This window comes from Corynebacterium sp. LaCa117, from assembly GCF_046717765.1.
Taxonomy (GTDB): domain Bacteria; phylum Actinomycetota; class Actinomycetes; order Mycobacteriales; family Mycobacteriaceae; genus Corynebacterium; species Corynebacterium kefirresidentii.
Window position 1 is genome coordinate 1 of the sequence record NZ_CP177103.1, and the last position, 54,722, is coordinate 54,722.

56 protein-coding genes and 1 pseudogene are annotated in these 54,722 nt (G+C 52.1%); 27 read left to right on the plus strand and 30 right to left on the minus strand.

What is annotated here, in order from left to right; genetic code table 11:
* On the plus strand, positions 1–597 hold the full coding sequence (locus tag ACLI1L_RS12480; RefSeq protein ID WP_086892521.1) for a ParA family protein: 597 nt from the start codon (positions 1–3) through the stop codon (positions 595–597).
* Positions 598–607: 10 nt separating this feature from the next.
* A complete protein-coding gene (locus tag ACLI1L_RS12485) occupies positions 608–844 on the plus strand; it encodes a peptide transporter (RefSeq protein WP_239230422.1) in 237 nt (78 codons plus the stop codon).
* 85 nt (positions 845–929) lie between these two features.
* On the opposite strand, the gene mobF is transcribed toward ACLI1L_RS12485, so the two are convergent.
* Positions 930–5,543: a MobF family relaxase gene (mobF, locus tag ACLI1L_RS12490; protein ID WP_411708394.1), complete on the minus strand. Its 4,614-nt coding sequence runs from the start codon at positions 5,541–5,543 to the stop codon at positions 930–932.
* 228 nt (positions 5,544–5,771) lie between these two features.
* On the opposite strand from mobF, the gene ACLI1L_RS12495 reads away from it, so the two are divergent.
* Positions 5,772–6,146, plus strand: a complete 375-nt coding sequence (locus ACLI1L_RS12495) for a 3-deoxy-D-manno-octulosonate 8-phosphate phosphatase (protein ID WP_411708395.1) — start codon at positions 5,772–5,774, stop codon at positions 6,144–6,146.
* 34 nt (positions 6,147–6,180) lie between these two features.
* Here the strand turns inward: ACLI1L_RS12495 and ACLI1L_RS12500 are convergent, their stop codons facing one another.
* Positions 6,181–6,444: a hypothetical protein gene (locus tag ACLI1L_RS12500; protein WP_157420840.1), complete on the minus strand. Its 264-nt coding sequence runs from the start codon at positions 6,442–6,444 to the stop codon at positions 6,181–6,183.
* Positions 6,445–6,667: 223 nt separating this feature from the next.
* Here ACLI1L_RS12500 and ACLI1L_RS12505 point away from each other — a divergent pair, with 223 nt between their 5' ends.
* The 3 genes from ACLI1L_RS12505 (at position 6,668) to ACLI1L_RS12515 (ending at position 9,676) form a co-directional block, all read left to right on the plus strand.
* Entirely contained in the window at positions 6,668–6,931 is a 264-nt protein-coding gene (locus ACLI1L_RS12505) for a ribbon-helix-helix protein, CopG family (protein WP_086892526.1), read from the plus strand.
* Between the two features lie 374 nt (positions 6,932–7,305).
* A complete protein-coding gene (locus ACLI1L_RS12510) occupies positions 7,306–8,265 on the plus strand; it encodes a replication protein RepA (RefSeq protein WP_411708396.1) in 960 nt (319 codons plus the stop codon).
* 1,006 nt (positions 8,266–9,271) lie between these two features.
* On the plus strand, positions 9,272–9,676 hold the full coding sequence (locus ACLI1L_RS12515) for a DUF2268 domain-containing putative Zn-dependent protease (protein WP_411708409.1): 405 nt from the start codon (positions 9,272–9,274) through the stop codon (positions 9,674–9,676).
* On the opposite strand, the gene ACLI1L_RS12520 is transcribed toward ACLI1L_RS12515, so the two are convergent.
* Entirely contained in the window at positions 9,567–10,499 is a 933-nt protein-coding gene (locus ACLI1L_RS12520; RefSeq protein ID WP_259851270.1) for a GlxA family transcriptional regulator, read from the minus strand. The genes ACLI1L_RS12515 and ACLI1L_RS12520 overlap by 110 nt on opposite strands.
* A gap of 82 nt (positions 10,500–10,581) precedes the next feature.
* Between ACLI1L_RS12520 and ACLI1L_RS12525 the strand changes: the two genes are divergently transcribed.
* The 4 genes from ACLI1L_RS12525 (at position 10,582) to ACLI1L_RS12540 (ending at position 13,147) form a co-directional block, all read left to right on the plus strand.
* On the plus strand, positions 10,582–11,193 hold the full coding sequence (locus tag ACLI1L_RS12525) for a DJ-1/PfpI family protein (RefSeq protein WP_259851271.1): 612 nt from the start codon (positions 10,582–10,584) through the stop codon (positions 11,191–11,193).
* Positions 11,194–11,225: 32 nt separating this feature from the next.
* Complete coding sequence (locus ACLI1L_RS12530; RefSeq protein WP_142093233.1) at positions 11,226–11,669, plus strand: nuclear transport factor 2 family protein; 444 nt, start codon at positions 11,226–11,228, stop codon at positions 11,667–11,669.
* A 147-nt stretch (positions 11,670–11,816) separates the two neighbouring features.
* Positions 11,817–12,803, plus strand: a complete 987-nt coding sequence (locus ACLI1L_RS12535; protein WP_411708397.1) for an IS481 family transposase — start codon at positions 11,817–11,819, stop codon at positions 12,801–12,803.
* Positions 12,746–13,147: a DUF2268 domain-containing putative Zn-dependent protease gene (locus tag ACLI1L_RS12540; RefSeq protein ID WP_411708398.1), complete on the plus strand. Its 402-nt coding sequence runs from the start codon at positions 12,746–12,748 to the stop codon at positions 13,145–13,147. The genes ACLI1L_RS12535 and ACLI1L_RS12540 overlap by 58 nt, the downstream gene beginning before the upstream one ends.
* 50 nt (positions 13,148–13,197) lie before the next feature.
* Here the strand turns inward: ACLI1L_RS12540 and ACLI1L_RS12545 are convergent, their stop codons facing one another.
* The gene (locus ACLI1L_RS12545; RefSeq protein WP_411708399.1) at positions 13,198–13,482 is read right to left on the minus strand and encodes a type IIL restriction-modification enzyme MmeI; all 285 of its coding nucleotides are present in this window, start codon (positions 13,480–13,482) and stop codon (positions 13,198–13,200) included.
* 23 nt (positions 13,483–13,505) lie between these two features.
* Between ACLI1L_RS12545 and ACLI1L_RS12550 the strand changes: the two genes are divergently transcribed.
* Positions 13,506–14,849, plus strand: coding sequence for an IS256 family transposase (locus tag ACLI1L_RS12550; RefSeq protein WP_302258674.1), 1,344 nt, complete (start codon positions 13,506–13,508; stop codon positions 14,847–14,849).
* Positions 14,850–15,060: 211 nt separating this feature from the next.
* On the opposite strand, the gene ACLI1L_RS12555 is transcribed toward ACLI1L_RS12550, so the two are convergent.
* The 5 genes from ACLI1L_RS12555 to ACLI1L_RS12575 form a co-directional block, all read right to left on the minus strand.
* The gene (locus tag ACLI1L_RS12555; protein WP_293823972.1) at positions 15,061–15,582 is read right to left on the minus strand and encodes a hypothetical protein; all 522 of its coding nucleotides are present in this window, start codon (positions 15,580–15,582) and stop codon (positions 15,061–15,063) included.
* A gap of 60 nt (positions 15,583–15,642) precedes the next feature.
* Positions 15,643–16,782, minus strand: a complete 1,140-nt coding sequence (locus tag ACLI1L_RS12560; protein WP_411706757.1) for a hypothetical protein — start codon at positions 16,780–16,782, stop codon at positions 15,643–15,645.
* The gene (locus tag ACLI1L_RS12565) at positions 16,772–17,485 is read right to left on the minus strand and encodes an ATP-binding cassette domain-containing protein (RefSeq protein ID WP_259887946.1); all 714 of its coding nucleotides are present in this window, start codon (positions 17,483–17,485) and stop codon (positions 16,772–16,774) included. Before ACLI1L_RS12565 ends, ACLI1L_RS12560 begins: the two co-directional genes overlap by 11 nt.
* Positions 17,479–17,883: a hypothetical protein gene (locus tag ACLI1L_RS12570; protein ID WP_411708400.1), complete on the minus strand. Its 405-nt coding sequence runs from the start codon at positions 17,881–17,883 to the stop codon at positions 17,479–17,481. The genes ACLI1L_RS12565 and ACLI1L_RS12570 overlap by 7 nt, the downstream gene beginning before the upstream one ends.
* 408 nt (positions 17,884–18,291) lie before the next feature.
* On the minus strand, positions 18,292–18,717 hold the full coding sequence (locus tag ACLI1L_RS12575) for a YjdF family protein (protein ID WP_411708401.1): 426 nt from the start codon (positions 18,715–18,717) through the stop codon (positions 18,292–18,294).
* A gap of 250 nt (positions 18,718–18,967) precedes the next feature.
* On the opposite strand from ACLI1L_RS12575, the gene ACLI1L_RS12580 reads away from it, so the two are divergent.
* The 3 genes from ACLI1L_RS12580 to ACLI1L_RS12590 all read left to right on the plus strand — a co-directional run bounded on the left by ACLI1L_RS12580 (position 18,968) and on the right by ACLI1L_RS12590 (position 22,080).
* Positions 18,968–19,231, plus strand: a complete 264-nt coding sequence (locus ACLI1L_RS12580) for a hypothetical protein (protein ID WP_411708402.1) — start codon at positions 18,968–18,970, stop codon at positions 19,229–19,231.
* Positions 19,232–20,575: 1,344 nt separating this feature from the next.
* Positions 20,576–21,292 carry an ATP-binding cassette domain-containing protein gene (locus tag ACLI1L_RS12585; RefSeq protein ID WP_411708403.1) on the plus strand — a complete coding sequence of 239 codons (717 nt, stop codon included), beginning with the start codon at positions 20,576–20,578 and terminating at the stop codon, positions 21,290–21,292.
* A complete protein-coding gene (locus tag ACLI1L_RS12590; protein WP_411708404.1) occupies positions 21,292–22,080 on the plus strand; it encodes an ABC transporter permease in 789 nt (262 codons plus the stop codon). The genes ACLI1L_RS12585 and ACLI1L_RS12590 overlap by 1 nt, the downstream gene beginning before the upstream one ends.
* Here the strand turns inward: ACLI1L_RS12590 and ACLI1L_RS12595 are convergent.
* The 3 genes from ACLI1L_RS12595 to ACLI1L_RS12605 all read right to left on the minus strand — a co-directional run bounded on the left by ACLI1L_RS12595 (position 22,077) and on the right by ACLI1L_RS12605 (position 23,362).
* Positions 22,077–22,232: a hypothetical protein gene (locus tag ACLI1L_RS12595; protein ID WP_411708405.1), complete on the minus strand. Its 156-nt coding sequence runs from the start codon at positions 22,230–22,232 to the stop codon at positions 22,077–22,079. The two genes, ACLI1L_RS12590 and ACLI1L_RS12595, sit on opposite strands and share 4 nt — an antisense overlap.
* Positions 22,233–22,511: 279 nt before the next feature.
* Entirely contained in the window at positions 22,512–23,105 is a 594-nt protein-coding gene (locus ACLI1L_RS12600) for a recombinase family protein (protein WP_411708406.1), read from the minus strand.
* Positions 23,105–23,362: a hypothetical protein gene (locus tag ACLI1L_RS12605; RefSeq protein ID WP_411708407.1), complete on the minus strand. Its 258-nt coding sequence runs from the start codon at positions 23,360–23,362 to the stop codon at positions 23,105–23,107. The genes ACLI1L_RS12600 and ACLI1L_RS12605 overlap by 1 nt, the downstream gene beginning before the upstream one ends.
* A 205-nt stretch (positions 23,363–23,567) precedes the next feature.
* On the opposite strand from ACLI1L_RS12605, the gene ACLI1L_RS12610 reads away from it, so the two are divergent.
* Both ACLI1L_RS12610 and ACLI1L_RS12615 read left to right on the plus strand, forming a co-directional pair.
* Complete coding sequence (locus ACLI1L_RS12610; protein ID WP_411707072.1) at positions 23,568–24,314, plus strand: YfbU family protein; 747 nt, start codon at positions 23,568–23,570, stop codon at positions 24,312–24,314.
* Between the two features lie 219 nt (positions 24,315–24,533).
* Positions 24,534–25,307 carry a hypothetical protein gene (locus tag ACLI1L_RS12615; protein ID WP_411708408.1) on the plus strand — a complete coding sequence of 258 codons (774 nt, stop codon included), beginning with the start codon at positions 24,534–24,536 and terminating at the stop codon, positions 25,305–25,307.
* A gap of 452 nt (positions 25,308–25,759) precedes the next feature.
* Here the strand turns inward: ACLI1L_RS12615 and ACLI1L_RS12620 are convergent, their stop codons facing one another.
* The 6 genes from ACLI1L_RS12620 to ACLI1L_RS12645 all read right to left on the minus strand — a co-directional run bounded on the left by ACLI1L_RS12620 (position 25,760) and on the right by ACLI1L_RS12645 (position 33,337).
* On the minus strand, positions 25,760–26,224 hold the full coding sequence (locus ACLI1L_RS12620; RefSeq protein ID WP_411707073.1) for a hypothetical protein: 465 nt from the start codon (positions 26,222–26,224) through the stop codon (positions 25,760–25,762).
* A 105-nt stretch (positions 26,225–26,329) separates the two neighbouring features.
* Positions 26,330–26,731, minus strand: coding sequence for a hypothetical protein (locus ACLI1L_RS12625; protein ID WP_411707074.1), 402 nt, complete (start codon positions 26,729–26,731; stop codon positions 26,330–26,332).
* A 299-nt stretch (positions 26,732–27,030) separates the two neighbouring features.
* Positions 27,031–27,924, minus strand: coding sequence for a hypothetical protein (locus ACLI1L_RS12630; protein ID WP_411707075.1), 894 nt, complete (start codon positions 27,922–27,924; stop codon positions 27,031–27,033).
* 83 nt (positions 27,925–28,007) lie between these two features.
* A complete protein-coding gene (locus tag ACLI1L_RS12635) occupies positions 28,008–28,841 on the minus strand; it encodes a hypothetical protein (RefSeq protein WP_411708382.1) in 834 nt (277 codons plus the stop codon).
* 2 nt (positions 28,842–28,843) lie between these two features.
* A complete protein-coding gene (locus ACLI1L_RS12640) occupies positions 28,844–32,863 on the minus strand; it encodes a hypothetical protein (protein ID WP_411708383.1) in 4,020 nt (1,339 codons plus the stop codon).
* Between the two features lie 111 nt (positions 32,864–32,974).
* Entirely contained in the window at positions 32,975–33,337 is a 363-nt protein-coding gene (locus ACLI1L_RS12645; protein ID WP_411708384.1) for an AbfB domain-containing protein, read from the minus strand.
* 16 nt (positions 33,338–33,353) lie between these two features.
* Here ACLI1L_RS12645 and ACLI1L_RS12650 point away from each other — a divergent pair, with 16 nt between their 5' ends.
* Positions 33,354–34,697 carry an IS256 family transposase gene (locus ACLI1L_RS12650; protein WP_302258674.1) on the plus strand — a complete coding sequence of 448 codons (1,344 nt, stop codon included), beginning with the start codon at positions 33,354–33,356 and terminating at the stop codon, positions 34,695–34,697.
* Between the two features lie 2 nt (positions 34,698–34,699).
* Here ACLI1L_RS12650 and ACLI1L_RS12655 read toward each other — a convergent pair whose 3' ends face one another.
* The gene (locus tag ACLI1L_RS12655) at positions 34,700–35,311 is read right to left on the minus strand and encodes a hypothetical protein (protein WP_411708385.1); all 612 of its coding nucleotides are present in this window, start codon (positions 35,309–35,311) and stop codon (positions 34,700–34,702) included.
* Positions 35,312–35,352: 41 nt separating this feature from the next.
* Complete coding sequence (locus ACLI1L_RS12660) at positions 35,353–36,657, minus strand: LGFP repeat-containing protein (RefSeq protein ID WP_411708386.1); 1,305 nt, start codon at positions 36,655–36,657, stop codon at positions 35,353–35,355.
* A 308-nt stretch (positions 36,658–36,965) separates the two neighbouring features.
* Here ACLI1L_RS12660 and ACLI1L_RS12665 point away from each other — a divergent pair, with 308 nt between their 5' ends.
* Both ACLI1L_RS12665 and ACLI1L_RS12670 read left to right on the plus strand, forming a co-directional pair.
* Entirely contained in the window at positions 36,966–37,202 is a 237-nt protein-coding gene (locus ACLI1L_RS12665; RefSeq protein WP_411708387.1) for a hypothetical protein, read from the plus strand.
* A 169-nt stretch (positions 37,203–37,371) separates the two neighbouring features.
* Positions 37,372–38,871 carry an integrase core domain-containing protein gene (locus tag ACLI1L_RS12670; RefSeq protein WP_411707371.1) on the plus strand — a complete coding sequence of 500 codons (1,500 nt, stop codon included), beginning with the start codon at positions 37,372–37,374 and terminating at the stop codon, positions 38,869–38,871.
* 684 nt (positions 38,872–39,555) lie between these two features.
* Here the strand turns inward: ACLI1L_RS12670 and ACLI1L_RS12675 are convergent.
* Both ACLI1L_RS12675 and ACLI1L_RS12680 read right to left on the minus strand, forming a co-directional pair.
* Positions 39,556–39,975 (minus strand): hypothetical protein, encoded by a 420-nt coding sequence (locus tag ACLI1L_RS12675; protein ID WP_411708388.1) that lies wholly within the window; start codon positions 39,973–39,975, stop codon positions 39,556–39,558.
* 4 nt (positions 39,976–39,979) lie between these two features.
* Positions 39,980–40,399, minus strand: a complete 420-nt coding sequence (locus ACLI1L_RS12680) for a hypothetical protein (protein ID WP_049377187.1) — start codon at positions 40,397–40,399, stop codon at positions 39,980–39,982.
* Between the two features lie 383 nt (positions 40,400–40,782).
* Between ACLI1L_RS12680 and ACLI1L_RS12685 the strand changes: the two genes are divergently transcribed.
* The 6 genes from ACLI1L_RS12685 (at position 40,783) to ACLI1L_RS12710 (ending at position 43,591) form a co-directional block, all read left to right on the plus strand.
* Positions 40,783–41,028: a CopG family transcriptional regulator gene (locus ACLI1L_RS12685; protein ID WP_046202910.1), complete on the plus strand. Its 246-nt coding sequence runs from the start codon at positions 40,783–40,785 to the stop codon at positions 41,026–41,028.
* Complete coding sequence (locus ACLI1L_RS12690) at positions 41,025–41,267, plus strand: toxin (protein WP_411708389.1); 243 nt, start codon at positions 41,025–41,027, stop codon at positions 41,265–41,267. The genes ACLI1L_RS12685 and ACLI1L_RS12690 overlap by 4 nt, the downstream gene beginning before the upstream one ends.
* 453 nt (positions 41,268–41,720) lie before the next feature.
* A complete protein-coding gene (locus tag ACLI1L_RS12695) occupies positions 41,721–42,170 on the plus strand; it encodes a helix-turn-helix domain-containing protein (RefSeq protein ID WP_086892529.1) in 450 nt (149 codons plus the stop codon).
* Positions 42,167–42,721, plus strand: a complete 555-nt coding sequence (locus ACLI1L_RS12700; protein ID WP_086892511.1) for a PIN domain-containing protein — start codon at positions 42,167–42,169, stop codon at positions 42,719–42,721. Before ACLI1L_RS12695 ends, ACLI1L_RS12700 begins: the two co-directional genes overlap by 4 nt.
* Before the next feature lie 64 nt (positions 42,722–42,785).
* Positions 42,786–43,001 (plus strand): hypothetical protein, encoded by a 216-nt coding sequence (locus tag ACLI1L_RS12705; RefSeq protein ID WP_205690729.1) that lies wholly within the window; start codon positions 42,786–42,788, stop codon positions 42,999–43,001.
* A gap of 290 nt (positions 43,002–43,291) precedes the next feature.
* Positions 43,292–43,591, plus strand: coding sequence for a hypothetical protein (locus tag ACLI1L_RS12710; protein ID WP_411708390.1), 300 nt, complete (start codon positions 43,292–43,294; stop codon positions 43,589–43,591).
* A gap of 287 nt (positions 43,592–43,878) precedes the next feature.
* On the opposite strand, the gene ACLI1L_RS12715 is transcribed toward ACLI1L_RS12710, so the two are convergent.
* The 8 genes from ACLI1L_RS12715 to ACLI1L_RS12750 are packed head-to-tail and all read right to left on the minus strand — an operon-like array spanning position 43,879 to position 52,608.
* Positions 43,879–44,682, minus strand: coding sequence for a hypothetical protein (locus ACLI1L_RS12715; RefSeq protein ID WP_411708391.1), 804 nt, complete (start codon positions 44,680–44,682; stop codon positions 43,879–43,881).
* The gene (locus tag ACLI1L_RS12720; RefSeq protein WP_236660801.1) at positions 44,682–45,323 is read right to left on the minus strand and encodes an NAD(P)-dependent oxidoreductase; all 642 of its coding nucleotides are present in this window, start codon (positions 45,321–45,323) and stop codon (positions 44,682–44,684) included. The genes ACLI1L_RS12715 and ACLI1L_RS12720 overlap by 1 nt, the downstream gene beginning before the upstream one ends.
* 15 nt (positions 45,324–45,338) lie before the next feature.
* On the minus strand, positions 45,339–46,259 hold the full coding sequence (locus tag ACLI1L_RS12725) for an EamA family transporter (RefSeq protein WP_086892514.1): 921 nt from the start codon (positions 46,257–46,259) through the stop codon (positions 45,339–45,341).
* Positions 46,256–47,197 (minus strand): pseudouridine-5'-phosphate glycosidase, encoded by a 942-nt coding sequence (locus tag ACLI1L_RS12730; protein WP_086892515.1) that lies wholly within the window; start codon positions 47,195–47,197, stop codon positions 46,256–46,258. Before ACLI1L_RS12730 ends, ACLI1L_RS12725 begins: the two co-directional genes overlap by 4 nt.
* Positions 47,190–47,420, minus strand: a complete 231-nt coding sequence (locus tag ACLI1L_RS12735) for a tautomerase family protein (RefSeq protein ID WP_086892516.1) — start codon at positions 47,418–47,420, stop codon at positions 47,190–47,192. Before ACLI1L_RS12735 ends, ACLI1L_RS12730 begins: the two co-directional genes overlap by 8 nt.
* Before the next feature lie 9 nt (positions 47,421–47,429).
* Complete coding sequence (locus ACLI1L_RS12740; protein ID WP_411708392.1) at positions 47,430–51,224, minus strand: AMP-binding protein; 3,795 nt, start codon at positions 51,222–51,224, stop codon at positions 47,430–47,432.
* Between the two features lie 53 nt (positions 51,225–51,277).
* Positions 51,278–51,919: a uracil phosphoribosyltransferase gene (gene upp, locus ACLI1L_RS12745; protein ID WP_086892518.1), complete on the minus strand. Its 642-nt coding sequence runs from the start codon at positions 51,917–51,919 to the stop codon at positions 51,278–51,280.
* Positions 51,920–51,927: 8 nt separating this feature from the next.
* Entirely contained in the window at positions 51,928–52,608 is a 681-nt protein-coding gene (locus ACLI1L_RS12750) for a phosphoribosylanthranilate isomerase (protein ID WP_411708393.1), read from the minus strand.
* 120 nt (positions 52,609–52,728) lie between these two features.
* Between ACLI1L_RS12750 and ACLI1L_RS12755 the strand changes: the two genes are divergently transcribed.
* Both ACLI1L_RS12755 and ACLI1L_RS12760 read left to right on the plus strand, forming a co-directional pair.
* On the plus strand, positions 52,729–53,286 hold the full coding sequence (locus ACLI1L_RS12755; protein ID WP_240504819.1) for a MarR family winged helix-turn-helix transcriptional regulator: 558 nt from the start codon (positions 52,729–52,731) through the stop codon (positions 53,284–53,286).
* A gap of 649 nt (positions 53,287–53,935) precedes the next feature.
* Positions 53,936–54,178: pseudogene (locus ACLI1L_RS12760) on the plus strand (IS256 family transposase); the annotation flags it as partial.
* Between the last annotated feature and the right edge of the window lie 544 nt (positions 54,179–54,722).

The following is a 54,722-nucleotide window of genomic DNA, read 5'->3' on the forward strand; positions in this document are numbered from 1 at the left end:
ATGACTCGAGTAATTTCCGTAATTCAGTCGAAAGGCGGGACGGGAAAAACCACACTTTCGGTAATGCTCGCAGAGGCAATTCGGAAGATGGGCTATACGGTCGCAGTCGCAGACGGCGACCCCCAGCAATCTGCCACCCGATGGGCATCCAAAGTGGAGGATTTTCCATTTCCTATCGAATCTGTCCGCAGCTCAAGTGACTTCTCTGGAGTTGTCAGGAGGGGGAATAATCCGGACTTTCTTATAGTCGACACCCCTCCAGGTGGTCTAGCTTTCATAACCGAAAGCGCCGAGGCTGCCGATTTAGTTCTTCTTCCAACCGGTGTTTCCCCGATGGATATTGATCGAACGCAGGTAACGCTTTCTTGGCTAATAGAAAAGGGGATACCAACAGCGGTTGTTCTGTCGAATGTTGACAGGAGGGAAAAACTTCTAGATGAAGTCCATGCCGAGCTGGAGGGCGATGAGACTGCAGCGCTTGCTGAGACAGTCATCCCAACTAGGGCGGCTACACGTCGTGTTTTTGGAACAAAACCCAGTAGTACGAAGGTTTGGGATTCTTTGGCTCGAGAAGTAGTCGCAGCATTTGAGGATTAAGGGGTAAACGATGGCAATTCCAAAGGCTAAGAATAAGGCGCGGGAAGAATCGTCTGGGAATAGGTCGGAGAGCTCGCCTTCAACAAAGATGTTCGCTCAAGCTAATGATAAAGCGACACGTCTTCAGTTGTACGTCCGCGATCGGCAATTGATTAAAGAACTCAAACTTGCCGCAGTGGAAGAAGAGAAGAGTATCTCCCAGCTTTTTGAAGAGTGGGCAACACGATGGCTCGAGGAAAGACGCTGATTATCTGGCCTATATACCTACATACACATGTACTCATATAGGCATATACACATATACGCCTCTAGTGCTTTGGCTTCGCTGTTTTCTAGAGCTCTGGGCCTTGCTCTTCTTCAAGCTCATCAGCGGGTGCTTGTTCGTCGGTGGTGTCGCTGTCGCTGGTAACGCTTTGCTGCTTACCACCTAGGCCGAGGCTGGCGATAAAGTCCATGCTTGCTTGTGCGCCGGGGTGGAGCTTCGGTTCTGAGGTGTTTTCTTCGTCTGATTGTTGGGCAGTATCGTTCTCGTCCTTGTCGTCGTGGCTTTGAGGCTTCTCGGAGCCTTCATCTCCGAGTCCCAGACTTGCAATGAAGTCGAGGCTTGCTCGCGCACCCTCGTTCAGTCCGCCGGCGTCTTCGTCTTGGGAGTTATCGGTGTTGTCAGCTTCTGGGGTGGTCTCAGGTGCTGGTGGTTCTTCCTCCACCTCGTTGTAGGAGGTATCTGGCTCGTCATAGTCAGTGTTGTCTGGTTCGTAAGCAGCGGCGATGGTATCTGCCATCATGTCGCGGATTGCCTCTTGGGCAGGTTCATCTATGCCAAGGCGGCGTAGTTCGTAGGTGCGTTGTGCGGCTAGCAGGTTTACTTCATCGGCAATGTAGCCTGCATGGTCGGCAACATCGTGAGGGATTTCTTCTGCGCACAAGCGGGTAGCAATGTCGGCGCGGTCAGCCCAGTCCATCTTGTCGCGGCGGATAGTATCGAGACGCTGTTGAAGCCTCTGAGTGTGGTCATTGTCGTGTTGCGCGGCTTCGCGCAGGCGCTTGTCCCATTCTTCTTGGTCGTCGGCGCGGTAGCAGATTTCCTCCCACAAACCTGCCTCCGGCAAGTTAGCGCCGGTCTCTTCAATGGCCTGCTGGGCACGCTTGCGGCGCTGTTGCGCCTGTTCAAGACGCGTGTGCGCCTCGTCTATACGCTGTTGGTAGGTGCCATAGCCTGCAGCGTCGTGGTCGTAGGCCCGCTCGGCTACCGGGCGGGCGTAGTCTTCTGCCAGTAGGCGTTGGTGCTCAATGTCTGCCAGGGCAGCTTCTTCTTCACGAAGGGCCGCACTGTGGTCTGCCATGGCCTGCTCATAGGCGCGAATACGCGCAGCATCAAGACGCACCTGCTGGAAGTCAGCCTTTACCTCGTTGACAGCAGACTCCTTGTCCTCGTAGAGGCGAGTAGTAATACTTGCTTCCTGCCAAGTGAGCGATTCCACCTTGGAACTAGCAAAGCGTGCGTGCTCTGCCAGCACCTCCTGGTTGAGCCGGTTGAGGTTGTTTTCCTCGCCGGTAAGTCGGGTGGTCTCGGCATGGTCATAAGGGTTGTGGGCGCGCAGCCACGTATCGAGTTCCATGTCCGCATGCCTGGAGATAGGTGGTAGTTGGTTGCGTTTGCCCGTATCAAGCTGGCGGAGCTGTTCATCTAGGCGGTAGCGGATAAGCCGTGCCGGATCATGAGCATTGTCAATATCGCGAGTAGCCGCGTCCATGACGGTACGCGGGTCAATACCTGCATCAATAAGCTGTGCCCAACCATAGCGAATAGGTGCGACACCATCGTCGCTGGCTTCGATCTTTCTAGCAAGATCACCGGGCAGAGCGTCGATCCAGTCCGGCAGGTAAGCGTCGATGAAGTCGTTGGTGGCTTCATCTTTACCCATAAGCCACAGGCCCATCATGCGATCAGGTGAGGTCTGCTCGTCGACCACCTCGGCTATGACCTCGCGTGCGGCCTTCGGGCTGTTATCGCGCGAGATTGCCTTATTAAAGACGTCCCTGGCACTCGGGGCGTGGTCTATGCCCTGGTAGTGGTAGTGGCCTTCCTCGGCAAGTTCATCTAGCTGGTGCTCGGTGACCGCATAGATGTGGTTGGCAAGCTTGCCTCGGGTCAGTGCAACATACAGCCCTGCCCTATCGACGTGGTGGTCAATGACCGCGCGGGTGCAGTCCACGGTGCTGCCCTGGGCGCGGTGGACGGTAGCCGCATAGCCTAGCTGCACATTGTCGCGGACGTAGTCTGCTGGCAGGCACAGCGCCTCACCGGTTGCCTTGTTGCGGGCGGTGACACTACCGTCCTCGCAAATCCCGGTGACTGTCATAAGCGTGCCGTTGTTAATACGGGTACTGGTAGCAGTCTCGTCGTCGTAGAAAGTCTGGTTCTTGCGCGCCAGAATCGTATCGCCTAGACCGGCTTTTTCGCCTCTAGAAAGCTGGGCTTCCACGGTGGTGTCCACAATGCTGTGGGCGATGTAGTGGGCGCGGATTGTCTCGTTGAGTTCTGCCACATCGCGGTTGGTGGCAGCAATAAGAAGACTGGTTTTACCGCTAGAAATATCCCCCAGGTAGTCTGCTGCGGCCTTATCTAGCATGTCGCCGCGCGCGCCACCATTGACCCAACCACGCTCAGCGTAGAAGTCGAAAGTAGACGAATCACCCTCGCGCAAGCGCAAGCTGGTAGCAGATTGCTCACTATCTCCGCCGAAGCGCACGACTTCGGAAAGTTGATTATCTGTGCGGCCAGAAGCATTGACCATAGCGCCGAAAAGTCCGCCGTTTTCGACCGCACCGAGCTGTTTATGGTCACCAATAAAGCGCACGACTGCGCCTGCTTCCTCGGCAATTTCCAACAGTGACCCGATGTTAGGGGTCGAGGCCATGCCGGCCTCGTCGACGATGATCATGTCGCCGGAGTTAATGGATACTGGAAGGTCTTTTAGGCTATGGCCGGGCTTTGTGGGGTGGTTTCCGCGCCAGGTGTAGGTGAGTTTGTCGATGGTAAAAGCGTCAAAGCCTAAGTCTTTCGACAACACCTCTGCCGCCTGAGCAGACGGGGCCAGACCAATCACGTTGCCGCCTTCATTGGTCCACACATTGGCAACCAGACGCATAGATGCGGTCTTGCCGGTACCTGCCGGGCCTACGCCGGTAGCGGCCAGTGTGCCGCAGGTAAGCAGGTAGCGGGCCATGGATTCCTGCCCTGCATTAAGGCGGAACCCAGCCTGCGCTTCATGCTCATCCAGTGCCTTATCAATCGCTGCAGACGGTGCGAATGCAGCCACCGGCTCGTTCAGTGCGGCCAGTGCTTTGTCTTCGGTATCGAGGATGTCCTGGGTGGTATAAAGCTCGCTATCGGCGCGGGTATCGCGGGCTTTACCAGCCGTGTTCTTCAAGGCTTCGGGCAGTTCCAAGACGTCGAAATCATTCAAGGAAATGGCCTTATCGCGCACAATAGCCTCCACCACAGTGGCATGGATAAGGTCGCGCTCGGCCAGCGACGCGAAGCGATAGCCCTGGAGTTTTCCACCCGCAGCAGTCGCTACATGCGAGGCACGAAAGTAAGAGCGACGCCTGGTAACTGTGTCTAAAACCTCGTCAATAAGACCCGGAAGGTGTTCCTCTGCGTGGAAGACTGGGCGCTTATCACGGGCGTCTTCTGCGGCAAGTTGGGCGATGGCAGCGAGTTCTTCTGCCCCAGTATCACGCGCGGCAACTTCCGCTTTCCAGCCTGCGCGAAGCTCTGTAAGGCTTTCTGGTTCACGCTTCGCGTCACGGGTTTCCAAGATAGCTTCCTGCCACAAACGACCCACCTCAACCGAGTTTGGCGTTGTGCCGCGAGCGGCAACAAACTCTTCCACCAGTCGCTGATAGACCGGCTGTGCGCCGCGTCGACGCTTAGAAAACGACTCCATCAACGACTGCGAAATACCGTCGATCTCCCACGTGGGTTCCTTGTTGACCCCATGGTCGCAGGCGGTGAATGAGTAGCCCATCTCGTTAGAAAGCAGGGTGTTCAAGATGGAGTCATAGCGGTGCGAAATAGCCTGAGCCTGCTTGTGCAGCGCCTTGGAATCAAGCGATAGCCACCGTCCGTCTTCGGCTTGAACCTTGTTGGATACCAGCACGTGCGAGTGCAAATCAGGGTCTCCTGCGCGCGTATCGTAGTGCTTAAATTCGGACGCAATAACACCTTTTGTCTTAACTTGTTCACGCCCTTGCTTGCCAGATCGAGTGAAGAACACGTTGTCTTCTGCCCACGCAATAGCCTCCTTCACGGCCTGGTGATGAAACGCCTCAATGCGCCGCGCGGTCTTCTCATCAGACAGTGCCCACGCCACCGACACGGACTTAGCAGGCGAAAAAGTCAGGTCAAAACCCGACACAGACTGGCGCACATTGTCCTTTAACCCGTTAACCCAGTTGACGACTTCCCGGCCCGATTGCGGCTCGACGCCGTGTTCTTCAATGAAGAACTCCCGGCCAATATCCTGGACTAACTCGGCGCGTTCTTGCTTGCTCATCAACGTGCCAGTGGTCTGCCGGTGGCGGCGTTCCGCGTCACGCAAAGCGACCAAAACCGGAATGTCGTTGGTGAAGTTAGCAAACGGACGCCCCAGCTGGACGTCCTTGATTTTCTGCCCCTCGACTATCTTCATATCCGCATCTGGGTGCAGACCCTCGCCGTACAATGCGGCCATTTGAGACTCGGTAACTTCCCCACCTTCGGTGACCGTTTCGGTGTTCAACCCGGCCAAACCAGATCCTAACCAACGACCTGGCGGGGTTCCCTTCGCGTCGTAATACTTCGACAAACTTGGCGCATCTGTCGGCCCATCATTGGTAGCCACAGAGCGCAACAGGTACTCATAACCTGTTCCGCTATTGACTACGCGCAGGGTCATCATGCGCCCTAGTCTAGCAGCCAAAATCCGATTAACACTAAGAGTGCCAATAGTGTGTTGTGAAAAGGGCGCTCGCGTCCGCCGCTGCAGGTCTACAACGCTGTCGAAAGCCTGCAGGGATAGTCCGCTGATTGCTTCCGACTACGCCGAACTTCCCGCGTGGTGTTTGTGTCAGGAGTGGAGCGGTGCGTTCGCTGGCATTGTGGGTTTATGGTTACCGCAAGTAGAAGTTTGAAGAAGCGTCAGGAACTGCGTCAGCATCTCGAAGAGGAACAGCGTAAGCTTCGCGACCGGAAGAAGAGCATTAACTCGTTGCTTAGCCTTATTGATCTGCGAGACGAGTTGAACGAAAAGATTGGTGAAGTCTCACAGTCCATTATCGACCTAGGTGAAGCTAAGAAATTTGTGCGCGAGCTCGTCGGTGTGAGCCAGCGAGATTTCAACGCAATGCTCAAGACTGCTAAGGAGTCTTCTCCTAGTGTGAACGATTCACCTATAGAAGACGAGTCGCATACTGGCGACAGTGAGCGCCAGGACGATGACGAAGCCGCCAGCGCCCTTAGTGGCGCTGGCGGCGATGGTGACTATAAGAAGGGTGCCCAGTAGAAAGAAAGACAGTCTTCGGTGTTAGCGGCTGTGGTTACTGTTGCTCGTTCGGGTCGTAATACTCACCGGGGTTGGCGGGCGCGGCGTCATACGTGTTGGAGTAGGGCGAGTCGTTGGTCTCATCCGTGGCGCGCTCATAGTGGTCGGCCATGGAGCCAACCATCACGCCGAGGAAAGCGAGGAAGTACCAGGCGATTACTCTGCCTAGTGCTCTGATGATTCCTGTCCCCAATCCTGCGCTTCGTATCTGGGCAATGAGCATCCAGACCGACATGGCGATGAGTGCAGCTGGGGACATGGTTGGTAACCGATAAATGGCAGTACGTCCACGGAGGCGTCCTTCCTCTCTGCGGCGCGCGCCGCTCATGATGCTGCTAAAGAGTTTGAGAAAAACTCCTCCAGTCTTACGTATAGTAAACATTGTTTACAGAATGTCGATTAAATAATTCTATCGACAGTCCCAAGAGTGGCAGCAAGCGTAAACATTGTTTACGCTTGCTGCCAAGGAGAGGATACTGCATATGAAACAAGCACCCCACCCTTCCGGACGTGTGGTGTCTGTACGGATGCCAGATGAAATCATTGAACGACTCGACGCTCTCTGCGATAGGACAGGACGTAGTCGAGGTTTCTACTTAAAAATGGCTATTACAGCCATGCTTCCCAAACTAGAAGAATTCCATTGGAATCAAGTGGCTGCAGACTTCGAAGAGAAGACAATCAACAACCTGTTTAACCAAATAATGCTCAACGGGCTAAAAGACGAGTCCGAAGAACAAGAGTGATTCCACTAATGCCTTAGGTTCCGAGCAAGCTTCATCAAAGCAAACAGCCGATAAGGCTTCTTGGCAAGAGCCGCCACTATTACTAAATCTCCCAGTAAGTCACACTGATGTGATTTAATAGGCGGAGAAAATAAAAAGCCGCACCCCACACTCATGAGGTGCGCAGCGCGAGCGGCACACACCCTCGGTTCAAGTCCAGGGCGCGTACATTCCTCAAACGAGGAAACCCCCGCATCATCGAGCGGCAACTCTAGCGGGGGTCCAAAAGAAAATCGACACCGACCGTGTCGGTTAAGACTTTACCACTTCCCCACGGACAGTGAGCAAAGCACAACACGGTCGGTGCCGATAATCCGAAAGGAGACCACGGCACCATGCAGCCCCCACACAACCCCAATGAGCGCCGCGCCAAGCTCGAAGCAGTCAAAGAACTAGCCCGCAGGCAAGAACACGACGCCGCACAAGAACTCCTCCAAGCCCAAGACGTCGGCTACACCTCCAAGCTTTTTGTCCAAGCACTCTTCCCCTACCGCAAAACCGACGACGACAAGCGAGTTATCGAAACCCCCTCTGGAAAAATCGTCGTCTACTCAGACGAAGGACTACCCTACGGCAAGTACCCGCGCCTCATCATGGCCTACGTCATTACCCGAGCCGTAGCCAACGCAGGAAAAGTCAAAGACAGCACCCTAACCATCGACGAAGCCTGCCGCATTCCACTAGGCCACTCGATGAACCACTTCCTCCAAGCAATCGGAATTGGACAGCGTGGAACAGGAGGTAGCAAAGGAACGCTCACCATCGCACGTGAGCAACTTCTACGCCTCGCTGGTTCAATGATTACTGTAAAAAGCGACGACGGCGTTCACGCACGAGGACGCAACACCCAGATCATGGAGGACTGGGATCTCTGGTTCGACTCCCGCGACCCCAACCAGGGCAGCTTCGTTGAGTCTTACCTCAAACTCACGCCCCAGTTCTTCAAGCACATTGCAGAATCCCCCATCCCCATCGACCTCAACGTCCTACGTGAACTCAACAAACCACGAGCCATGGACCTCTACATCTGGCTCACGGTAAAACAGTACTGGCTGGCAAAAAACAACCGCGAAGCCTACACCTTCACCTGGGACATGATCGCCGCCAACTTCGCGACCAAAGAGCTAGAAACTTCCCAAGAAATAGCCAGCTTCCGACGCAATTTCAAAAGCGCCATATCGGACATCCTAAATGTATGGCCAGAAGCAGGCATTGAAGCCAGCACAGACGGAGTAACCGTCACCAGAACCGCCCCATCAGTTCAACAGAAACCACCGCGCCCCGAACTCGACTAAACCGAACACGAAAGACTAGCGCCCTACCGGGCGCTTTCTTTTTACCCAAAACAGCTTGCGCAGATTTACGCATACGCCTGCGCAGATTTACGCATACGAGCGTTTTCCAAGGTAAAGCTGCGCAGATTTACGCATACGAAAAAGAGGTCTGCGCAGATTTACGCATACGCCTGCGCAGATTTACGCATACGCCTGCGCAGATTTACGCATACGCCTGCGCAGATTTACGCATACAGAGCTAGTTATCCACAGGGTTTTACCTGCGGGTTTACCTATTTTCCCAGATGGCTTATAACTATATCCCTGTAGATCTATATGCCCAGCCGATCACCCAACAAAAAGACGTTTTTGTTGGTTACGGTTTATGCTCCCGCCTCGCCTGACGGCTCGTTGGGCTGCCGCCCAAATCAATAGATTTGGTTGCCACCAAACACCCCACAACAACCACAGTCCTACGACCCTCCACGTAGTTTTGTGCTTCTTGCAAACAAGGGTAAACCCCTGTACGACACACAGCGTGACAACCGAGGTGGTACTCGATGTACTACTTGTAGGTAGCAAGCGTACAATCGCACGCATTTTGCAGCACCGGACAATCCCGTTAATAACAGCGACTCCTACTTCGCTGGCCAGATATATTAACCGGACACGTTTATTGAACCTGAAGGTTGACCTTAACGCTGCGTCAGGGTTTACGTTTAGGGACATGCCAATCTCGATGATCGACAGCGCCACGGGAATGCGCACGATGTTGGATAGCCCTCCGGGACAGTGGCAGGATGCCGCTCGTAAATTATGGGAGCCTATGGCTGGCATGTATTTCTTCATTCCAGGCGGTCTCGATATGGCTGCCGTGCACAGTCAGAACTTCGGATTCGGCCCGGATTCCTCACGTCAGCAGGTAGATGATGCGCTCTGCAAATTGGAGGAGGCCAACGCTTGGTCTCGAGTTGAGCAAGCTCTCGCTAAAGGGGTTCAATACTTGGCGACTGCTAACCCAGGACTCATGATTCCTGACCTCACTGTGCTTCTAGTGTTAGGTGATCCTTCCAACGAGCACTTCATGGACGAAGTTCGAGGCCTGTCGGCCTTCGGTGGGATCAGTGGCTACATTGCCATCACCATCTGGCCGACTGAGGAAGTTCTCCATCGTCTAGAAGCGATTGCCCTACACGAGTTGCGCCACAACGTCCGATATTCAGCTGACGGCATCGTATGGGACCCGCAGACAGTGACCGTCGGTGAGCACGTCGTGGCCGAGGGACTAGCTGTACTGACCGGAGAGGTTGATCGACCCATACTTAGTCAGCGCGGAAGGTGCGCCGGTAGTTCGTGGGAGTCACGTCGATCTCTCGACGCAGGTGACGCCGTAGCGTGCTTGCTGTTCCCAAGCCGGTGCGCTGCGCAATGACGTCCATTGGCAGGCTGCTGTTTTCCAGTAGGCGTCGGGCAGCAAGAACCCGCTGGTGCAGGATCCATTGCAGAGGGGTCTGTCCCGTCTCAGCAACGAAGCGCCGCGCGAGCTGCCGTTCGGACAAGTGCGCATGGCGCGCCAGATCGGCGACGCTGAGCCTCTGCTCGAGGTGGTCCACGATCCAGTCGGTGAGCTCGGCGAAACCGTGTGTCGTGGGAGCTGCCGCTGGCTCGATGTATTGGGCCTGGCCGCCTGCTCGGTGGGGCGGTACCACCATGCGGCGGGCAATACGGGCGGCGACCCGCTCCCCAAGGTCCCTGCGCACCAGGTGCAGGCATAGGTCGATTCCGGCGGCCACGCCGGCACTGGTGGCGACCTGTCCGTGGTCCACGTAGAGCACATCGGGCTGCACCGTGATTTCGGGGTACAACCGCTGCAACTCCCCGGCGTCCTGCCAGTGCGTGGTGGCGGTCAGCCCGTCAAGGAGCCCGGTTGCAGCGAGGGCAAAGGCGCCAGTGCACACCGACGCGACTCTCGTGCCGCGCTGGTAGGCGTTGCGGAGCACCCTCAGCGTGTCGTCATGAGGACGGTGATGGGGCCGGTAGCCAGGGATGATGACCGTGCGGGCGTGGGCCAACGCATCCAGGTCATGGACGGCGCCGATGCTGAATCCGCTGGAGGTCATGACGTCATCACCGTCGGGCGCCGCCACCGCGAAGGTGTACTCCTCTTCGGCGGGATGCCCGAAGACCTGGGCAACCGTCGACAGGTCGAAGGCGACCACTCCGGGCAGGGCGAGGGCGACGACGTGGTGTGGCACGCACCGATTATGGCAGGAATTGCACGCACTACGTCATTCCTGCCGCTCGCACCGGGCAAGGCGCCCCGGTAGGGTTGATGCCATGAGCAAGCGCATCGTGATCGACCTGTTCGACGGTACGGAGGAACTCGACGCCGTCGGCCCGTGGGAAGTGCTGTCGTACTGGACTCAGACATATCCGGCCGATGGTTGGCGGGTGGACCTGGCCACGGATGACGGCCAGCCCCGCCGCTGCGCCAAGGGACTCCAGGTGGTTCCCACCGCAGCCAAGGCAGCGGTGCCGCGCCCGGACCTCATCGTGGAGCCGGGAGGACGCGGCACCAGGGCACGCCTTGCGGACACTGACCACCTGCGGTGGCTGTGCGACGCCGCCGAGAGCGGTGCCCTGGTGAGCAGTGTCTGCGCCGGGGCCCTGATACTTGCCGCCGCAGGGCTCCTGCACGCACGCCCGGCTACCACGTACCACGCAAGGTTCGACGAGCTACTCGCCCTCGACCCGACCATCACGCCATGCCCCGACCAGCGCTGGGTCGACGATGGGCAGATCGTCACCGCGGCCGGCGTCTCGGCGGGCATCGACATGGCCCTCCACCTCGTCGGTCGACTCGCCGGCCCCGGCCGCGCCCGACAGGTAAAGGACGGCATCGAGTACCACCCGGCGCCGCCCACATGGTCAACGCCCACACACCACTGACACATCCCCTTCCCAGAGCAAGGAGCCATCACATGACCGAAACCCGTAAACCCACCCCGCCGTTCACCGCCGAAACCGCCGCCCTCAAGGTGCAGGCCGCCGAGGACGCGTGGAACACACGCGACCCCGAGAAGGTCGCGCAGGCCTACAGCGTCGACACCGTCTGGCGAAACCGTGACCAGACGATCACCGGCCGCGACCAGGTGATCGCCTTCCTCACCGACAAGTGGGATCGGGAACTCGGCTACCAACTCCGCAAGAACCTGTGGGCGTTCACCGACGACCAGATCGCCGTGCGATTCCAGTACGAATGGCACGACCATGACGGCCAGTGGTGGCGCTCCTACGGCAACGAACTGTGGCGCTTCGACGCGCACGGCTACATGACCCATCGCGAAGCCAGCATCAACGACCGTCCCATCAGCCAGGAGGAGCGACGCGTCACCCCAGGCCAGGGCGAGCTTCCCACCTGGTAACACCCCACCATCCCGCGACCGGATGTCCCTGTCTGTCGAGATGACGCGCGGTGCATGCCCCGGGGCTGGACCATCCGCGTAACAGCACCAACCAGCTGGCCGGCGACCGTAAGGTCGTCGGCCGCTTTCGCATCCGAAAGGCTCTACGTGTCCCACCCCAACGCCGCTCTCACGCCCCGGCACCGCCTGATCGTCGGCCGTCTCGTGGTCGACGATGGCTTCCCGATCAGCGAGGTCGCCGCCCGCTTCCAGGTCTCCTGGCCCACCGTGAAGCGCTGGGCCGACCGCTACCGCACCGGCCAGTCCATGCAGGACCGCTCCTCACGGCCCCGCCGGTCGCCGAACAAGACCAGCCACGCAACTGCGAAGCGCTGCATCCGGCTTCGCCTCCGACTGCGCGAAGGCCCGGTCCAGCTCGCCTGCCGGCTCGGGATCGCACCGTCCACGGTCCACCGGATCCTGGTCGACGCCCGGCTGAACCGGCTCTCCCACGTCGACCGCGCCACCGGGGAGCCCGTCCGCCGCTACGAGCACGACCACCCCGGCGCGATGCTCCACGTCGACGTGAAGAAGCTCGGCAACATCCCCGACGGTGGAGGCTGGCGCTACGTCGGCCGCCAGCAGGGCGAGAAGAACCGCGCCGCCACCCCGGGCAAGCCCAAGAACAAGTACAGCGACCCGTTGATGGGCAAGGCCTACGTCCACACCGTCATCGACGACCATTCCCGCGTCGCCTACGCCGAGAGCCACGACGACGAAACCGCCCTCACCGCCACCGCGGTCCTCGTTCGGGCCGTCGAGTGGTTCAACGCCCGCGGCGTCACCGTCGAGCGGGTCCTGTCCGACAACGGCGGCGCGTACCGCTCACACCTGTGGCGAGACACCTGCCACGAGCTCGGCATCCGGCACAAGCGCACCAGGCCCTATCGGCCGCAGACCAACGGGAAGATCGAACGCTTCCACCGCACCCTGGCCGACGGCTGGGCCTACGCCCGCTGCTACACCAGCGAGACCGAACGCCGCGGAGAACTCGACGGCTGGCTGCACTACTACAACCACCACCGGCCCCACACCGCTTGCGGGAACCAGCCGCCGTTCTCACGATTGACCAACGTCCCCGATCAGTACAACTAGCCGACCTGTTTGCTGCCCAGTTCTACGGCCAGCGTGGATATACTCACTTCGTCACCGACCAAACCAGATCGAGAGAAGATGTACTAAGACGGGTCGTCGAGGGCTTGGATGTGACAGGCATGCAGGACTTCGCCGCATGGGTGCTTGGAGATTCGAGCGCCCGTCTGATGGGATCGAAACCGGTCGGGCTACCCACCGGAGCTGGTTGCGCCGCAGGGGCTCGTATCACCAAAGCCTACATGGATAAGACAGGTCGGACGGCCGCCGAGTGTGTCACCACACCTGCCGCTGAAATCTTAAATGTTGCCTTGCCACAATTAGGCCTGACGCGACACGACAGCTGACAAGAAACACCTGGTATGTCTTGCCGTAGGGCAGGACATACCAGGTGTTTTTAGGGCTGCTGCGTGGTGAGCTTTTCGTAATTGGCAAACAACAGCTCCTGGCACTGCCGGACGGTCGTGAGCTTACGGGAAGCGCCAAATGCCTTATCCACCTCACGGTCAAGCGCGTCATGCGCCTTGATGAGTTCCGGGGCTATGGCGAGTGGGTTGTAGTGCTCGGCCAGCGAGCGCTCTGGGTGCAGCGCGCGGGCATCGAGCACCTTCTTGCCTGCCTTAATAATGCGCTGCCGTGTTTTCTCGTGAGAGTGTCTGATGGTTTGTGTGTGGGTTCCCAACCTGCATGAGGAGATGGACCAGAATGACTACTGTGGCACGACGAGATCCGGCTGATAAGGCCAAGATTGATGCGATTGAAAAGAAGCTGCTTGCTAACCCTGAAATCGCGAAGCTGATTGATGACCTAGGCACATCCACAACGGATGCCAACGACCTGGTTCGCGGCATGTTGCAGGCCTCGATTACCAGGGGACTCAACGCTGAGATGGATGCGCATTTGGGCTACGAGTCTGGCGACAGGAGCGCTAAAGCTGCTGCTGGGACAGACAATCACCGCAACGGGTCGTATCCAAAGACCGTGGATTCTAACTACGGGCCAGTTACCGTTGATGTCCCGAGGGATCGGGCGGGAACATTCTTGCCGACTATGGTCCCTAAAGGCGCGAGGAGATTGACTGATGTCGATGACATGATCGTCAGCTTGTACGCCGGTGGGATGACAATTAGGGATATCCAGCACCATATGGCAACTGCGATGCGTGTTGATGTTTCCCATGAGACGATTTCCGCAGTCACCGATGCCGTCCTCGATGAGGTCATGGTCTGGCAAAACCGCCAGCTAGATGAGTTCTACCCGGTCATTTTCCTGGATGCGTTGCGCATTAAAGTCCGCGACGGTGGCCGAGTGGTCAACAAGTCCGCGTACATGGCTATCGGTGTGGATCTTGACGGTATCAAGCACATTTTGGGATTGTGGATTGCCAAAGAAGAAGGCGCTTCATTTTGGGCGCAGGTATGCGCCAATCTTTCTAACCGTGGGGTCAAAGACGTCTTTATCGTCTGCTGTGACGGGCTTAAAGGCCTGCCTGAAGCAGTCGAGGCAACCTGGCCGAACTCTATGGTGCAAACCTGTATCGTGCACCTGATTCGTGCAGCTAACCGGTGGGTAGCCTACGGGGATCGCCGGGGCGTATCGGCCGCGTTGAAAAAGATTTACACCGCCGCGGACGAACCCACAGCTAAGGTTGCTTTAGACGAATTTGAAGCCTCTGAATTGGGAGAAAAGTATCCACGCTCAGTCAAGGTCTGGCGAGATGCATGGGCGCGTTTCGTACCGTTTCTACAGTTCCCACCAGCGGCCAGAAAGGTTATCTATACGACGAATTCGATTGAATCATTCAACAATGAACTGCGTAAAGCTACCCGCAACAGGGTGCAGTTCACCAACGATGAATCAGCGCTCAAGACGCTGTGGTTGATGATCTGCAACATTGAAGATAAACGAGCGGCAAAGAGGGCAAAGCAAGGCAAACGAGTCTCAGCGACAGCCGGCAGACTCATGGAAGGAGCCCGAGTTTCCGGCTGGAAACAAGCCATTAACCAGATGGCCGTGGCCTACCCCGACCGCTTCGACAAATACCTATAAACCTAGCCCCACACACAAACAACTTGACACGCTCTTTCTCGTCGAACTCTGGCACGGGGAACGTGTACCACGTCAGAGTTGATCCGAAGCGGAGATCGGATTTAATTCGTCCTTCAATTGTTTATTACGTGGCAAAACAAACAATTGAAGGACGAAATCAAAGAGAATTGAAGACCTTCTGGGTCAGGTAGAACGAAGTTCGCGTCTCCAGCTAAAACGCAGAGCGCTTGAATTTACGCAAAGAAACAACACTTACGAAAAAAGAAACCGCGCTTAATAGTAATGGAATACGGCCGGGTGGAACCTCTAAAGCGAAAAGAAGGAGTTTCCAATTTGTATCAGACAATGATGGCCAAAGAGCAGTTTGTAAGACAAGCTGTGCTACAAGCGACAAAGCAAGTGTATCCACACCCACATATCTACCTATAAGAAGCGTCAAACCTGTAAGAACAGTAGATACATAAGCAAATCTAGTGCTTCCTATGCCGCAAAGGGAAAATACCCAAGGAATAATCCATAAAGTTACGAGGACTATACCGTCAATAAACAGCCAATTCCGTGAAGCTTGCGCTTCTAACCTGGAAATCTGATTTCTGAAAAAAATCACTGGCAATGCGGCGTAAGAAAACGAACATAAAGTGCCAACGTTTGCTCCAGCGGTATCAGCGAGCCAAGGGATATTTAGTAACCATCCCTCAGCAAAAGCAAGAACAAAGCCGATAAACAGCACCATGACTAAAACAGTAATTAGCCTATGCCCACGGCAGTACAAGAATGCGTATGATGTCATGAGCTAATTGCTAACTCTGCACACAGTGTGCTCGATACGCTGAACAACATCTTCAACGTTAACTTGTCGATTAGGCTCCCAAGGAAGACCACTAAGCGTAATTCCCAAATCTTTCGCCGGAATTCCGCAGATTTTAGCGTCTGAACGAATCAGTTCTGCAGATCCAGCTTGATCCACGAACTCTCCAACTATCCCCTCTACCGTGGATTGGCCGCTTAAACTTAAATGCTCTTCCGAAAAATCTCCCCACATCACAGGACGTTCTGAAAAATCTCTCCACTCAGTGGGTGCTATTTTAGAGAAAGCATCCCTCGCCTGGATATTAAGTAATATATTTTCGCTAGGAATTTCAGGCCATGCGCATACATTAGAAGAGCAAACAAGCTGACGAGAATCTCTTTGTGCAAGGCCAAACTCTGTGAGTTGCTGCGCCCAAGCAAAAGAACCGATAAGACAGAGAAGCCCTAAAAAGAAAGTTAACATATACATTTTACTACTGTGCCTAAACAGTGCCGCAACCGAGACTATGGTCAGTGTAGCTCCGATAATCCCTGCAATTGCTGTCCCAATTGCTTTCACATCTAGCGTTGCATCATAAGAACAGCACGCTAAAAAATCACCAGTTATATGTCTTAGGGCTCCAGGAGAAGTGGCTGGAACTACCGCATACCACGTATATGCAAGCGCAGCTGATACAGACACTGATATCAGTGGTTTAAACGAAAAACCAAGTGCACTTCCGATTAGCGTCCAACAGATGCCGACGATGGACGAGTAAGCCAGCATAACCCAAAAGATTAAAGAGCCGAACAGCGCAGAATCAGTACTTTGTGAAAGACTTGCTAATACATAGCCAAGGGGAAAAATCAGCGACCATGCAAACATTCGGTTCACATAAATACGAACTACAGATTTTCTCCCCATCTGCACTAGAGGACGAAAACGTGATGCTTCCCATGCCATTGCGGCAGAAACCGCAGGAGCAATTACGAAGAACACCAGTGTAGATTGAGCAGCATTCGACTCATAGTATGGCGTCTTTCCTAATTCCGAAATAGGAACTGCGCTAAGGATTAGCCCAATAAGGCAAATCCATAATGATGGACGACGAAGCCAGTGTTTAACGCCGAAATTAGGAATCACTGTAGTTTCCTCTCCGTACAAGAGATCGTGAGAGAATATGCGCTGGGGTATTTCCCGACTCTGTAGCTAGCTGTACAAAATCTTGCCGTGAACCATCGAAATGTAGCTTCCCCTTATCAAGAACAAGGACACGCTCGAAAGGTCTCTGTAGTTCGCCGGCATCATGCGTTGAGACAACTAGGTTATGCCCTCTATCCACAATCCGTTGATATACCTCAGTGACATGTTCTTTGTTGAGTGGATCAAGTGCCGCACTAGGTTCATCAAGCAGTAATGTTTCCGCCCCAGAGTTCAACGCAGTGGCGATCGCTAGCCTAGAGCGTTCTCCGCCGCTAAGACTTTCGCACCGTTGACTAGACACTCTTGACAAATCTACAAAATCTAGCCAATCTAAGCTTTCTTTCTTTGCAGTCTTTTTATCTCGTCCGAACAACCAAGCAACATAAGCGCAGTACTCACTAGAGGTGAAACCGGTAATAGGGTTAAATTTCTGCTCCACTATAGATATAGATCCTTCCCTCAGGACTGTTCCTTCCTTCGGAGAAGAATCTGATGCAAGAGCAGAAAAAAGCGTTGATTTCCCAGCACCATTAGCCCCCAGTAGAAGCGTGGGGCGTTCATCTATCACCAGCTGCGGTATATCCAGAATTGTTTTATTTGAACGCCGTACCCTTAGTGCATTAACCTGGATGGTCGCTACCATACAAATTTCATCCACTTGATGGTCAAGTGGTTCCAATCAAATGTATGGATATCAGCATGATACTTTCCTGCAGCCTGGCGCCCCCACCCGCCTCGGTCCCATCCCCCATAGCATCTATTGAACGCACGCGATCCTAGGTCGGGGTCCGGCCTCTTAGAAAGCTCTCGGCGCAGGGTCATCTCAACTTTTCCAGGAGATCCTGGTGTAGCATTTGAGCAGGTAGCTGCTGTAATCTCCGTGTTGTAACCATCAATGTTTCGATCGGTCCAGCCACGAGTCCTGTATTTATCGCGAACCCCGTTAACACTGGTTTCAAAGTGTCCCTCCGCGTTCGCTGGAGCAGCGAACATAGAAACCGCCAAGGCAGTAACTAGCCCTGCTGCAATTTTCTTCTTCACAGTACTTTTCCTTTCGAAAGTTAAGCACGCCAAAATCGGCCTCGCCTTTATGCGTCTGTCTCAAGCTCTAAGTGTTGGATGGCTTTTACCTATGCCTGAAACAGTTTTACCTTAACTTATCCGTTTATAGTATGCACAGCCCGCAGTAAAGATATTTTAATTAATTACCCCAAATTACCCCTTATCCCCAAGTTTTATCCACCTCTAAAGTGCATGTTCATATTCATACGCCACGAGGAAAACGCCAAGTTCAAACGGCATAAATCTTTCGAGTTGACGCGTCCCTCACTAGGCTAGGGCCCCTTTGTCCTTGCAGACATATAGCGGGGATCGTACGTGCGCAGAAGTAGACATACGACTACACAGCTTTCCTCTCGCTGTGTGGCAACTTCGCTTTGATGTCTTCGACTACTTGCCTTTATGTTTGGCCTTCTTTTTAGCGGCACGGATCTGAAATTTCCGTTGCGCTTCCTCGCGTCGAGCGATTCGCGAAGCTTTCTTCTTGTTTGCGTTAGCTAATTCAAAATTTAATTTTGTCGCTTCTTGGGCTTTCGAGGACACCCCTGAGGTCTTGCGTTGCTCCTTATTGACTTTCCGCTGCAGGCGTTTGGGATTTCCTCGCTGTGGCTCTTCAAGAGTGCCAGGTATAGGTACGGAACGATGGGCACGTTTGACTAGGGAAGAACCATTGACGAGCAGCCACTCATAAAGTTCGGCATTATTAGGCTCGGGGCCGAAAACTACTCGGACGGCGCGGAGTTGGTTGTTGCTGGAAGTCTCGTAGACTCCGCACCAAAATTGTCCATCGTGAAAAAGGGTGAATTGAGCAGGCAAAGTTGTCTCCAGGTACGCTAAAGCGGACCTGACGACGCTGGATTCCTTAGCTCTCATGAGAGTAAGAGCTAAAGCGACGGATAGCACTAGCTAGTGCTATCGCTCAGACTTCCTACTGAGACTGTGCGTTTTGCGCATCAGGATCTTACGGGAGGTAACAATAACACACCCTGATTCTGAGGAAATGCAGCACGCAGACCGTGCACACCCTCCCGATAGGATAAGCGCCAGCACCGAAAGGAGAAGAGGAATGTACATAGTTATTGTCTTGGCTGCGCTGGTGTGTGCCGCCGTCTTGGCCGTCCAGACCATCCGCCGCGAACAGCCACAAGACCGTATGCGAGTCGCTGCGATTGGAGGCGGGACCAGCGTGGCAACGGTTCTTGGTGCCTATATCCTTTTCGCCCTCGCGGAGCTGCCGCTAATTTTTACCGCACTTATTGTGTCGCTTGGACTGCTCGCCCTGTGGGCTCTCCTTTTCGGGGCCTGTCTATCCGAAAGAATCAGCAGGTAAACCCACGTTCTGGCGGACATATGTGAAAGCATACGTCGTGCCATATGTTAAGACATATGATAGGACTGACGGGCACGCTGACTTACCACACAACCCCAGGTTATCCACAGGGGTTTACCTAACTGCCTAGCGGCAGGGGAACCGTACGTGACTTTCGCGGCAGCAAAAGAAACCCCAGAGTCAATTAAAAACTCTAGGGTTCCTCGCTTGTTTTCTTCACGAGCTCAGCAAGAGCAGTGAGCCACCGATTGTTCCAGTACCTACATTTTCAATTGCCACAATGAAGCGGCTTCGCTTGTTATTACCCATATTTTGCTCCTTTTCTTGATTCGTGTGGACAGCGGACATTTCCAAAAAGATTTGACCTACAGTTTCACTAATCCAAAGAGCAATCAGAAACAACACTGCGAATGCTAAGGTACCCAGGGATTTGAACCCTAGATCACTGCTTAGCTCAGCCCGTGAAGCCCTTTTATTATAACACTTTTATTATAAAAAAGCAAGTGGAAACCACTCAGTTTTAAGTCGAATATATATGCCTATTTAGTCAAAGTTGCGTAGTTGGCAAACAACAGCTCATGGCGCTGCCGGGCGGTCGTGAGCTTAGTGGGAGTATTGCGAAACCTCCGCGCGCACATTAGCCTAAGACATGACAGCATGGTTCGTCCCTGAATCATCGCTGCACAATAAAAAGGGCCCCAACGAGCGGCTACTCGTTGAGACCCTCGGGCCTTAAAGACCCACGTGAAGCATCACCGCAATGAGCCTCACGGTAGCGGTCACAACGTTGAGGACTCCGCTCACCAGGTTAAGGATTGCAGCTCCTTTGGTGGCGGGGTCTTTTCTCTTGTGACCGGGTGTATCCAATGAGTGTTTACCCATTGTCTACCTCCCTTTGCGTCGTAGGGTTGTCCGCTCGCCTGAAAAAAGGGCGCGCGGGACAGCCCACGTCACGCGCGGGCCTTACCGCGCACCGACGAGGAAGTCACGCCCACACCCCACCACGAGTAGCGGGGGTGGTTGTGAACCAGAAATAACGTTAGCAGCCGCACCTGACGAGACCTAGAAGCATGATTCCACCCTTGCCTTTATAAAAGCCGCCCACGAGGCAAAATGCACACAGAGACACTCGTAGCCGTACTTGGACTCATCAATCTCGTCGTGTGGAGAATGTTTTCTCTAAATCGGATTGCGCAGGTTACTCGTAGGTTAAAGAACTGTGTGTAGTTAATAAATATGAAAAGCTTGATTTAAATGTATTGTTGCTAGATCTTCGCATGTCCATTTGTTACGTACCTAGGCAGGTGATTTTCGTGGCTGCACCGTTTTACAGAAAGGAAGAAAATGACAAGCTCGCTTGTCGCCGACGGAATAAAAATAATCCGTGGGAATAGAGTCATCATCAACAATTTTTCGTCAAAGCTGAGATCCAGTGACATCGTGGCAATGGTAGGGCGAAATGGGGCCGGAAAATCAACCATCATGTCAGCGCTGACAGGCCACCTCATACCTACCGAAGGAAAGATTCACGTCCTGTCGGACAAAAAAGAGAAAGATGACGACCTATCTTCTTCGGTTGCCTTCGTATCACAAGGCCGTCCCCTCTATTCGAGTATTACGGTAGAGCAGCATACTCGACTAGCCCGTGACATTAACGACTCTTTCAACTATCAGTGGGCAAAAGAAAAAATTGAGTCACTCGGAATATCCGGGAAATCAAAAGTATCTCAATTATCTGGCGGACAGCATACTCAAGTCGCGCTGATTATTTCTCTAGCGCGGAATAAAAAATTCATGATTCTCGATGAACCTATGGCTGATCTAGATCCAGTAGTTAAAATCTGGGTTCGAGAACTCTTGGAACAGGCGGCGAAAGAAGATGGCGTTGGGATATTAGTATCATCGCATACCGTATCTGATTTATCTGCAATACTTACCCACCTTTGGGTAATTGAAGAAGGAGATCTTCTTGCGGCTGTAGAGAGAGAAGAAATTGATCCACAAAAAGATAGTGCCTTTGAAGAATTTGTGCTTGAACATCTGACTAGGAAAGGCCTCTAATGCTAAAAGTAGCTTTACACTACTTCAAAATTGACCGACCCGCTTGGCTATCATGTGCGGCAATTCTTGTGCTACTGGCGTTACTGGCGGCATACGAAGTCAATTTCAAGCCTTATCTTGGGATGACTGAAATGCTGGCCGGTATTGTCCCCATGTTCGCCGGAATTGTGTGGGCAGTGGCTTTATTCTCTAAAGAATTTGAGACGAAATCTGTTGTCTGGTCCTTAAGCCAAGATCTCTCTTCCTCCAAGTGGTTTTTCTGCCGTATTATTAGCCCTCTAATCTCAGCACTAATCTTTGGAGTTTGTGTATGGGGGATTGTGGAAGTCAGTCAGCTGCGCTCGGACGGGTTGAATCAAGTTAAAAACATGATGTCGTACTCGTACATCGCTGGCCATGCCCTCTACCCAGCTGTGGTGACGGTACTAATGGTGTCTATTGCTTCGATTGCTGGCGTAGTTTTTAAAAAATCAATTCCCGCTGTGGCCGTAACTTTCGCATTAGGTTTATTGGTAGGAACGACAGGAGCTTCTTGGCTTAATCCTCTCCTTCCCGTTGAAAAGGGGGAATTTTCAGGGCCACACCCAGATCCAGCCCTTCTTCCAGTCCCCGGCGATATTCTTGAATCAGAGCCAATCGAAAACGGAAAATACTTGGTTGAGTTTTATCCAAATTCAGCGTTCTGGCAAGCGCAGACGCTTTACACCTTAATGTGGCTCCTACTTTCACTAATCCTTTTGGTCTCCACGCTTTTTCTATTTAAGCGGGCTTCCAAAAAGGCGATTTAGTCTCTGGAGAGTTGTCTGCGCTTAAGCGCAGACAACTTCACAACATCATCGATAAGTTCTATGACCTTGATTGCCAACTCCAGCTTCTTCCCGGAAGTGGCGTCAGGGTCTTTTCCTTTATGGCTGAGTGTGCCCAATGAGTGCTTATCCATTGTCCGTCTCTCTTGCCCGACTGGACTCGCAACATAATATCGCCTCCGACACGTATCGCAGCTTTCCACGGTGGGAAACGCGCACCGAGTTACTCGTAGCCGCACCCAAGTCTGTCAATGTCTCCGCCCAACGCCCTAACTAGACGTAAAAAAGAGCAGGTAGAACTACACAACATCGGACATATGCTAAAGCATATGGTTAAACATATGTCCTGCCATATGGCAAGACATATGGCAGGACTGACGGGCACGCTGATTTACCCTCACAGCTGCGCCGCTTTAAGCGTTTTTCAACGCCCGATACACCGTAGGACGGGTAACCCCGAATTCCCGCGCTAGTGCTGCCTTTGACTCCCCCGCCAGCACACGCCGCTTAATCTCCGCTACCTGCTGCGGGCTAAGAGCCGGCTTGCGACCTTTGTACTTGCCTGCCTTTTTCGCCAACGCAATCCCCTCTGCTTGGCGCTCGCGGATAATGGCCCGCTCAAACTCCGCAAACGAACCTAAAATACCCAGCATTAAATCCGCACGCGGATCCGTGGTGTCTTTCGCAAACGCGAGATTCTCATGCAGAAAAGTAACAGTCACACCCTTGCCGGTAAGTTCATCAACAATCCCGCGCAGATCCGTCAGCGATCGGGCGAGGCGGTCAATCGACGACACGACAAGCTCGTCCCCGTCGCGCACATACGCCATACACTCGACAAGCCCAGGGCGCGCAGTCTTAGTGCGGCCGGAAATCTTATCTTCAAAGAACCGGTCAATCCTGCCGGAAGCATTGAGTAGTTCTTTCTGACGCTGATTATTCTGCTCCACCGTGGAAACACGGATATACCCCACCCGCTGCCCATGCGAACCAGAGTCATTGCCCATTAGTCTTCGCCCCGCGAAGGGTTAAAGGCAGCATTCTCCTGGGCAATGACCGCATCACGATACGACTCAACCACCCGCGCCAAGTCAGACAACTGTGCCCCGTCGAGACCATCAGCATCAGCAAGCAAGGACTGCACAATCCTGCCCAACGCCTGCTGCCCCGACGACAACCCACCATGCAGATCTTTCACCCGCACCAACGCGGGCACAGAGTCAATATGACTTTCAATATGGAAACCATCAGATGATAACACCACACTCACCACTTTCTGTAAATATAAGGACTAGACCCCGCTAGACACGTGTAAAACAATGCTAGGAACGGCCCTATTTTACAGGAAACATTCCGCCACACACCGGCGTAACAATAGGGTGTGCCTAAGTTGAACACAATTGCCTTTGGTCACGTAAGCGCGTATGTTGATTTGTAAGACATGAATACATGATGAATTGAGAGAAACTATGAAATCCATAACCATCCGCATTCCCGACGAACTCAAGGCCCTTATTGCCAAGGAGGCCGAAGGAAACGGCCAATCCCAGAGCGATTACCTTCGCCAAATCCTCGAGACGCAAATCGGGCAGATCAACAAAGAAGAATTCCAAAGGCAATCCCAGCAGAATTTTTCCTTAAGCGTCGTTGAACGCAAGACCTTGTCCCTGGGATGTCAACTTTTACTCGCCGCTCACGGTGACCTACCTGACGAGCTATATGACGCAGAATCCATCCAGGACACGATGAAAGCCCTTGAATATGGGTATGCAGGAGAATATCCCCGTATATTTTCCGGCGCCAATGACGGATTAACCTATGAGGAATGCAAGCTTGTGTGGGACATCCTTGACATGTTTCGGGTGATTAAATACAGCATCCAAGACCTTGGTAGACACGGTTGGGAACAGACCGGTGTTGTCGACGCTGAATACTACGGCTCTTTCCGAGGGTTTGATTACCAAATCGATCTTGAATCCAAGCTCGCTGGCTACGTGGACTATCTTGTCGAAACTTGCCGCTGGGAGGAACAGAAAGAGTTCCTTCAAACTCAAGGTGGCAACTCCCACAGTGAGATGTTGCCGACCTATCGCGCCATGCTTGCAGAATTTAAGCCGGCATGGCGCAAGGCCGCGAGTCGAGGCGCCCGTTCTAACCTTAATGCGAAGGAAATTAGTCGTGTGCTGTTAGCCGCCCCGGAAACTCAGCTTAAGTAAAAAATAAAAAGCTGTTCACGACGGACGTAAGACATAATGCATAATACTGCAGACTAGACCAACGGTTGCCAATAAAAACGAAAAGCGGCCCTGAGCTATAAGCTCAGGACCAGAATTTCTTTTAATTTGCAGGTGATTCCTGCTCAGTGAGAAATACTTTACCTCCCCCTCCGCAATGACGCAAACCTGGAAACCGCGAAAGTTAGATAGAAAGCCAGCATGAGAGCCTCAAACCGCCAACAACTCATCAATAACATCCCTACCCCGAGATTCCAGACCTATCTCGCCGCAGCAAACCAAGATCCGGAGAAAGCTCTTGCCCTGTATCAATGGAACATCGATGTAGCTGCCGCGGTGACTAGCACTCTAGCTATCGTTGAGGTTGCCCTTCGCGACACTATTGATCAACAGCTGAGAAAATGGAACATTATCAAAGGTGGAACCTATGAGTGGATCACCAGACCTCAAGTGCCGCTTTCTCACATTGTTCGACCCACTCCGCCCCCAAATTGGTTAAATTCTCCCCACCGTCGACCAGGGGATTTATACGGAAAATGGTGGGAAGCCAAAGCGCAGGGAGTCATGAAAGACCCTCAAGGGAACCGTACGAACCCATCCCCCACCCATGATGACCTAGTGGCATCTCTAACATTCGGGACATGGCCACATCTCATTCCCAAACCCATCAGTCTGGGCGGGCGCTCCACCGCTCCGCAAATTGACATCTGGAACGAGGCAATAAATTTGAAAACAAACATCTGCGGTACAGGTAAAGGTTTTAATACTTCAGCGGGCACCGCCTACTCCTGGTGCTCAACCTTGCTGCACGCGAGAAACCGCGCTTCGCATCTCGAACCGCTACTAGATGTCGCTACGCTACGCCACTGGCACAGAATTGCTAGTCGCACTGTCAATGCTCTGTGGCCAGGGGCAGAAGTATGGATTACTGGCCCCGCCCGAATACCGGACGTCATTCGGCGTAAACCACAATGAAAAGGCTTTCTTAAGAACAGTCTCCAAATACTATTCTTGTATCAAATCTTGTCGAAGCCCCGAGGGTTCTTACGGACTCAAACAGCGCGCAGTTTCGACCTAGACCAACGGGGATTTTCTGCGGGTTCCCTTCTAAGACTCGGGTTGTATCAAGCCGGTTTCTTTGAGCCAAAAGCACAGCTCATCGAGAGCGTAGAGCTTGTCGATGTTCCAGTGGCTGTCCCAGGCGGTGTAGCTTATATTTCCTTCCAGCCCTACAGGGCTAGATGTTCGGGGGCTACCTAACAAGGTTCAGATCCTTGCTCGCAATACGAGCGCAACGACCTTAGCCATATCCCGCAGTACAAAGCGGGAAACTAGAACTTTCGCCAAAGTTGGGGCTTGTCCTAATTGTTTTCCGTTAAAGCATGCTGCTGCCGGCGCGTTCGCTAACGTCTAAGAATTGCTTTTCACTAGGCAAGGAACGACGTTTCAAGAAAATCCTCAAGACTCCAATAGTCAGGGTCGAACCACGCAACGCCTTCGTCGACTTCGACTGCGACTAAGTGGTCAGGCAATAAGATGAGGAAATCATTTATCTCGGTGCGGATGCCTTGGCGTTGTAGCTCTTGTGCGACTCGTTCAGTGCTCTCCTGTGCGGTCTCGGCGGGGCGACGATTAAGGTCAACGCCATAGAAGGTATCTGTGATTGACAACTCTATGTACTTCATTTCAACGGTGACGCACTTACCGTCCTCCACACAGCACACAATCTTGCGGCCAGGATCACCGGGTTCTAGTGTTTCGATATCAACCCAGCCTTCAAACTGCTCTTCATACGTATCGGCAGTCAGCTCAGAGTCGTAGCATGCTTTAGTAGCCTGGTTCACCGTCATACCGGGTTTTACGGGCAAGGGACAGGTACCTTCAATTTTCATTTTCTCGATGCACTTCCTTTTTCGTCGGTTGTTTAGTACGCCAAGGTCTTCGGTTAGGCTGTCGCGTAAGTCAGACTGCGCACTCGTGTGATTGAAATTGGCTGGCTATTCCCAGCAAATAGCCACGACTTTGCCGAATTGGTACGACAAAGCAATGGTTCCATTTTCGTGGGGAATGGTTATGCCGTCACGATTATGTTCAAATTCGATCCCCACATCTTTTAGGGCTTTGACAAACTTTCGGCTCGACAATGACAGTGGGATATCAAGGAAGCTATCTGTCTCCCGCGCGTTTAAGATTTCTATTGAGGTAATCAATCCGTCGTTTTCAAAGCCCTTAATGTCGTAGTCGATTCCCCCGATCTCACATTTGCCAAAAATTTGGCCCGTGCTGCCTATCCCGAGATAAGAAATATCTAGGTATCGGTAATCAGACAGAAGATTTTCGTAATATGAAACAGGTGCAGATAGCTGCAACGGTTCAGGAACATCAAAAGTAAACTTCATTTTCTACAACTCCTTGACGCAAGATGTTTATCTTCTCGACCCTGCCTTTTAGAAGATTCAACTTAGACGAGGGCTCTATTCTTTGCAGTCTAGGCCACAAGTGTGGCGTAGTTTGGCTTCATCGCTAGATTGTCTGCCGCTCGACTGTTTCCGATACAGAGGTCAAGTCCCGTGTAGTGGTGTAGCCGTTTGTGCCTTCGGCTCGGTAAGAAGTTCGGGGCTTGTTACAGCGATGCTTCCGCGTGTTTGGAGTCTGGAGCGCCGTTTTGAGATGCCTCAGGTTGTGTTTCGTCTGACTACTATTCTGCAATAGGTGTTGACGACCAGGAACGGAGAGGGCCGTCGTGGAGCCCTTGGAAAAACTGGTATTTTTCTAGCGGGATACGCGCAGGGGGATCGAAGTCGGGAGCTGCTGTTAACTCATTAGTGTGTGGGTCGACAACGCATGCTGGTGTTAGACGTGCCAAATAGCCGTCCGTCCCATAGAAAGCGTCATCATATGGTGACACACCTAGTGGTGCGAGGATGGCTTCTATCTGTTTCTCCCCAAACTGAGACCACATAATCTGCGCGTGTTCTTGTGTAAACGTTTCTTGCGGAAACTCAGTGACCTTGGGCAGGGAGTCAAAATCAAAACCGTAATCCTTGAAAGATTCACTTTGATCCTCGAGGTACGACATGGAACGGTGCAGCGTACCATCAGCTTTTAACTGTTTATGGCTGCTAAAAGATCTGTAGAAGCAGCAATCAAATCGGCCTAAAGGGTCATCGGGTAATTCGGAGGGAAGCGCGCACATCATAAACTCTATTTCTCCATAGCTTGCGCGATGGAAAAAGGCTACATCGTCGGTATCTACCCACGGCGTATGCATAATTTCGATGAAGTAAGGAACTTGTGACTCAATTTCTTTCTTGCGCGCCAAAAGGTAGGCAAATTCAGAAATCCACGGCATCTTTGGCTCTTTGGTAAAGCAGCAGGGGCTAAACACTGCAGTCCATTCTGACTCGGTGGGGACGAATACAAACTGTGTAATGTGGTTTTGCGGTTTAAGTAGCTCTGCAAGCTGGTTCCTGCCAGCAGATACCTTGTTCGTATGAACCATACATTCGATTGTCTGGCTTTGAAGATAAAAATAAGGCTTTGTATACCGACTTTCTATTCCTGATGCCCACTGCTGAAATTCTTCAACCACGGTAGATAGTGGAAACCGAAGAAGCGCCACAGCATGGGATACCGGTGCTATGGAATGGGTGTAGAAATACTTCGTCATTGTCTTTAGTTCCCTTCGTGTTTGCGGTCCCAGGTGTGTTCACGACGTTCAAATAAAGCGCATGGCCCGTACTTTTTAGGCAAAGGGTATCCACTATTGATAAGTGTTGCACGCCCAGTGAGGAACTGTCTGTTGAAGGGATCGAGCCCAAAAAGCTGTGCACACTCGAAGAGATCATCGGTAGTAAACCGCTTGCGTAGTGGACCTTTTTTGGTTTTGAGTCGTTCTAGTCCGGGAAAGGCGAAGTCTTCGCCGTCAGGCCAGTCGGTAAAAGCCTGGAACCGGGTTTCTCCTTCCCCAATACCTACAATAAAAGTGTCGTATCCTCGGATTTCAGCGGCAGGGGCGCGTTTGCCGATAGCGGCATCCATATCGTAGGTGCCGATGATGAGGCACTTGTTGCCTGAGCGGTAATTCCACCCTTTGACGATTTTGCGTTCATCTGGCTCATCCACGATACGTAGCTCCGTCATACCGGGAACAAAAGGAATAGAACCGTTATACCTAACGGTTGCGAAAAAGTCGTGATTGTTGCTCGTATCATCGCAGATAAACCACACCCAATTAGGATTCGTGGTTTCCAAAATTGCTGCCCAACGACGAGGAAACTTCGGATCGTGCACCCCAAGACGCAGCGCATGAGGAAGATCATCGACGGTAGTATCAATGTCCACATACTGCTGCGACCAGTAACTATTAGCTGTTTCTAAAGGCGTGTGGAAAACACGTGACCGTGCGGCAGCCTCAACCGCATAATCATAAGGTAGCTTCAAAAATAACTGATCATAAGAATACGGGGCTAGCAGATAGTCAATATCTCGCCGCAGGTACACTCTCATCTTTAGATCCCTTCCCTGAGCGAAGCGACATAGTTGTCTACTCCGTCTCGATTGGCTTTGATGACTTTCCAAAGTTCAGAGGACTCTTCAAGCTTGTCTAGTGTAAGCAACCAAATAACCGCATCCGGATTCGCATCCAACTGCTGCTGTGCATGATGCGGCGCCCTGGATGCAGGTGGGCGGTCGAACTCAGTTTTAATTGACACACCATCCTCGTAGGGAATATTAAGATCCGGGCGTCCACGGCTTGTTGTCTTTAGCGTCTTTTGCCCTGTTTCTGGATCAAGGAAGTAGTCGGCATCACGTTGGTTAATACGTGCTATTAAGCCGTCTCTTTCCTTTGCCAAGATCGCTTGAGTTTGGGCAAACTGATTTTGTGCTGGCGTTAGGCCAACTGTGCGCTTTTTAATATCCAAAGGAGCGGGTGCCTTGCGCAATCCAATGCTGTTGAGGATATGCGACTGAGATACTGGTACCTCGATAGCCGAGTGCTCAATCTTTGTCTGTAGTGTGCCAATTGCTTGTTTCACCTTGCTAGGTGGAGTCTTATACCCGAAATCTGTAAAGACCCTAAGGTCGACTTTGCTCAGTGGCGTCTTTCTATCCCATTTCATGAACACATTTAGCTCATCGGGGGTGAGCGTGTGGATATTAAGTTGGTATGCCTTGAATGTCTTGGGGTATTTACCACACCGCGAGATAGCAGGCTGAATATGTGCTTTAGTCTTGTTGTGTGTTGGCCTGTGTATGGCGAAGGAATACGTCGGTTGTTGGCGAGATGCTGCTAGTGCGATCCCGCATTTTCCTGGTTTACTCAGACCAGCGATAAGGCGGTCTGCTTTTTGTTGCTTGCGTACGCTTAGGAGTTTTTTGACATCTGGGAGCTTGGCTAAGAGTTTCCGGATAGCCGATGCTGCCTTTAACCCTTTGCCGAACTTAACAATGGCCCCGCCTGGAATGAAGCTTAATGCGGTCCAGAGGCAGCCTGAGATTTCTCCCTTGAAGCAATTGATTACGTCGGTAACGCCTATAAAGTCAAGCAGGATGTTTAGTGCTTCTTTGCCGATGGTTTCTTTAATGGCATCGAGAACGCTTGTCGGTGCGTTGTCACCTGCTCCAGCCATGGAGGCTTCTTGTAGCTCTGCTTCTTCTGCGAGCTGCTTTTGAATTGCTGAGTCGTAGGCTTCTTGAGCTGCTTGGCCTGCACGCTGAGCGTCGTAGCCGGCTTGATTGGCTGATTGGCGTGCGGTTGCAGCAGAACTTGCGGCATCACTTGCTGATTGGTGTGCTTGTAAAGCATAGCTGGTAGCTGCATCGGCATTAGCGCCAGCTTGTCGTGCATCGGCTTCCGCTTGGTTGGCGGCAGCATGAGCTCGCTCTTTCTGGGCTAGAGCAAAGCGTAGGGAGTTTTCTGCGTTGCGCACATGGTCTTGTGCGATTCGGGCAGATTGAGCTGCCTTTCCTGCCCACTGCGAAGCTTGATTGGCGTAGTCTCTTGCTTTTACAGAATCGCCATAGGCGGCGTAGTAGGACTGCTGGGCTTTAGCTGCGCTTTCGGATGCTTTTTGTGCTGCGGAAAAACCCTGTTGAAGTAGAGCGTCGATACTGTCGTTGTAAACTGTGCGCTCGGCATCATCGCCAGACTTTCGAAAAGCTTCAACAGAGACAAATTCGTTGAGCATGGCTCGGTCGCCGAGCACGGCTGCTTCTGCAGAAGCTTTAAGTTCGGGTCCGCCGGTTCTTGCGAGTTCGTAGGCTTGGCGTTGTTGGTCTTCATATCGAGCTTTTTCAAAGCCGCCTTCAACGACAAAATCGGCAAGGTCATCGTAGGTTCCAGAAGAAATGGCTGCGTCAGCTTTTTCCTTAACGGTATTGCCGCCGGCGTCGCGAAGCTGCCAAGCTTGTCGAGTTAGTTCCGGGACTTTCATAGTGTGAACAGTCTCGTTAAGGAACGTGTCTAACTCTGCTGGAGGGTCTTCGATATGCTCGTCGGCAGCTTTGCGGATTTCTGGGTTGGGATCTGCCTGCCACAAGAATTGGGCCTTGGTGACATTGTCTTGGTATTTGAGGGAGTCGAAAGACTTCACGAAGGCCAGAAGATCTTCGTGAGATCCGGTTTGGAGTGCGACTTGAGCGCCGCCCTGGACCATGGAATCGCCTACTTGTAAAGCAGAGACTGTAAGTTGCTGGACTTTTGCAGTGTCGATACTCTCCTCAGGAACTTGCGCTAGAGAGGCAAGTTCTGTCAGATCTGCTTGCAGGCGTTGTTTTTCTTCCTTGTTATCGTGGACTACCTTATCTTGTGCATCTTCGAGTTCACGTGCATATACTGCTTGGTCTTTGAGGTATTGGGCTTCTTGTTCTTGGCGCTGGGTGGCAGCTTCTTGAGAAAGTTTGGCGATGTCATTGGCGAGGTTGATGGCCTCGATAGATTTTAAGGCTGCTTCTTGGGCTGATTGGGCATTAGCACCGGCTCGTTGTGCGGCGGCAGAGGCATTGCCGGCTTCTCGTGCTGCGTCTTCTGCGGCTTGGGCGCTTTTATTTGCGTGGTCGGCGGCTTGTCGAGCTGCTGTACGGGCTTTTTGTACTAGTTCGGTAATCTGGTTGACGATTCCGTCGACTTCGTTAGAGGCTGCGCGTGCGCGAGAGGCTGCTGCGCGTGCTCGTGCGGCACCTGCTCGTGCTTCTGCTGCGGCTTGGTCACCGGCTCCTGCGGCGGCTGCTGCTTCGGATGCGGCGGCTGCTGCCGCATCTGCATTGTTTGCAGCGCTGGCTGCGGCATCACTGGCGGTGCGGGCAAAACCGGCGGCGGCGTCTGCGTGGGCAAAAGATTGCGCGGCTTTGTCAGCAGCCCGTGCAGCATCACGAGCTTGTTCGGCTGCTTGGCGCGCTTGAGATGCCATGGAGGCGTCATAGCCTGCTGCGGAAGCACGGGATGCTGCTTCTTGGGCTGCAATACGTGCCCGAGAAGCAGCAGAGGCTGCACGAGCTAGAGCGTCGGCAGTTTGGGCTAAGGCTTGTCGTGCTTCTGCTGCTGCAGCCACTGCGTTATCGGCTACTTGGGCAGACTGGTTAGCAAGCTTTCCTGCCGACGCTGCGGCATTGCCTGCCCTTACTTGTGCTGCATCGGCGGCTAGTGCCTCATCTTTTGCTTTTTGAGTAGCCTGTCGAGATGCCTCTGTTGCCCGTCTGGCTTGGTCAGCGTTTGTTGCAGCGAAGCTTGCAGCACGCTGGGCTTTATCGGACTCTTCGATAGCGGTATCGACCAGTTCGGTAATACTCATCTTCTCTGAGTCTTGGGCTGCATCGACAAACTGCCCATAGCGAAGATACGACTCAATTGCTGTATCTGTATCTGTCATCAGTGCTTCAGAAGCGCCTGCAGCGACTGATGGGAGTGGGGATCGGGAAAGTTCGTAGACTTCGCGTCGTTTATCATCCCAGCGAGCTTTATCTGCACCTGTAGCTGCAAACTCGCTTAGGGCTTCTTCAGTGTCTGTAGATAGTGCCTTTTCGGCTGCTGCTTTAAGGACACTTCCTTCTGGTGCTTGGGTAGCTTTCCACGCGGTTGCACGATCGTCTTCGGTTTGGGCTGTTTGCCACCCAGTATCGATAAAGTTGCTGAGACTGTCGATATCACCTGCATCGAGGGCCTGTTTGGCTGCGTTTTGAACGTTTTCTTCAGATAGTGAAGAGATTGTCACCACTATTTGGCGAAGGTCTTGAGTGCGGGCCTCATCCATGCCTGATTTTGTATAAGCAGATAATTCTTCTTGCCCGCCCCGAAGTACTTCTTCAGCAGCTGCCTGCGAGGCAGGGAAGTTGGTGCTCACCATTTCAATGGCATAGTTTCGCGCTTGCTGTTCATCAGCAATCTCAGCGCCCAGGTCGCGTTGATCTGCTTGGGCAAGCGCATGCGCTGACGAAAGGCTAAGCCCTACTGCAGCAGCGGTGATAACGGACATGATTTTTCGAGCGCAATGTGTCACTGTCTTCGCAGGGTGATGATGCTTGTAGCGCATGTGCGGACTTTCTTATCTATAAGGTATGGGTTAATTGGGCGCTACGCGTTACGGCGAAAGCAGCCTGAAAAGGCATACACAGTGGCGGCCCTTTTATTACAGGTTTTGCGTTTACTTCCCGGGTAGGGCAAGGCCCTGGTCGATAAACCACACCGATTCACTCGTGCGAGAAGTGGTGGTTGCAACCTTTTGCGTCCCACTTGCTGTGAGAACACGATTTTGATTTAGTGCCGAAGCAAGGCGAGTTCCTGTGGGGGTTTCTGCCACACTTGCAGGACACCACGTTGCACCTTTGGCGTTCGGGTTGCTTTGAACAGCTACTGATCCGTTAGAGTGCATGGTCAAGAAGACGCCTGGATATGCAGCTGCTTCCAAGGACAGGCACTGAGATCCATCGCGGGCTGGGACTACTTTAAAAGACGCGTCGAGGCGGGAGAGTGTCTGATGGTTTGTGTGTGGGTTCCCAACCTGCATGAGGAGATGGACCAGAATGACTACTGTGGCACGACGAGATCCGGCTGATAAGGCCAAGATTGATGCGATTGAAAAGAAGCTGCTTGCTAACCCTGAAATCGCGAAGCTGATTGATGACCTAGGCACATCCACAACGGATGCCAACGACCTGGTTCGCGGCATGTTGCAGGCCTCGATTACCAGGGGACTCAACGCTGAGATGGATGCGCATTTGGGCTACGAGTCTGGCGACAGGAGCGCTAAAGCTGCTGCTGGGACAGACAATCACCGCAACGGGTCGTATCCAAAGACCGTGGATTCTAACTACGGGCCAGTTACCGTTGATGTCCCGAGGGATCGGGCGGGAACATTCTTGCCGACTATGGTCCCTAAAGGCGCGAGGAGATTGACTGATGTCGATGACATGATCGTCAGCTTGTACGCCGGTGGGATGACAATTAGGGATATCCAGCACCATATGGCAACTGCGATGCGTGTTGATGTTTCCCATGAGACGATTTCCGCAGTCACCGATGCCGTCCTCGATGAGGTCATGGTCTGGCAAAACCGCCAGCTAGATGAGTTCTACCCGGTCATTTTCCTGGATGCGTTGCGCATTAAAGTCCGCGACGGTGGCCGAGTGGTCAACAAGTCCGCGTACATGGCTATCGGTGTGGATCTTGACGGTATCAAGCACATTTTGGGATTGTGGATTGCCAAAGAAGAAGGCGCTTCATTTTGGGCGCAGGTATGCGCCAATCTTTCTAACCGTGGGGTCAAAGACGTCTTTATCGTCTGCTGTGACGGGCTTAAAGGCCTGCCTGAAGCAGTCGAGGCAACCTGGCCGAACTCTATGGTGCAAACCTGTATCGTGCACCTGATTCGTGCAGCTAACCGGTGGGTAGCCTACGGGGATCGCCGGGGCGTATCGGCCGCGTTGAAAAAGATTTACACCGCCGCGGACGAACCCACAGCTAAGGTTGCTTTAGACGAATTTGAAGCCTCTGAATTGGGAGAAAAGTATCCACGCTCAGTCAAGGTCTGGCGAGATGCATGGGCGCGTTTCGTACCGTTTCTACAGTTCCCACCAGCGGCCAGAAAGGTTATCTATACGACGAATTCGATTGAATCATTCAACAATGAACTGCGTAAAGCTACCCGCAACAGGGTGCAGTTCACCAACGATGAATCAGCGCTCAAGACGCTGTGGTTGATGATCTGCAACATTGAAGATAAACGAGCGGCAAAGAGGGCAAAGCAAGGCAAACGAGTCTCAGCGACAGCCGGCAGACTCATGGAAGGAGCCCGAGTTTCCGGCTGGAAACAAGCCATTAACCAGATGGCCGTGGCCTACCCCGACCGCTTCGACAAATACCTATAAACCTAGCCCCACACACAAACAACTTGACACGCTCCGAGGCGGTCATTAAAACCTGAGTTTCTATCTATGTTTGATAGTTCTACTCCGGCCCAAGACAATCGCAGTATTTTTCCGCCGGCATATCGGCCAGCAGAACGCATACTGATCACGTGTGGGTTGGCGGTATCCACGCTAAGGTCGCCAGTGCCAGCACCGGTTGAGGTCGCTACCGGGGTGACCTGCATTTCAACAACGGTAGAACGATTATTGCCAACGTCGATGCTTTGGATTTTTCCTGGTTCCACTACTCGCTGCCAGTACACATCGCCATCAGGCAATTTAAAGGCCACTGAAACCGGTACTTTTAAGCGATTGACAACTCCATACGATCCCGTAATGTTTACGGCCACCCAGCCTGTGGGCTTTGTAAGGAAAAAGCATGCTTTAGAGTTTTCCAGCTCTGAAGAATCAATACGCACGTACTCCGCCGCAGTAGCACAGTCTTTTTGAACGAGGCCACCGTCGCCTGCTGTGATGTTCACGGGCGTTTCTGCTACTGCGGGAGAGGTAGCAAGACCAGCAGAAACTATGCAGGTAAGTACTCCGATAGATAAGCGTTGGATAAAAGAATTCACAATAGGCTCCTTGCTTTTAGGTACGTAGTTGAACACCGTGGTTACTTCGACAACGGGATATACGTCGTCGAAGAGGAATTAATTGTTGAACGCACAGTTCCTGCAAACTTGCTCCATACCTGTGAACCAATGTGATCGGAGCTAAAAGGACCTTGAACCTTTGAGGTCTGTGTCGGGCCAAAGGATTCGACTACGAGGCGAACCCATGTTTTGTCAGAGCCGGTGTAGGAATTTTCTACGCTGTCGTTGTCGAAGACAACATTGTCATCATCTGCATTGGGGGAAGTTACTTCATCGAATCGGATGTTTAGTGTTCTGCCGCCGCCTTCTGGATGATCGCTAGCAGTAACCAGTGAGAATCCCTCATCAGAGATACGCTCTACGGTTACTTTGCTTTTAGCTCCGCCCACACCTGTAAAAGTGCATACGGAGACTTCAGTAATTTCGTCAGGGCACCCTGAGAGGGGAAAGTATTTATCCATGTTTTGGATAACTTCGCGATAGACCCCGGCTGCATGCCACCGTTTGAAGTCGGTGGTGTTAAACAGTGGATAAATCTGACGGTAACTCGAAATATTTTGATTGTCATAAGCCTCTAGGGCCTTGCCAGTAGGCTTAAAATACTGAATAGATCCGCCCTGGAAATCCTGCTTTATGCCTCCGCCTGCAGCGTATTTTTCCGATGTGGGAAACTTCAAAGAGCTACGCTCCCATCCCTGACTTCCCCAGAAATCCCGAATGGGGCCAGAAATACTATGGACCCCGCTAGCTTGTGACCAGTAGATAGATCCGCCTTGAAAATGGTTGTAGCGCCCAGTCTTTTCTGGGGTAAGCAACTCATCAGTGGTTGGGTACCCTAGCTCACCGGTCTCCCAGCCTTGCTGAGCCCATTTATCGCGAATTCCTCCCCACACTTGATGAGCATCAGTCTCTGGCGACCAGTAGATAGACCCGCCCTGGAAATGGTTAAACCGCCCCTTACCATCAGGGGTCTTCAACTCATCCGTAATGGGATATCCCAAGGCCGCGCCTTCCCAGCCAAGATCTCCCCACTTATTGCGAATACGCCCACCTACCTGGTGGGCAATTCCATTATCAACACCGGCATGCCAGTAAATGGAGGCATCCTTAGCGAACACCTGGAACCGACCATTATTTTTAGCTACACGCTCATCAGTTGTAGCGTCACCAAAAGTCTTCCATCCACCAAGCCGGTGATACGCCTCTTCAATACGGCCCCCAATCCAATGGCCGTGAAAAACCTTGGCACTTGAAACACCAGCACCAGCAAAAGTAACACTTGCACATACCGCAATAGTTGCAGTCAACTTCTTAGCGAATTTCATCCGTAGCCCTTTCCCGCCACCGCTTTTAAGAACAGCTGAACACCAGATAATTGACAGCCTGAGTTAGGGTATCGCTACGGTTATACACAGTCCATAGATATGTGTTTAGAAACTTTCTCTAAAACTAAATAATTCGCTAAAACGCCAGATAGACACATGTACAGACTCGATTTTCGCGTCTCGCGAAAGGCAGTCAAAATAACCTATATAAGGGGTATATATAACCCTAAACTAAACATTTACACTGCACATTCAGTCTGGGCAGTGTACACATTGCACGTCAACGATGCACTTAGGTGGAGGAAGCGGTGGCTGACATTGTTCATGAAACCCAGGAGTACCTGTGCACCTTGTTTATCAAAGCCCACGGCGAAGATGGAGACTACGAGTACGCACTAGACGCCGCCAACAGCGCAGCCGGACACCTACAAGTAATACAAGCGGAGTTGCCAGCTACTTCCCCACTGGCCCGCGACGCCGGCATACTCGCTAAGTCCGTGCGCGCGGCGCAACGAAATCTGTCGCCAACGGCGACCCGCAGATAGCCTAGATGAACTTCTAGGCTTAGCCTGTGATGTCTATGGAGTTTTTGGACACGGAGTCTAATGGATTTTTGGACGGGGAGTCCAGATAGTTTTTGGTCACGGAGTCCAAAGACTTCCTTGTCGTGATGTCTCAAGACTTTTTGGACAGTCGGTGGGTTGGAATACCAAGATGGCTATTTCAACCCATCTCCGCAAGAAAATAGCGGACTTCGACCCAGTAAGAGACGGACGAACCGTCACCCAATTCTGCAAGGATATTGGCGTATCTCGCCAAACCTATGCCAACATCAAACGCCGCGTTGAACAACGCGGCCGTGCAGGCATCCTGCCTGACTCCACCGCCCCGCATTCCCCAGCCAGAATCTACGATGATCACCTTCGTCAGAAAGTCATCACAGCTCGATCAGTGCTCAAGGCCCAGGGACGTGACTATGGCCCGTGGTCAATCTATTACTACCTCATTGATGACCTTGGTTTAGAGCACCCACCGGCACGGTCTACGATTGCGCTTTGGCTCCACGAAGCTGGTGTTGCTGAGGCCAATGCCCGTAAACGTCCTCGTAAAAGCTATAAACTCTGGGCACGCGATAAGGTCGATGAGCTGTGGCAACTCGACGGGTTTGTCTACCGACTCTTTGACACTCCACATACCCAGATCACTATCTACCAGCTGGTTGATGATGCCAGCCGGTTTGATCTGGGCTCACAAGCCTTCGCCGCCAAAGAAAACGGATTCGATGCTCGCACTACCTTGGCCGCAGCAATAGAAACGTATGGTCGCCCGCAGGAACTTTTGACCGATAACGGTGAAGCTTTTGCCACCTATCACCGGGGCCGATTGTCCGATACCGAGCGCTGGCTCGCCGCCCAAGGTATCTGGTCCATTGCAGGTTTTGGCCCGCAAACCCAAGGCAAAGATGAACGCTCGCATCAAACCATGACCAAGTTTCTCGATGCACGCCAACCTACGACACTTCAGCACGTCCAACAGCTGTTGGACGACTACCGCGAGTTTTACAACACCAGGCGCCGCCATCAAGGCCTGTTAGTCGGCAAAATGCACATCACTCCAGCCCAAGCCCGTGAGCACTTCGCCCACGCTCAATCCCCAACACAACCCATTGACCCGGATATGCTGTGGGCCAAGATTGTGAAGTCATACCGGGATACACACTCAGAAAGCGCGATACACCACGAGCATCGTATCGAGAATGGGGTTAAAGAGGCGATGGCGCCGGTTGTGGGAGAAGTTGCAGCTTCTCCCACAACCATCGATGACGATAACGAACCAATCCAGCAAGAATCATCTCCTACCGTCAGTCCCACCGTAGACGGTCTATCCGCCCAGTCAAGCAACGCCTGGGGTATCCCCGACACACTGTGGATCAACAAAAGCGGAGTGGTGCGCATCCTGGGCTATGGATTCTATGTAGGACTCCGGTTTAAAAACCGGCTCATATACAGCCACGTTACCGATGACACCGCTGAGTTCTTCACTGATCATGATGGTGAAGCACTGTTTTCATTCCCACTGCCCATCAAGCTACTTGAGCGTCCAGCCGGCGGACAGATCAACATCGGGCATGTCGAAGGAATGTGGCACCGCCGACCACCAGAGATCAAACCAATCCTGTCGCGTCCGCGCCCGTCGAGACGAAAGAAACCATAACCGGTAAGACGAGCTAGAGACTGTCCAAAAACACCAAAGACTCCCTGCCCAAAAAGCAGGGAGACTCCACGTCCAAAAAGTCATTGGACTCCTAGCCCAAAAAGTTACTGGACTCCGTGTCCAAAAAGTCCATGGACATAACACTTCTAGGCTTAGCCACCAGCCTCAAAGAGCGGCTGGAAGGCGTTCAATAAAGGAAAATCCCCAGTACTTCAACATTTCCTGTAACGATACGGGCTACCGGAGGTCCCCTGCTGGTGTCAAAGCTCGGTAATTAAGGAAAGGTTTCCTTCACGTGAGGTTCTATCTAACTGCCTGGCGGCAGAGGAACCGTATATTGCTTATTACTAAACCCTTGTACCATGAATCTGGGCACGCCAGCGACCATAGGTCGTGGTCAGGGGCGTGAACACTTGTGAGCAGATAGCAGGGCGTTTGTATCGGGCAATTCGCCGGCGCATTCGCGTATCAGTATGAGCAATAGAGCGCGCTCAAAACGCTAGGGCGCGCACGAGCAAACGAGTACCAGGACGTGGCAATCAAACGAGGCTAGGAAGTCACGCCCCGCGACTTCCGCAGCAGCCCCAAACCTAGACCTTTACGCAACGGATTAATCGCCGCATCCGGTCTTCAAAAACTCATCGCACTTGTTTGCTCATGTCGAAAGTTTTATTAGCTAGCGATCTACTGCGGATGCTCTTCGCTATAGCGCAGCAAGGTTTCCGCAACAAGCTGGGCTCCAAGCAGAGCTTCGTCACGCAACTGTGCTTCGGAGTACTCAAGGTACTTAATGATTCGATGCTCAGCGTGGATAACACTCGCAGTCTGCTGGTCCGCACGGAAGACAACCGGCCAAAACGCACGATTATTAAAGTCGCTAATCCAATTAAGATCCTCTGCTTCAGGCTGACGCGCCTGGATCATCCCACCAATACCAATGTTCGTGTCCTGATCAACGATGTAGATAGGAACCCCATTGACCTGAGTCAGCAACCCACCAGTCGACAACTGCGAGCAGTCAAGCCCCTGAGTAGAAAGCGCCTCCCCAATAGATTCGACGGATGCTTCACGCAACGCTGGCTTCTTCTTTCCAAACAGTCCCATGGTCTTACTCCGTTCCTTCAAAAAGTTCTTCAATCTTTCCCAGCGCGTTGAACCCGACATGCAAGCTGGCGTCGATGAGCGTATCCAGCTGGAATTGGGACACACCTTGGGTGAAGTTGAAGTGATTGCGGAAGACAATCGTCCGGCGTCCCTCGATGAGATTAGGAACCACTTTGCCGAAAGCCAGGTTGTCATTCGTCGCATTAATAGCGTTCATTGCCACCAGCTTCTTGTCCGACGGGATTGTTCCAAAAGACTCAATGCGAACAGTAAAATACTCGCCGTCGGGAACGAAGATGGCAACACCTTGCGGAAATTGGGAGCCCCACTTGCCGTTGTCCTCTCCCGCAGAGATCTCCAACGTATCCAGAGACTTGACGAGCATGGGAGTGGAGAAAGTCGTGATGTCTTTATAAGAACTCATTTTGCTCCTACTTAATTAGGTATTGATGAGACGTATGAGGCCTGCTCAGTCTACGACGAATTCAACGAAACTGTCAGGCCACACACATCCGTGTAGCTGGCAGTATTCCCCATTAATAGAAGTTTAGGTTCGGAAATGAAACAGCACATCGATAAACAAATATCGCCAGAACTCCCAAAGCCTATAAGAAACCCTCACTTACCAGTCTTCTTTAAGTGGGAGGTTACCTAACTGCCTAACGGAAGAAGAACCGTATATTGCTTATGGTGTGACCCCCCTACTCCGGGATCGCCCCTTACGTCACTCCTGTGGGAGTTTGACTTCCGCCGCGTGTTAATGCGGAATGTATCGACAGTAAACAATTTTCGTTATACGATATTTTCATGCCTGTGAACATCACTCAAGATCAACTCGACACGTGGGTTTCCGAAGCAGAAGAAGGCTACGATCCAGAAGTGTTGAAAAAGCGCGGACGCGGACGCCCCGGTCGCGGGGCGGAGCCTGCTCAGGTCGTTGCTGTACGCCTCACTGTCGATGAACTTAGCGCTCTAGATCGCCTAGCTACGAAAAAGAATCTCACCCGATCTGAGCTTGTTCGCCAAGCAATCAGCACGCTCACGGCGGCATGAAAGCAGCCAAATCTGCCACTAAGCACGGTATCGCAGAAGCCGATGGAATCCATGCAGCTTCCTATCCGCTGTGGATAGAACCTCTCGACGATAACCCTAGCCAGTGGAGGGAACTCCGCCTCGGTTTTGATACCCATGCTCGACTGCTGGAAACCGTCGTTGTTGTTGCCTCCGATGGGGACGAACTATTAATCCATGTGATGAAAGCTCGCCCGCACTACAGCAAGCTCCTCGAATAACGTCCTGATACGTTAAATCCGGCTTTCGCCTGCGTCCCCTAGGGGAGATCCCCGCTGCCTTTAACGCGCGATTAATAGTCTGCCTCAAGACTCCAAACTCTTTCATCTCGCTCTGAATAGTCGGCCACCCACCTATCTCCGCTTCTGCTTGAATAAACACCCGCGATAGTCAGCCGGACACTCCTCGCAGCTTTTGCGCGTTTCTTACTAGCGGTTTCCAGTTTGTCGCGCTGTACCCTAATGTCCAGTAATGGTGTTCCACTTTTAAGAGGTTGCTTATTAAGCACTCAATGTGGGGGCAATAATTTCGGAATGAGAATCCGGATCTTGACCCAATAAAGCGCAGTAAGTTGCGTTTAGTGCGGAGTCTTCCGGTTTATTAATAGGGTGTACCCTTTGGGACTTTATATAGCGAATGTTTCGTTTGTTTCGTTTGTTCGGTAATATGGGGGCATGGCCTATCTACAAGACAACGAAATCGCTAGCACTGCGGCCACAGCCCGTGAGGCTTTGCAGAAAATCAACCGCGTCCTAAGCGATACATCTACCAATAAGGACGTCAAGGTCGTAGTGGAGCAGTCTGATGAGGTCATCCGTCTACCCAGAGAAGTCGCCACCGTCCTCCGGGAAATCCTGGTCAATTCAGTAGCCGGCAGATCGGTAAGCGTGATCCCCATGCGGGCCGAGCTAACCACCCAGCAAGCAGCTAACCTGCTTAATGTTTCTCGTCCGCATGTCATTAAATTGATGGATGACGGCATCTTGCCTGGACATAAGGTTGGTACTCATCGACGTATCTATGCGGCCGACGTGCAGGCCTATAAACACCAACGAGATATCGAGGCACGTACAGCTGCAGATGATCTCACCGCCCTAACCGAGGAGATGGGGCTGTACGAGTGAGTGGCTTTACCGTTATCTACGACGCCAACGTGCTGTACCCCAATATGTTGCGTGACATCCTGATCCGACTGGCAGGCACGGGCATTTACCAAGCCCGGTGGACCGAGGACATCCTGGATGAGGTTTTTCGCAACCTCCAGGCCAACCGGCCAGATCTTGACCCCAGTAAACTACGCCGAACCCGGGAGCTGATGTGTCGGGCTGTGGATGATTGTCTGGTGACTGGGTATGAAGATTTAATTGAGTCATTGTCCTTGCCGGATCCTGATGACCGTCATGTTCTTGCTGCTGCCATCAGGTGTGGTGCCCAGGTGATTGTCACCGAAAACGCGCGGGATTTTCCTCAAGACGTGATGGATAAATACGGCATCGAGATCCAGGGTGCTGATGAGTTTTTATGTGATCAGATTGATCTGTTCGGTACTCGTGTCCATCAGGCTATTACCTATGCCGCGGCGGCGTTCAAAAATCCCCCCATGACCATTGATGATGTACTTGACGCGCTAGCCAGGGCGGGAGCTCCTTCCGCAGCGGACTTACTCCGGAGATAGATCACTCCACCCATGAAGGCACACCGGGTATGCCTCGACTGGGCACAGTGCCCAGGGTGCGACGGTGGATACCTGCCATGTTGTCGCCGGGATCGGGCAGGTCGATAAGGCCGGCGTGTACGTGCCGATGACCCGGGGGCGGGTCCATAATCATCTGTATCTGATGGAGACCCAGGCGGGGGATCCGGATACCGCGCATCATCACCTGCAGGTGGCGGAACGTCGCGACACGACCAGCTATGCCCGGGAGTTGTTGATCCAGGCAGCATCCCGGGATTGAAGTGCCCTGAGTTTTGTTCCTAGGCATGTGCCTTGATTCCTATTATTGCTTGGGGGCGGGTTCTCCCAAAGAAAACCGCCTCATCGGCTGTTGGTGTGTATACGGGACAAGTCAATCATGACCGTAGTGCAAAACGGGGTGTCGGATGCGGTTTGTTGGTACCGCGTTACTGGAACACCGGTACCAACAAACTGCATCCGACAAGCTGGGGAAAGCTAAAAGCAACAAAACCTAACGGGACAAAATTATTTGGCCGTGTAACTGGGGAAAGGATAGAGGGGTGAAGTGGCGTGACGGACATTGTGCATGAAGCCCAGGACACACACCTGTGTGTGTTGTTTATTGGGGCGCACGGGGATACTGGAGACTACAAGTACGCACTCGACGCCGCCAACAGTGCCGCCAAGCACCTACAGGTAATACAAGCGGAGTTGCCTGCCACTTCCCCACTGGCCCGCGACGCCGGCACACTCGCCAAGTTCGTACGCGCAGCACAACGGAATCTATCTCAACAGAGGCCCGCAGATAGTTCCGACGAGGTTCTAGAATTAGCCACCAGTCTCAAAGAACGACTGGAAGGCGCTCAATAAAAGGAAACTCCCCTAGTGCTTCTCGTCGTTGGAAGCACTAGGGGAGAAGCCACCTGCGGGGGATTGTGGCTTTTTTATTTTCCTTCCGTCCGACTATGCGCCGGGGGAGGTGCGCTGCGGACACCCAAAACCATACCGCCTTACAGCGCGCCCGCAACCGGAGCGAAAAATAGAACAACAATTACTTGCTTTGGGGGATATGCGACAAAAAGACACACTTTTTGTCGCATATCCCGGATCGGCTTTTGGGATGACAGCTTTTAAAATGGGCGTCGCTTTTTGAGGGCTCAGACTAGGTGAGAATTGTGGTTCTGGGCGGACAGTCTGAATATGTTGTCAATGTCGCCTGTGACACTGCGTCCGAAATTATCAAATGCTTTCGAGGCATCCGTGGGAGGAAATCGATCTACCATTCTGTCTACTTCGGTGCGGCCTAATGGGAGCAAGTTGGGGTAGCTCCACATGAATGCAAAATGCCCGTTCGGACGAACTTGGGCTGTATCTGATGAAAAAAGCCAGGTTCCGCCACTTGAATTTTTCCAAACCAAAATGCTTGAACCTGGGAAGTGGCCACCCAGTTCAACGAGTTTTGCTCTTGGGCTTAAATCCACCTCTTTACGCCACACCACCTTGCGCGAGATGGCTTCATTCGACCACTTTAAGTCGAGTTCATTTACGAGTACCGTCCCGTTGTATTCGACCGCCCAATGAGATTGAGCTCCGAACATATGTGGATGACTTGCAGCAATAGAGACATTGTGGAGGCCTTGCTGAATTCTGGGGGTTGGAGTTTGGTTCCGAAAAGTGATGGGAAGTGGATCCCAGAGAAGCCAACCGTCGCCAATATTCAGCAGGTAGGACGTGTGCCCTATTCCAATCACGGGCTCCGTTTTTAGTGCATAAGCATCTGGTTCAAGTTCGGTGGCTTGAATTGTGAAGTCTGTTAGAGCTTCACGGTAGATCCATTTTTGCCCGTTTGGGTCTAGATACTGTCGGTCATCGTTGCAGATCTCACAACTTCCCGGTTCCGGGTCAGGTGCACCGCGATTTTCGACCCCACAGTTCCTGCAAATGGGACTGAGCTTTTCCATTAGTATCCTCCAGTTACAATTCGGTGCCCAGAAGGAGACTCGATCTCGTTGAGAAGAAGGTCGGCGAAATCGCGCCAACTTAGCTCGCTGACTCCGTCCTGGTTTTGGACGAGGGATGAGAATGACAATCGGTAGTTTCCCAGTTCAGGCCCGTCGATCAAGTTGGCTGGGGGGGCAACGTAGGTCCAGTCGGAGTCTGGAAGACTTTCCATTAAGGTGTCGAATTGGTTGGTTGATGCTACAGCAATGTCGCGCCAGGCATCCTGAACAAATTCTGTATTGATTGTTCGCGGTGCACCCTCATCGTCTGAGACTGGCAAACTTCCAGCTCCACCGCTGACCACCAACCTCACACCGAGGTCGTGGCAGACTTCCGCAACGTTGATACTTCCTTGGACTAATTCAGCTTCCCTGCCGGGGCTGGGCCGGGTCGCGTTAACCACGACGTCAACACCGGACGCTACAGAGGTCAAAAAATTTTTGTCGTATGCATCGCCGTGGATAAGTTGGGTGCCGGGGCCAGACAAGAAATCCGGTGTGCTCGATCGGGTTACACCTGAAACCGAGTGCCCTCGCGAAATTGCCAAACGGCTTAAAACCGCGCCAACCTGACCGTTGGCTCCGAGGATAAGAATATGCATCTTCATCAAACTCCTTTAGCTAGAAGAATCTTTGAACTTTAGAAACGAGAGAAACTGTGAGGGTTGAAGCTGGGACAAGAGAATTGTGCACAGGCATAGCAGGAATCCGAGCCACTGAACGGTGCTCAGGCTCTCTCCAAGAATCACGAGACCGAGCAAAGTCGCCACTAGTGGTGAAAGCAGTGGCAGGAACCCAGCGGAAACTGCAGATACTTTGGCCAGTCCAGAGAACCAAGCCCAGTAAGTGAGCAGGCCACCCACAAGTGAGAGCCAGAGGTAACCCATTAAAGAGGTGGAAGTAAGCGCTGGGGGATTCCCTTCGAGAAGAAACGCTATGGGGATGAGCATCAAGCCCGACCAACTCAACAGCCAAGATGTCCAAGTGAATGCATCAGTGGGGCGCCCCCATCGCTTTGTCAGTACAATTCCGAGAGCCATGCTGGCGGTCCCGACTATCCCTGCTGCAATGCCAACCCAATCGAGGCTAGCTCCGGGAGCGAGGACCATTATTGCAATTCCAAAAACTCCGCATACCGCCCAGCCAATGCGCCAGAAGGTGGGACTCTGTGCTGTGAGTAGCCATGCGAAGGTGATCACGAAGAGAGGCTGACAGGCGGCTAGCACCGACGCAATTCCTCCGGGAAGTCGATACGCGGCCAAGAACAAGAGCGGAAACCAAATGCCGATGTTCAACACGGAAAGTATTGCTGATCGGATGATCCAAACGCCTTTCGGAAGGGAGCGGCAAATCAGTAAACCGAGGATCCCTCCGGGTAGTGCCCTCAGGACGCTAGACCAGAAGGGAAATCCCGCTGGAAGAAGTTGGCTTGTTACAACGTATGTGGTGCCCCAAACTATTGGCGCAGATGCGGTGACTAGTGTCCACAAGAAATTGTCACGCGACGTAAATTGAGTACTGGTCATATCTAACCTCATTTCTTCGCTACTGAATCGAGGAAGAATTCAGGTTTAAGGCTTCTAGCGATTTGAGCTGCGGCATTTACCACTTCAACCATCACGTCAAAGTTCGCCGTTTGGGAGCGATTATCGGTCTCTGAATCAATGGCGCGCATCACAAACTTCGTGATTGCCTTGCCGCGAACCCCCTGAGAACTTGCATTTATGAGAGATCTTTGAACTGCTTTTTCCACCAGCTCGTCGTCTAGTGCGATCTCCTTACTAGGTGCAACTAGTATTAGGAATCCTCCTGGGCCAACAGTCTCGATGTGTGTGGCAGCTGCAGTTGCTATTTCAATAGGGTCTTGACTGAAACTTTCTAGGAATACACCGGATTTTCTGCAATAGAATGCGGGAAATTCTGATGTCCCGAAGCCTACAACTGGTACCCCTAGAGATTCCAAGACCTCCGAAGTCTTGGGAATGTCCAAGAACTTCTTTACACCTGCGGATACAACAATTGTTTTACGACTCGAAATCTCATGAAGATCTGCAGATACATCCAAAGTCTCGGAAAAATCCCGATGAACACCTCCAAGTCCTGCTGTGGAGAAGATTCTGATACCTGCAAGTTCACATATTGCTATAGAAGCACTTGCTGTTGTGGCCCCCACCTTCCCTTGAGTTATGCAGAGTGCGATATCTCGAGCTGACACCTTGATAGGCTTCGGGTCATCGGTCAATAACTCCACATCTTTCGGACTGGCGCCTATGCAGATCCGTTTATCTCGAATAAAAGTTAGAGCAGGAACAACCCCGTTGGATCTGATTATCTCATCGCAAGCGTTAAACATCTCCAGGTTGCGAGGATAAGGTAAGCCGTGGGAGAGAACATTCGACTCTAGGCCGAGGATTGGAAGGCCGTTGGATAGTGCGTTTTGGACCTCGTCGGAGTATTCGATAGGTACATTATGCAAGGTAATCAGGCTCCCGAATCAACGTGGATCGTTGAGGGATTAGCATTTTTTCAACTACAGCTTCCTCCCAATCCCTCTCATCTATGGAATTTAAGCGAATTGATACTTTTCCAGGCTTTGTAGGGAAATGTGCGGCAATCACTTCCGTTACTTCCTCAGCGAGTGCGCTTCGATCTGAGTCCGACATTGAGTTGGGGAAATGATAGATTTCAATATGGGGCATGGTGCTCTCCTACTTATTTACGGTTGACGAATAGTGTTGAAAATCTCGAATTGTATTGCCAAGTGTGGTTACAAATGGCGGCTTTAAAATCTCATAATGATCTACTTCCACTTCGATCGACTTCATGAATTCACCATTTGCGCTGAGTAGTGCATCAATAGACGAGTATTTATCGCCCTTTGCTTTTACGACCAGTGTGGGGCAAACTGGCTGGTAGTGCTCAATCTCGTCAAATGTATACTCGAACTGATATTGCGTAGCAACGAGCCTGACGATGCGTGACACCTGACCGTAACTAATGTCTTTATTCTTTGCGTGAATAAATTTGATAGCATCCTCAATTGTTTGACAGCTCCGCCGAGCTGAACGAAAGTCGTCCGCTCGTAGGGGTGAATTGAATACGCTTAGAAGCATTCCTAGAAATTCTGGATTGCCGACACTGCTATCTCGGGAACCGGTTTGCTCAATGCTGTTGTCTGGCGCCAAAGTGGGATTTCCGGGACAAAGGAGTGTCAGCGAACGTACTTGCCTTCCCATTTGAGCCAGTTGTGTTGCTGTCTTGATGGCTACACGTGCCCCAAAGGAATATCCAATTAAATTTAACTCTGCATTCTTAGGTAACAGTTGAATATCCTTACGCGCTACTTCGTCGAGGTCTTTTAGTATTTCTTCGCCTTCATTTAGACCCTGGGCCTGAATGCCAAGAACGCGGCCGTTGAGATTCACAGATCCGGCGAGTTTCCTCAGATTGAGTGGAAGACCGCCGAGACCGGGCCACATTACTGTACAAGTTTGGTTCGTGATATTTGTGGCCGGTTGGATAAGGTCTATCGCGCGAGATGTTTCACGGCTGCCACTAATACTATCGGCAAATTTCTCGAGGGTTGGATTTGCGAAAAGCAACTGTGGCGATGCTTTTATTCCAAGATTTTCGCGAAGTTGCGAGATTAGCATCATTACTCGGATTGAGTTCCCGCCGAGGTCGAAAAAGTTGTCGTTCGCGCGAATGTCAGTGCACTTTAGAATTTGAGACCATGCTTTCGCCACGGCAATCTCATTCTCCGTTTCGGGGAGTGGGCCATTTCGAACTTTAGTCTTGAACTTGTCGGACGCTATCGAGACTAAAGCTTTCCGATCAATCTTTCCGTTAGCAGTACGGGGAAGTTGGTTCATTACGACGACATGGTCAGGCATCATGTAGGAAGGGACTTTTTCTTTGATCTGCCGTGTGATGATCTCGGTCGGTCCTTCCATGTGTACTTGGTCTTCGTTCATACCGCGATGAGAACGTTGTTCCGCTGAAATAGGCCCAGCCAGTGCATAGTAGAAGGCCAGCTCATTAAGAGATTCGCCAACATTGAGGATCTGCGCCGCTTTCAGTGCAGAAGGAAGGGGATTGCCGCTGAAGGAACTGTAACCAGATGACATAAAACCCAATGAAGGGCATCGTGCCTGTAGCCTGTGCAGGGCTGCGCCTAACGAAACGTAATGGCGCTGAGCCTCAAGTTCTTCTCGAATGAAGTATAGACCGATGCCGAATGATGACGAAGAAAACACCTCTTGATTTATGGCTATCACGTCGGATTGAAGTATTGAAGTAGACGTTTTGTAGGCTTCAAGCTGACCGTCTACGTACTTGTAAACACCAGGCTCCGCGAGTTCGGATTCAGTCGGCACCGTAATAAACCAGTTGGGTTCTTCCAGATACGTGTGAGTTTGAGACTGCGAAGAGGAATCGAACTCGAGTGTCACGCTTCCGAGGTAGATGTCAGTTGGTGAAACTGGAACGATACTCTCGGGACGTGTGCCTTCCGAAAACCTTGGGATGAGGCTTGTTCCTTCGAGAAGATCTCGAATGAATCCTAGTAAGTGACCAAGCTCGAAGTATTGAACCTCACGCACGTTCTTCTTATAAACCTTTGATATTGCCTCGGTATGCGAAATGAAATGTAACTGAGTTCTGTCGCACGGGTTGTTGCCTGAAACTTTCAGAAGGGTGCCCTGGACAGGATCAAAATAGAATAAAGACCCTGCTAGTTCCGATTCTGACCCAAAGCTTATGAAAGTCTGGATAGCGTACAGGGATCCCGGAGATGCGTACGAATACTTCGGAAGCAGACGTGAATCGCTAAAAAACGCAGATAATCCGCATAGAATTGCAGCGATTGGATCCTTCTCTATATCCGGTACTAGTTCTTGAAATAACGGATGTGGTGTGGGATCGTGGTTAGCAAAGAGTTGCGCCAACTTATCTATGTCATCAGTCGATACGTCTCCGCATCCAAAAGAGCGGTAAGTCTTCCTTTGAAAGCTATACTCTTCAATCGCATTAGTGAGGCGACCAGCCATTTTTTGCGAGAAGTCCAGGCTGGGTCCGACTAGATCGCGTCGAACTCCCAAATTCGATAGCTGAGCTTGTACTTGGAGATGATTTTCTTTTGACAAATGGTGCGTTTCAGCTTCAGAACCATCCATAAGGGGAGCCGCATTTGGCGACAGTTGCATAAATGCGACCAATGATTGGGAGGAGGTGACGTTCTCGTCTGAAACTACTACGCACTCAGCTCTAGTCACCCATGGATGGGCCTGGTAGTGGTGGGATATTTCGTCAAGTTCAATGCGATTTCCGCGCAGTTTGATCTGATTATCAGTTCGTCCAACAAAGATGAGTTGACCATTAGAGTCGCAACGGATGAGATCTCCTGTTTTATAAGCAGGTGATCCTGCAATTTCGAAGAAGCGCTTATCTGTTTCTGCTTCGTTATTTAAATACCCTAAGCCGACTTGTTCGCCACAAATAATAAGTTCACCCTGTGCATGAGGCCGTGGGCGTATGAACCCTCCTCCCGAACCTGTGTCCAAATAGAATGAAGTGTTCGCTACGGGAGTTCCAATTGGCACCGAACCTATTTCACGTGAGGAGGCGTCTATGCTTGTGTTGATGCAAAAAGCTGAAGCGTTAATTGTACATTCGCTTGGCCCGTATAAGTTTACTATTTCTATAGACGGGTTCTGCTCTCTGATTTCGTGAACTAATTTCCATGAAAGTGTCTCTCCGCCAGAAAAAAGTTTTGACAGTGTGCTCATTTCACGGAAGCCGTTAATATCAACGATTGCTTGAATAAGCGCGGGAACAGCTTGCAGGGAGTTGATCGACCCTTTCTTGACATCCTCAACTATTTTGCAGGGATCTCGGTAGGATCCAATGGATCCTTGAACGGCCATGCTTCCGGCTAGTGGTGCGAGAATTTCCCATTGAGCAGCATCGAATCCAATTGGTGTTTTCTGAAGAATTCTCGTGGTGCAAGAGAGGTGACCCTCAGCTGAAAGCCAGCACAGCTGGTTGTGAATGTTTGAGCGAGAGATAGAAATTCCTTTGGGTCTCCCAGTCGAGCCCGACGTAAAGATAGTGTAGGCGAGGCCCTTCGGATCTGTGAGCAGATCAGTAGCGCTAAATGAACTGAATCCCTCGGAAGCTAGACTTGAAGCAAGATTGAAGAACGCCTCGGAAAGCTGAATTATTTCGCGATCAAGTCGCCACGGTGCGCACTTATCTGGAGAGACGTCTGTAAACACAAGTTCACATTTTGAGTCTTCCAGAATCTGACAAATCCTCTGTTCTGGGTAATTCGAATCTATCGGAATGTATGACTTGCCCTGTGAGAGCGCGTAAATCGCTAGTAGTGAAACATGCAATCCAGGTTGACACACTATGGCAAAATTTGACTTTCCAGTCAGAACGGCCTGGATCTCTTCGATACTGGTTGGACCTAAGTCTTGTTTGTGAATCGGCTGGGTGTGCATCGCAGGTACCTGCTTTCGTGGGAGGAGAAAGTTTGGTTGCGCAGAGTGAGTTGTCAGGGGTATGTTTTGCTGAAAAATCGATCGCCGAAATCACCAATGCCCGGTAGCATAAAGCCATTAGCGTCTAGCTTTTGTTCGATCGAAGCAACCACGAACGTTGCCTGTGGGTGATTCTCTTCCGCGTACTTGATCCCATCGGGTGAGGCGAGATAGTTGACAGAGATAATTGAGCTTTCCGAAACACCGGCCAACATCAATCGATCCATTGCTAAAGACAGTGATCGACCTGTTGCAACCATTGGTTCAAATAGGAGCACTGTCGATGACTCGATGCAATCTGGGTATTTTTCGTAAAAGAATGTTGGATTTAGGCTTTTAGGGTCGCGCTGCAGTAAAATCTTTCCGATTGGAGCACCGGGCAACACTTCGCGAAAAGCTTGTTCAATGCTTTCTCCAGCTCTGATGACGGATACGCCGCAGATCTCGGTTTTTATCTCGAACCCGTCGAAGCTGGCTCCGGTGGGAGTTTCCACCGTTCGCTCCGCATATTCCGCAAAGTTCAGCGCGTACTCAACTAGCATTCTGTTCACTCGGGAAGTTGCCCAAGTGAAGTCTTTTATATTTGAATCTCGGTTCCGCGCAACAGTTTGTAATGAAGATGCAAATTTACTATTCGGGAGTAGATGAACCGGCATATCGTGATCTACTCCTCGTCGAGTTCTTTAAACTGACGACGACTCTCTTCTGAGAACTTTTCTACGAGATGCCGGTCTTTGCGACCGTCCTTTCCTTCAAGGCCCGTGTGGGCATCAACTCCCGCTGGCCTTACGAAAGCAATAGCTTCTGCAACGTTAGTTGGATTGAGCCCGCCGGCAATGATCACCGGCTTTCTTGTAGACTCCACGATCTTCTTACTAACGGTGAGATCGTGCTGGAGCCCTGTTGCTCCTTTGGCTCCTGTGTCCGGGTTGTAGGTATCTGTTAGGAACATGTCGACAACGTCCTCCATTTCTCGGACGGTGGACAACAGTTGACTATGATTATCCTGTTTGACGACCAAGCTTTTAAGGATTTGGATGCTCGGATTCATATCTCGGAGGTCCTGAACTTCTTCGACGCTTATGTCGCCGTGGAGTTGGACTGCGTCGAAGTTTAGTTCTTTAACCAGGCTAGTGAGCTCTTCTGCGCTGGAAGAGTAGGTGATCAGTACAAACTTCGCTTGAGACCCAAGCTGTTCGATTAAATGTTTGGTGTCTTCTTCGGAAATATCATCCTTGCCAGATGGAAGACGAAGTGGGATACCAAGCCAGTTGGCGCCACTCTCGATCGCCAGCTTCGCTTCTTCGACGTCATGAATTCCTGCAACTTGGATTACTGGGTCCATTGATCATTTCCTTAAATGTGTATTTACTGAACAATCAAGCAGCTTAACTGAAAAGGCATACATGCGTTTTCTACTTGGGTAAACTCTTGGTGAACATTCGACCCCCCAATTAATATAGGTATGATGAATAATATAAAAAGGGAAAACCTAATAGCTGGAACGCTAAGAGACCAGAGAGCGAGCGCGCTGATTGAGCAATGGATCGAGGCAAGGCCTGATACCGATATTCGGGGAATGTTGGTGACGAGTCGAATTATTCACTTGCGACAAGCCTTAGAAGATGTGTTGAGCGATTGCCACGAATCTGTAGGTCTGCGGGGATGGGAGTTCGATGTTCTAGCAACTCTCCGCCGCCAGCGGCCCGGGGTTCGGCTCACCCATAAGGAACTCTCGGACCTTGCTATGGTTTCGAAATCGGCCATCTCGCAGCGGATCGATAGACTTGTAGATCGTGGTCTGGTGAGAAGGGTGGAAAATCCTGATCGGCGTCGGGAAGTATTCGTAGAACTTACTGAACAAGGTTATTTGCTCGTCGAAAGGGTAATTGATGAGCATGCTTCTTTATGCTCAGAATTTATCTCACCGTTAAATGACGATGAGTATGAACAGCTTAATGGTCTGCTCGATAAGCTGCTGATTAGAAGTGAGCAAGCCCCGGGGTGCTCATCCAATCTTTGAGTTGAAATCGCTAGAATCTTATAACTATCCACTCCTAGGGTCAGTACCTACTGGTTCGCGCAATCTGGGTGAATGATTTTAATCGATAGGATCGTGCCTCTTGGCCCAGTACTTCTCCGTCGCTCGAATCTGCACTTCGACCTGTTCGTAGTCCGAGTGCTGCCAACTGCTGGAAATCTCCGGGCCGATAAACAGTCGTCACGCCCCGCTCCACCGCCCGTCGCTCCCAGCTCCGCACTTCGTCGCTCGCCAAACGGCGGGGGTTGCGGTGAGGCATTCTTTGACCGTCACCTGGATCGGAGGACTTCACCCTTTGCTCGCAGAGGGGGGCACCATAGTTTCGGAGGCAAGTGGGCTTAGGACGCGCGCTAGCCCAGAGGAGCGAAGCCCCTTGCGGGAGTAGGCACGTCCTCGCTCCAGGACCGTATTTATGCCTACAACGTCATTGCGTCTTCGAATTTGATCTATCCGCACCGTAGTTCAGCTGCTAGGCTGTGGGGTGTGACGAGTTAGTGTTCGTACACAACAGCCCCCGAAGGCTGCTATCCTTTGAGGACTGTTCTCGGGCCTTACAGCCCGAAGTGATCAACGATGGTGTGAACCAACTTGACCACTTCGGTCGAGAGCTTTACAACTCCCGCCACCAGACAATGCTGAGCTGCGCAAAACTACCCGAAACCGGGGCCAGTTCCCGAACGATACAGCAGCACTGAAGACGCTTTGGCTGATGATTTGCAACATCGAAGACAAACGCGCTGCCAAGCGCGCGAAGCAAGCCAAGCGCGCCGTTGAGTGCAACGGGTATACTGAAGGAGCGAAGGCCAATGGCTGGAAACAAGCCATCGACCAACTAGCTGTGGCATACCCAGACCGATTCGCGGACTACCTGTAAACCACCCCCCCCCCGCACACAAACTATCGGACGCTCTCGCACTAGGCGCAACAGTGCCGCCAAGCACCTACAAGTAATGCAAGTGGAACTGCCTGCTACTTCCCCACTGGCCCGCGACGCCGATACGCTCGCTAAATTTGTGCGCGCAGCACAACGGAATCTGCCTCAACAACGGCCTGCAGATAATTCAGTCGAGCTTCTCAATTTAGCCACCAGCTTCAAAGAACGGCTGGAAGGAAAGCGATAAAGGAAACTCCCCAGGCCGCGCTCACAGGGGGCACTGGGGAGAAGCCGCTCGGGGGAAGCCTATATCGGGCACCCACAGAATACTTACTATCCCGCTTTCCGCAACCGGAATATCCCTCGGCAAGTGGATAGCTTTAAATTTTAGAATGCTGATATATGTATATACGCATATAAACATATGAGCATAAGGTGGTTTTAGTTTATTTCCCTACTTAACGGTTCCCATGCGCATAGCATGATGTACACACATGCGCATGTCACTACCAGCGTAAATTCTCCCTGGACCTATTCTCATTGT

Coding starts and splice junctions, on each gene's coding strand:
- ACLI1L_RS12715 (WP_411708391.1), bottom strand. CDS start 44,682: ATGGAAAAGCTCAGTCCCATTTGCAGGAACTGTGGGGTCGAAAATCGC.
- ACLI1L_RS12695 (WP_086892529.1), top strand. CDS start 41,721: ATGGCCTATCTACAAGACAACGAAATCGCTAGCACTGCGGCCACAGCC.
- ACLI1L_RS12510 (WP_411708396.1), top strand. CDS start 7,306: ATGCAGCCCCCACACAACCCCAATGAGCGCCGCGCCAAGCTCGAAGCA.
- ACLI1L_RS12595 (WP_411708405.1), bottom strand. CDS start 22,232: ATGGATAAGCACTCATTGGGCACACTCAGCCATAAAGGAAAAGACCCT.
- ACLI1L_RS12690 (WP_411708389.1), top strand. CDS start 41,025: ATGAAAGCAGCCAAATCTGCCACTAAGCACGGTATCGCAGAAGCCGAT.
- ACLI1L_RS12620 (WP_411707073.1), bottom strand. CDS start 26,224: ATGAAAATTGAAGGTACCTGTCCCTTGCCCGTAAAACCCGGTATGACG.
- ACLI1L_RS12615 (WP_411708408.1), top strand. CDS start 24,534: ATGAGAGCCTCAAACCGCCAACAACTCATCAATAACATCCCTACCCCG.
- ACLI1L_RS12660 (WP_411708386.1), bottom strand. CDS start 36,657: ATGAAATTCGCTAAGAAGTTGACTGCAACTATTGCGGTATGTGCAAGT.
- ACLI1L_RS12485 (WP_239230422.1), top strand. CDS start 608: ATGGCAATTCCAAAGGCTAAGAATAAGGCGCGGGAAGAATCGTCTGGG.
- ACLI1L_RS12500 (WP_157420840.1), bottom strand. CDS start 6,444: ATGTCCCCAGCTGCACTCATCGCCATGTCGGTCTGGATGCTCATTGCC.
- ACLI1L_RS12725 (WP_086892514.1), bottom strand. CDS start 46,259: ATGAGGTTAGATATGACCAGTACTCAATTTACGTCGCGTGACAATTTC.
- ACLI1L_RS12585 (WP_411708403.1), top strand. CDS start 20,576: ATGACAAGCTCGCTTGTCGCCGACGGAATAAAAATAATCCGTGGGAAT.
- ACLI1L_RS12515 (WP_411708409.1), top strand. CDS start 9,272: ATGATTCCTGACCTCACTGTGCTTCTAGTGTTAGGTGATCCTTCCAAC.
- ACLI1L_RS12590 (WP_411708404.1), top strand. CDS start 21,292: ATGCTAAAAGTAGCTTTACACTACTTCAAAATTGACCGACCCGCTTGG.
- ACLI1L_RS12635 (WP_411708382.1), bottom strand. CDS start 28,841: ATGAGAGTGTACCTGCGGCGAGATATTGACTATCTGCTAGCCCCGTAT.
- ACLI1L_RS12720 (WP_236660801.1), bottom strand. CDS start 45,323: ATGCATATTCTTATCCTCGGAGCCAACGGTCAGGTTGGCGCGGTTTTA.
- ACLI1L_RS12650 (WP_302258674.1), top strand. CDS start 33,354: ATGACTACTGTGGCACGACGAGATCCGGCTGATAAGGCCAAGATTGAT.
- ACLI1L_RS12735 (WP_086892516.1), bottom strand. CDS start 47,420: ATGCCCCATATTGAAATCTATCATTTCCCCAACTCAATGTCGGACTCA.
- ACLI1L_RS12685 (WP_046202910.1), top strand. CDS start 40,783: ATGCCTGTGAACATCACTCAAGATCAACTCGACACGTGGGTTTCCGAA.
- ACLI1L_RS12670 (WP_411707371.1), top strand. CDS start 37,372: ATGGCTATTTCAACCCATCTCCGCAAGAAAATAGCGGACTTCGACCCA.
- upp (WP_086892518.1), bottom strand. CDS start 51,919: ATGCCGGTTCATCTACTCCCGAATAGTAAATTTGCATCTTCATTACAA.
- ACLI1L_RS12740 (WP_411708392.1), bottom strand. CDS start 51,224: ATGCACACCCAGCCGATTCACAAACAAGACTTAGGTCCAACCAGTATC.
- ACLI1L_RS12680 (WP_049377187.1), bottom strand. CDS start 40,399: ATGAGTTCTTATAAAGACATCACGACTTTCTCCACTCCCATGCTCGTC.
- ACLI1L_RS12480 (WP_086892521.1), top strand. CDS start 1: ATGACTCGAGTAATTTCCGTAATTCAGTCGAAAGGCGGGACGGGAAAA.
- ACLI1L_RS12675 (WP_411708388.1), bottom strand. CDS start 39,975: ATGGGACTGTTTGGAAAGAAGAAGCCAGCGTTGCGTGAAGCATCCGTC.
- ACLI1L_RS12625 (WP_411707074.1), bottom strand. CDS start 26,731: ATGAAGTTTACTTTTGATGTTCCTGAACCGTTGCAGCTATCTGCACCT.
- ACLI1L_RS12755 (WP_240504819.1), top strand. CDS start 52,729: ATGATGAATAATATAAAAAGGGAAAACCTAATAGCTGGAACGCTAAGA.
- ACLI1L_RS12565 (WP_259887946.1), bottom strand. CDS start 17,485: ATGGTAGCGACCATCCAGGTTAATGCACTAAGGGTACGGCGTTCAAAT.
- ACLI1L_RS12505 (WP_086892526.1), top strand. CDS start 6,668: ATGAAACAAGCACCCCACCCTTCCGGACGTGTGGTGTCTGTACGGATG.
- ACLI1L_RS12530 (WP_142093233.1), top strand. CDS start 11,226: ATGACCGAAACCCGTAAACCCACCCCGCCGTTCACCGCCGAAACCGCC.
- ACLI1L_RS12640 (WP_411708383.1), bottom strand. CDS start 32,863: ATGCGCTACAAGCATCATCACCCTGCGAAGACAGTGACACATTGCGCT.
- ACLI1L_RS12555 (WP_293823972.1), bottom strand. CDS start 15,582: ATGGTGCTGTTTATCGGCTTTGTTCTTGCTTTTGCTGAGGGATGGTTA.
- ACLI1L_RS12525 (WP_259851271.1), top strand. CDS start 10,582: ATGAGCAAGCGCATCGTGATCGACCTGTTCGACGGTACGGAGGAACTC.
- ACLI1L_RS12550 (WP_302258674.1), top strand. CDS start 13,506: ATGACTACTGTGGCACGACGAGATCCGGCTGATAAGGCCAAGATTGAT.
- ACLI1L_RS12580 (WP_411708402.1), top strand. CDS start 18,968: ATGTACATAGTTATTGTCTTGGCTGCGCTGGTGTGTGCCGCCGTCTTG.
- ACLI1L_RS12610 (WP_411707072.1), top strand. CDS start 23,568: ATGAAATCCATAACCATCCGCATTCCCGACGAACTCAAGGCCCTTATT.
- ACLI1L_RS12645 (WP_411708384.1), bottom strand. CDS start 33,337: ATGCAGGTTGGGAACCCACACACAAACCATCAGACACTCTCCCGCCTC.
- ACLI1L_RS12600 (WP_411708406.1), bottom strand. CDS start 23,105: ATGGGCAATGACTCTGGTTCGCATGGGCAGCGGGTGGGGTATATCCGT.
- mobF (WP_411708394.1), bottom strand. CDS start 5,543: ATGATGACCCTGCGCGTAGTCAATAGCGGAACAGGTTATGAGTACCTG.
- ACLI1L_RS12750 (WP_411708393.1), bottom strand. CDS start 52,608: ATGGACCCAGTAATCCAAGTTGCAGGAATTCATGACGTCGAAGAAGCG.